This window comes from Streptomyces sp. NPDC020917 (assembly GCF_044333795.1).
Lineage (GTDB): Bacteria > Actinomycetota > Actinomycetes > Streptomycetales > Streptomycetaceae > Actinacidiphila.
On the sequence record NZ_JBIRRR010000027.1, the window covers coordinates 77,854 to 126,898 of the forward strand.

General features: G+C 74.1%; 37 protein-coding genes, 1 pseudogene and 1 riboswitch. Of the genes and pseudogenes, 13 read left to right on the forward strand and 25 right to left on the reverse strand.

Translation table 11 applies throughout. The features are described 5' to 3' along the window. Positions 1-132: 132 nt before the first annotated feature. From ACH4TG_RS37270 to ACH4TG_RS37290, 5 genes are all read right to left on the reverse strand, one after another. Positions 133-1,320 (reverse strand): glycoside hydrolase family 6 protein, encoded by a 1,188-nt coding sequence (locus ACH4TG_RS37270; protein ID WP_398247128.1) that lies wholly within the window; start codon positions 1,318-1,320, stop codon positions 133-135. A gap of 266 nt (positions 1,321-1,586) precedes the next feature. After that, positions 1,587-2,486: a carbohydrate ABC transporter permease gene (locus ACH4TG_RS37275; RefSeq protein WP_398247129.1), complete on the reverse strand. Its 900-nt coding sequence runs from the start codon at positions 2,484-2,486 to the stop codon at positions 1,587-1,589. Next, a complete protein-coding gene (locus ACH4TG_RS37280) occupies positions 2,483-3,379 on the reverse strand; it encodes a carbohydrate ABC transporter permease (RefSeq protein ID WP_398247130.1) in 897 nt (298 codons plus the stop codon). The genes ACH4TG_RS37275 and ACH4TG_RS37280 overlap by 4 nt, the downstream gene beginning before the upstream one ends. A 2-nt stretch (positions 3,380-3,381) precedes the next feature. After that, positions 3,382-4,725, reverse strand: a complete 1,344-nt coding sequence (locus ACH4TG_RS37285) for an ABC transporter substrate-binding protein (protein ID WP_398247131.1) — start codon at positions 4,723-4,725, stop codon at positions 3,382-3,384. 8 nt (positions 4,726-4,733) lie between these two features. Further along, positions 4,734-6,170, reverse strand: coding sequence for an aldehyde dehydrogenase family protein (locus tag ACH4TG_RS37290; protein ID WP_398247132.1), 1,437 nt, complete (start codon positions 6,168-6,170; stop codon positions 4,734-4,736). Positions 6,171-6,410: 240 nt separating this feature from the next. Between ACH4TG_RS37290 and pip the strand changes: the two genes are divergently transcribed. Continuing rightward, entirely contained in the window at positions 6,411-7,373 is a 963-nt protein-coding gene (pip, locus tag ACH4TG_RS37295; RefSeq protein WP_398247133.1) for a prolyl aminopeptidase, read from the forward strand. Positions 7,374-7,383: 10 nt separating this feature from the next. Here pip and ACH4TG_RS37300 read toward each other — a convergent pair whose 3' ends face one another. Together ACH4TG_RS37300 and ACH4TG_RS37305 are read right to left on the reverse strand one after the other, a co-directional pair. After that, positions 7,384-8,571: an ROK family protein gene (locus ACH4TG_RS37300; protein WP_398247134.1), complete on the reverse strand. Its 1,188-nt coding sequence runs from the start codon at positions 8,569-8,571 to the stop codon at positions 7,384-7,386. Between the two features lie 468 nt (positions 8,572-9,039). Further along, positions 9,040-10,320 carry an alpha-L-fucosidase gene (locus ACH4TG_RS37305; RefSeq protein WP_398247135.1) on the reverse strand — a complete coding sequence of 427 codons (1,281 nt, stop codon included), beginning with the start codon at positions 10,318-10,320 and terminating at the stop codon, positions 9,040-9,042. Between the two features lie 346 nt (positions 10,321-10,666). Between ACH4TG_RS37305 and ACH4TG_RS37310 the strand changes: the two are divergent. The 4 genes and pseudogenes from ACH4TG_RS37310 to ACH4TG_RS37325 all read left to right on the forward strand — a co-directional run. After that, positions 10,667-11,077, forward strand: a pseudogene (locus ACH4TG_RS37310) (discoidin domain-containing protein); the annotation flags it as partial. Positions 11,078-12,001: 924 nt separating this feature from the next. Beyond that, complete coding sequence (locus ACH4TG_RS37315) at positions 12,002-13,696, forward strand: discoidin domain-containing protein (protein ID WP_398247166.1); 1,695 nt, start codon at positions 12,002-12,004, stop codon at positions 13,694-13,696. 147 nt (positions 13,697-13,843) lie between these two features. Beyond that, positions 13,844-14,896 carry a LacI family DNA-binding transcriptional regulator gene (locus ACH4TG_RS37320; RefSeq protein ID WP_398247136.1) on the forward strand — a complete coding sequence of 351 codons (1,053 nt, stop codon included), beginning with the start codon at positions 13,844-13,846 and terminating at the stop codon, positions 14,894-14,896. Continuing rightward, positions 14,883-15,512 carry a hypothetical protein gene (locus ACH4TG_RS37325; RefSeq protein WP_398247137.1) on the forward strand — a complete coding sequence of 210 codons (630 nt, stop codon included), beginning with the start codon at positions 14,883-14,885 and terminating at the stop codon, positions 15,510-15,512. The genes ACH4TG_RS37320 and ACH4TG_RS37325 overlap by 14 nt, the downstream gene beginning before the upstream one ends. A gap of 46 nt (positions 15,513-15,558) precedes the next feature. Here the strand turns inward: ACH4TG_RS37325 and ACH4TG_RS37330 are convergent, their stop codons facing one another. Both ACH4TG_RS37330 and ACH4TG_RS37335 read right to left on the reverse strand, forming a co-directional pair. Then, positions 15,559-16,257, reverse strand: coding sequence for a 4'-phosphopantetheinyl transferase (locus tag ACH4TG_RS37330; RefSeq protein ID WP_398247138.1), 699 nt, complete (start codon positions 16,255-16,257; stop codon positions 15,559-15,561). Beyond that, positions 16,254-17,117, reverse strand: coding sequence for a metallophosphoesterase family protein (locus ACH4TG_RS37335; RefSeq protein ID WP_398247139.1), 864 nt, complete (start codon positions 17,115-17,117; stop codon positions 16,254-16,256). Before ACH4TG_RS37335 ends, ACH4TG_RS37330 begins: the two co-directional genes overlap by 4 nt. 438 nt (positions 17,118-17,555) lie before the next feature. Here ACH4TG_RS37335 and rho point away from each other — a divergent pair, with 438 nt between their 5' ends. The 3 genes from rho to ACH4TG_RS37350 all read left to right on the forward strand — a co-directional run bounded on the left by rho (position 17,556) and on the right by ACH4TG_RS37350 (position 22,524). After that, positions 17,556-18,725, forward strand: a complete 1,170-nt coding sequence (rho, locus tag ACH4TG_RS37340; RefSeq protein ID WP_398247140.1) for a transcription termination factor Rho — start codon at positions 17,556-17,558, stop codon at positions 18,723-18,725. A gap of 99 nt (positions 18,726-18,824) precedes the next feature. Beyond that, entirely contained in the window at positions 18,825-19,676 is an 852-nt protein-coding gene (locus ACH4TG_RS37345; protein ID WP_398247141.1) for a phytanoyl-CoA dioxygenase family protein, read from the forward strand. Positions 19,677-19,686: 10 nt separating this feature from the next. After that, on the forward strand, positions 19,687-22,524 hold the full coding sequence (locus tag ACH4TG_RS37350; RefSeq protein WP_398247142.1) for an AAA family ATPase: 2,838 nt from the start codon (positions 19,687-19,689) through the stop codon (positions 22,522-22,524). A 130-nt stretch (positions 22,525-22,654) separates the two neighbouring features. Here ACH4TG_RS37350 and ACH4TG_RS37355 read toward each other — a convergent pair whose 3' ends face one another. The 3 genes from ACH4TG_RS37355 to ACH4TG_RS37365 all read right to left on the reverse strand — a co-directional run bounded on the left by ACH4TG_RS37355 (position 22,655) and on the right by ACH4TG_RS37365 (position 25,888). After that, positions 22,655-23,593 (reverse strand): peptidoglycan DD-metalloendopeptidase family protein, encoded by a 939-nt coding sequence (locus ACH4TG_RS37355; RefSeq protein WP_398247143.1) that lies wholly within the window; start codon positions 23,591-23,593, stop codon positions 22,655-22,657. A 4-nt stretch (positions 23,594-23,597) separates the two neighbouring features. Then, positions 23,598-23,753, reverse strand: a riboswitch (cyclic di-AMP (ydaO/yuaA leader). Positions 23,754-24,148: 395 nt separating this feature from the next. Then, positions 24,149-25,165, reverse strand: a complete 1,017-nt coding sequence (locus tag ACH4TG_RS37360; RefSeq protein ID WP_398247144.1) for a GNAT family N-acetyltransferase — start codon at positions 25,163-25,165, stop codon at positions 24,149-24,151. A 96-nt stretch (positions 25,166-25,261) separates the two neighbouring features. After that, positions 25,262-25,888: a uridine kinase gene (locus ACH4TG_RS37365; protein WP_398247145.1), complete on the reverse strand. Its 627-nt coding sequence runs from the start codon at positions 25,886-25,888 to the stop codon at positions 25,262-25,264. A gap of 410 nt (positions 25,889-26,298) precedes the next feature. Here ACH4TG_RS37365 and ACH4TG_RS37370 point away from each other — a divergent pair, with 410 nt between their 5' ends. Next, a complete protein-coding gene (locus ACH4TG_RS37370; protein ID WP_398247146.1) occupies positions 26,299-26,493 on the forward strand; it encodes a hypothetical protein in 195 nt (64 codons plus the stop codon). A 195-nt stretch (positions 26,494-26,688) separates the two neighbouring features. Further along, entirely contained in the window at positions 26,689-28,359 is a 1,671-nt protein-coding gene (locus ACH4TG_RS37375) for a hypothetical protein (protein ID WP_398247147.1), read from the forward strand. Between the two features lie 20 nt (positions 28,360-28,379). On the opposite strand, the gene ACH4TG_RS37380 is transcribed toward ACH4TG_RS37375, so the two are convergent. Further along, a complete protein-coding gene (locus tag ACH4TG_RS37380) occupies positions 28,380-29,882 on the reverse strand; it encodes a PLP-dependent aminotransferase family protein (protein WP_398247148.1) in 1,503 nt (500 codons plus the stop codon). A gap of 123 nt (positions 29,883-30,005) precedes the next feature. On the opposite strand from ACH4TG_RS37380, the gene ACH4TG_RS37385 reads away from it, so the two are divergent. Both ACH4TG_RS37385 and ACH4TG_RS37390 read left to right on the forward strand, forming a co-directional pair. Continuing rightward, positions 30,006-30,746, forward strand: a complete 741-nt coding sequence (locus ACH4TG_RS37385; RefSeq protein ID WP_398247149.1) for a YitT family protein — start codon at positions 30,006-30,008, stop codon at positions 30,744-30,746. 256 nt (positions 30,747-31,002) lie between these two features. Continuing rightward, the gene (locus ACH4TG_RS37390; RefSeq protein WP_031517570.1) at positions 31,003-31,377 is read left to right on the forward strand and encodes an RNA polymerase-binding protein RbpA; all 375 of its coding nucleotides are present in this window, start codon (positions 31,003-31,005) and stop codon (positions 31,375-31,377) included. Positions 31,378-31,535: 158 nt separating this feature from the next. Here ACH4TG_RS37390 and fxsA read toward each other — a convergent pair whose 3' ends face one another. From fxsA to ACH4TG_RS37420, 6 genes are all read right to left on the reverse strand, one after another. After that, complete coding sequence (gene fxsA / locus ACH4TG_RS37395; RefSeq protein WP_398247150.1) at positions 31,536-32,135, reverse strand: FxsA family membrane protein; 600 nt, start codon at positions 32,133-32,135, stop codon at positions 31,536-31,538. 129 nt (positions 32,136-32,264) lie between these two features. Next, positions 32,265-33,035 carry a polyprenol monophosphomannose synthase gene (locus tag ACH4TG_RS37400; RefSeq protein WP_398247151.1) on the reverse strand — a complete coding sequence of 257 codons (771 nt, stop codon included), beginning with the start codon at positions 33,033-33,035 and terminating at the stop codon, positions 32,265-32,267. Further along, positions 33,032-34,723: an apolipoprotein N-acyltransferase gene (gene lnt / locus ACH4TG_RS37405; RefSeq protein WP_398247152.1), complete on the reverse strand. Its 1,692-nt coding sequence runs from the start codon at positions 34,721-34,723 to the stop codon at positions 33,032-33,034. Before lnt ends, ACH4TG_RS37400 begins: the two co-directional genes overlap by 4 nt. A 651-nt stretch (positions 34,724-35,374) precedes the next feature. Beyond that, positions 35,375-37,054 carry an amidohydrolase gene (locus ACH4TG_RS37410; RefSeq protein WP_398247153.1) on the reverse strand — a complete coding sequence of 560 codons (1,680 nt, stop codon included), beginning with the start codon at positions 37,052-37,054 and terminating at the stop codon, positions 35,375-35,377. Positions 37,055-37,083: 29 nt separating this feature from the next. After that, positions 37,084-37,524, reverse strand: coding sequence for an Lrp/AsnC family transcriptional regulator (locus tag ACH4TG_RS37415; protein WP_075016855.1), 441 nt, complete (start codon positions 37,522-37,524; stop codon positions 37,084-37,086). Between the two features lie 60 nt (positions 37,525-37,584). Next, on the reverse strand, positions 37,585-38,862 hold the full coding sequence (locus ACH4TG_RS37420) for a D-arabinono-1,4-lactone oxidase (protein WP_398247154.1): 1,278 nt from the start codon (positions 38,860-38,862) through the stop codon (positions 37,585-37,587). Between the two features lie 297 nt (positions 38,863-39,159). Between ACH4TG_RS37420 and ACH4TG_RS37425 the strand changes: the two genes are divergently transcribed. After that, positions 39,160-39,648, forward strand: a complete 489-nt coding sequence (locus tag ACH4TG_RS37425) for a hypothetical protein (protein WP_398247155.1) — start codon at positions 39,160-39,162, stop codon at positions 39,646-39,648. A 158-nt stretch (positions 39,649-39,806) separates the two neighbouring features. On the opposite strand, the gene ACH4TG_RS37430 is transcribed toward ACH4TG_RS37425, so the two are convergent. From ACH4TG_RS37430 to ACH4TG_RS37455, 6 genes are all read right to left on the reverse strand, one after another. After that, complete coding sequence (locus ACH4TG_RS37430) at positions 39,807-40,973, reverse strand: acyl-CoA dehydrogenase family protein (protein ID WP_398247156.1); 1,167 nt, start codon at positions 40,971-40,973, stop codon at positions 39,807-39,809. Between the two features lie 304 nt (positions 40,974-41,277). Continuing rightward, a complete protein-coding gene (locus ACH4TG_RS37435; protein WP_398247157.1) occupies positions 41,278-43,455 on the reverse strand; it encodes a putative bifunctional diguanylate cyclase/phosphodiesterase in 2,178 nt (725 codons plus the stop codon). Beyond that, positions 43,452-44,264, reverse strand: coding sequence for an SAM-dependent methyltransferase (locus tag ACH4TG_RS37440; protein WP_398247158.1), 813 nt, complete (start codon positions 44,262-44,264; stop codon positions 43,452-43,454). Before ACH4TG_RS37440 ends, ACH4TG_RS37435 begins: the two co-directional genes overlap by 4 nt. A gap of 332 nt (positions 44,265-44,596) precedes the next feature. After that, positions 44,597-45,838 (reverse strand): carbohydrate-binding protein, encoded by a 1,242-nt coding sequence (locus ACH4TG_RS37445; protein WP_398247159.1) that lies wholly within the window; start codon positions 45,836-45,838, stop codon positions 44,597-44,599. A gap of 225 nt (positions 45,839-46,063) precedes the next feature. Continuing rightward, the gene (locus tag ACH4TG_RS37450) at positions 46,064-47,473 is read right to left on the reverse strand and encodes a peptidase C39 family protein (RefSeq protein ID WP_398247160.1); all 1,410 of its coding nucleotides are present in this window, start codon (positions 47,471-47,473) and stop codon (positions 46,064-46,066) included. A gap of 148 nt (positions 47,474-47,621) precedes the next feature. After that, positions 47,622-48,755, reverse strand: coding sequence for a M24 family metallopeptidase (locus ACH4TG_RS37455; RefSeq protein WP_398247161.1), 1,134 nt, complete (start codon positions 48,753-48,755; stop codon positions 47,622-47,624). Between the last annotated feature and the right edge of the window lie 290 nt (positions 48,756-49,045).

The following is a 49,045-nucleotide window of genomic DNA, read 5'->3' on the forward strand; positions in this document are numbered from 1 at the left end:
CGCCCCCCCCCCCCCCCCCCGGCCGGGGGCGCCCCCCCCCCCCCCCGCCCCCCCCCCCCCCGGGGGGCCCCCCCCCGGCCCCCCCCCGGGGGGGCCGCGGCGCGGGAAGGCGGCAGCAGAGGCAGCGGCGGGTTACGGCAGCAGCTTCGGGTTCGCGTTGCGGACGAGTTCCAGGGCCTGCTGCGGGAACCACGCGCCGGCCGCCGGGTCCTGGTAGCCGCGCTCGGGGTCGGCCGGCCCGGCGGTGCCGCGGGTGCACTGGCCGTCCGACTCGCCGGGGATCTTCACCCACAGCTTGGCGTCCTGCAGCGGGTCGCCGGTGTTCAGGGTCGGCCGGGCGCCGGTGCCGCGGCCGGGCGGATTGCACCAGTCCTGCGGGTCCGGGTAGACGCCGGCCGGCGGGGTCCACGGGCCCTGCCCGTTGCGGCTGGTGTCGGTGACGAAGTGCTTCATCGCCGACGGCGCCGCCGGCACGTTCGCGTCGAGCCAGCTCTGCGCGTCGGCGGTCGGCCAGTACTGGTTGGGGCACGAGCCGGCGTCGCCGCCGGCCGACACATAGCTCAGGCAGGACGAGATCAGCTTGCCGTACCAGGCGAGTTCGCTGTCCGAGCGGTAGTTGGAGATGTCCAGGAAGAACCCGGTGGCGTCGTCGATGCCGCCGCTGACCAGCCGCGGCACGATGTCGTTGACGCTGTGCCAGCCGCTGTGGCCCGCGTCGAGGTACACCCTGGTGCCGGCCAGCGGCTCCAGCGCGTCCACGGCGTAGTGGATCTCGTCGTAGCGCTCGGCGGTCTTGCTGCCCTGCGCGTCGTCCATGCCGCAGTCCGAGGGCAGCAGGGCCAGCGAGTCGGGTTCCAGGATGACGTCGGCCGGCTGGTCGCCGATGCCGGCCCGCACCGCGTCGATCCACGCCTCGTAGTCCGCGGTGTCGGCCGCGCCGCCCGCCGAGTACTGGGCGCAGTCGCGGCCCGGGATGTTGTAGAGCGCGAGGACCGGCAGCGCGTGCCGTCGGGCGGCCGAGGTCACCGTGGCGTGCACCGATTTCCGCACGTCGGCCGGGGTGCCGCCGCCGTCGAACCAGACGGCCTGCGGGGTCCGCGTCATGGCCAGGACCCCGGCGGCGTCCTGGAGCCGGCCGTGCCGCAGCAGGTCGAGGATCTGGGCGTTCGCGTCGGGGTTGGCCGGCGGGGTGTACAGCGCGGCGGGCGGGGCCACGTGGGCAGGGGCGGCCGCATGAGCGGGTGCGGCGGCCGTCACCGCCGCCAGGGCGGCGGTGGCCGCGGCCACCGAGAGCGTGCGGGTGCGAGCGCGTGCGGTCATGCGAGCGGGCTCCTCGGAACGGCGGGCATGGCGAACGGGGCCGGCACGGCGGCCGGCGTGCCCGGCGTGCGGGCACAGACGGGCACGCACGGGCACGGCGAACAAGTGCGAGCGGAAGCGCTCCCCGGAGGCAAGTGGGAGCGCTCCCATCACTCACTCAGGGAATTAACTCCTCACCGCGGACCGGCGTCAATCCCCTGTGCGGGCTTCAAGAAGTGAAGCCCGCACAGGGTTCGGGGCGGGGCGCAGGCGCGGGGCCCCGCCCCCTACTTGAGGGCCCCCGTCACCAGGTCGATCCGCCAGAACCGCTGAAGGGACAGGAACAGGGCGATCACCGGCAGCACCGACAGGAGGGTGCCGGTGATCACCAGGGAGTACAGCGACGCCTCGGCCGCGCCGTGCCGCAGCAGGCTGTACAGCCCGACGGTCAGCGGGAACTTGTCGTCGCTGGTGAGCATCACGTACGGCAGCAGGAAGTTGTTCCAGATCGCGATGAACTGCAGCAGGAACACGGTCACCAGGCCGGGGCCCATCAGCCGCAGTCCCACCGAGAGGAACAGCCGCGCCTCGCCCGCGCCGTCGATCCGGCCGGCCTCCAGCAGCGAGTCGGGGACGGCGGCGCGGGCGTAGATCCGGCACAGGTAGATGCCGTACGGGTTGAACAGCTGCGGCAGCAGCACGCCGGCCGCGGTGTCGGTCAGCCCCGCCTTGGACAGCAGCAGGTACTGGGGGACGGCGAGCACGATCTGCGGCAGCAGCACGCCGGCCAGGATGGTGTTGAACAGCAGCGTGCGGCCGCGGAAGGCGTACATCGCCAGCGCGTACCCGGTCGCCGCGGACACGAAGGAGGCGAGCAGCCCGCCGGCGGTGGCGTAGACGAAGCTGTTCAGCATCCACCGCCAGAAGATGCCGCCCTGGTAGTCCGACAGGTCCCTGATGTTGTGCGCCAGGCCGAGGTCGAGGGACGGCACGTAGGTGTCGGTCGAGAACAGCCTGGTACGGGACTTGGTGGCGGCGATCAGGATCCACAGCGTCGGCACCACGCAGTACAGCGCGCCCAGTACCAGGGCGGTGGTCGGCAGCACCGCGACCCGCCGGCGGGCGGGGCGTACGGTGGCGGCGCCGCCGAGGGCGGCCGGGGCGGGCGTCCCGGTCACGGTGGTCATGTGCCCTCCTGCTGGATCCGGGACTGGACGAGCCGGGCGGTCACGAAGGACACCGCGAGCGCCGCGACGGCCAGCACCACCGACGTCGCCGCCGCCGTGTGGAGGTCGGAGTTGCCGAACGCCTCGTCGTAGATGGCCATGAGCGGCACCCAGGTGGAGGACACCGCGTTGGACAGCGGCTTGAGCGTGTTGGGCTCGTTGAAGACCTGCAGGGCGGCGAGCGCCGAGAAGAGCGTGCACATCACCACGGCCGGCATCACCAGCGGCACCTTGACGCGGACCACGATCTGCCACTCGCTCGCGCCGTCGAGCCGTGCGGACTCGTGCAGTTCGGGCGGCAGGGCGCGCAACGCGGTGTAGATGACGATCATGTTGAAGCCGACGGCGCCCCACACCACGACGTTGCCGACCGAGAAGTAGACGGCGGTCCGGCCGAAGAAGTCCACCCGGTCACCGCCGATCGGGCTGGTCGCGGGCAGGTAGAGGAACCCCCACATGAGCGAGGCGATGACCCCGGGGACGGCGTACGGCAGGAAGATCGTCAGCCGGGTCAGCCGCCGCAGCCGGGTGCCCTCCAGGTCCAGCAGCACCGCGAACAGCAGCGCGAGCAGCACGGTGCCCGGCACGGTGATCGCGCCCAGCGCGAGCATCCGCAGCACGCCCGACCACAGCGCGGAGTCCCCCAGCACGTCGCGGTAGTTGGCGAGGCCGGCGAAGACGGTGTGCGTCCCGCCGCCCAGCAGGCCGCCGTTGACCTTGCGGCGCTGGAAGCTGAGCAGCAGCGCGTAGACGCCGGGGGCCGCCACGCAGCCGGCGAGGAGCAGGACGGCGGGCAGGACCAGGAGGTACGGGAACCGGCTGGTCCTGCGCGCGCGGTGGGTGGTGGATGCCATCGTCAGCCGACCGTGAATCCGAGCTTCTTCAGGTCCGCGACCGCGGCGCTCTGGAGGCCGGCGAGCGCCGCGGTGAACGACCCGCCGGACTGCAGGGCCTTGCTGAACGCGTCGGTGTAGCCGGTGAAGGTGACGGTGACGTCGGGCCCCCACATCGGGAAGCTGCGGGCCGAGGGCGCGACCTTCTTCACCTCGGCGTAGAAGTCCGGTTCGTCGGGGAAGAACGCGGGCGCCGCCTGCAGGATCGGCAGCGAACGGCCGGCGGTGGCCGCGGGGTAGACGTTGATCTGCCGGACCTGCTCGGTGACGGCGGCGTCGTCGGTGTTGAGCCAGGACGCGAACTGCGCCGCCTCCGCCGGGTGTGCGGAGTCGCTGGTGACGGTGGTGGCGGAACCGCCCCAGATGCCGGTGGTCGTGTCGCCCGCGGTCCAGGCGGGCAGCGGTGCCACCGCCCACTTGCCCTTCGTGGCCGGTGCGATGCCGCCCAGCTGGGCCGGCGCCCACGCGCCGCAGATCCAGGCGAGCAGCGTGCCGTCGTTCATCTGCTTGTTCCACTGCGGCGAGAACGAGGGGTTCTTGGCGACCGCCCCCGAGCCGACGAGGTCCTGCCAGTAGGCGGCGACCTTCCGCGTCGGGGCACCGTCGATGTCCACCTTCCAGGTGTCGCCGTCGGCCGACCACCAGTTCGCGCCCGCCTGCTGGGCGAGGCCGGTGAACCAGCCGGGGTCGGCGGCGTCGAAGTTGGTGAGGTAGGACGCGGGTGCCTTGGCGCGCAGGGCGCGTGCGGTGGCGGCGAACCGGTCCCAGGTGGTGGGAACGGCGAGCCCGTACTTCCGGAACAGGTCGGCGCGGTAGAAGAGCATCAGCGGCGCGACGTCCTGCGGGACGCCGTACACCTTGCCCTGGAACACCGTGCTGCTGAGCGTGGCCCGGTCGAACCTGGTGACGGTGTCCTTGGTGTACTCGGTGATGTCGCGGACGACGCCCTTGGAGACCAGCGCCGGCAGCGACTGGTACTCGACCTTGGCGATGTCGGGGCCGTTCTTCGCCTCGTGCGCGGTGATCATCTTCGCCACCAACTGGTCGCCGCCGGCCGGGTTGGAGAGCTTGACCTGGATGCCGGGGTGGGCGGCGTTCCAGCGGGCCACCACCGTGTCCATGTGCGGGTCCCAGTCCCAGAAGGACAGCGTGACCTTGCCCTTCCCGCCGTTCGTGGCACCGCTCCTGGCGTCGCCCCCGGACGAGCCGCCGCACGCGGCCACGGCCAGCAGCAGTCCGGTGGCCAGCAGCGCGGCGGCCGCGCCGCGCCGTCGCCTGCGCGCCGTCCTTCTCTCGGAGGTGCTCATGGGGGTCCTCAGCTCTCTTCGGTGGCGGGCGCGGCGGCCCAGGCAGGGAGGTTCAGGGGGGTGCGCTGGAGTCCGATCCACTGGCGCCGGGTGAAGCCGGGCATCTGGTTCTCCGCGCCGTGCCGGGCGTGGGCGTCGTTGACGTGCACCTCGCCGGCCTGCAGCTGCTCCGCGACGCCGTAGCCGCGGATCAGGTCCCGGGTGAAGACGGAGTTCATCAGCATGGGCAGGCCGTTGGTCAGCGCGATCGCCTCGGCCTCGGTGTCGACGACGGTCACCGGGATCACCGGGCCGAAGACCTCCTCGCGGAACGCGGGCATCTCCGCGGTGACGCCGGCGAGCACGGTGGGCCGGTAGAACAGGCCCTCGTGGGTGCCGCCGGTGAGCAGCCGGGCGCCCATGGCCAGCGACGGTTCGACGATGCCGCGGTGCACCCGGTCGACCTGCGCGGCGCTGATCAGCGGGCCGAGTACGGTGCCGGGGTCGAACGGGTTGCCGACCCGCAGCGCGGCGGCCCGGCGGGTGACGGCCTCCAGGTAGGCGTCGGCAACCGGCCGCAGCACGATGTGCCGGCTGGCGCTGATGCAGGTCTGGCCCTGGAACTCCAGGGAGGCGATCATCGCGCAGCTCGCGGCCAGCTCCACGTCGGCGTCGTCCAGCACCACGAAGGCGTTGCTGCCGCCGAGTTCGAGCCGGATGTCCCGCAACTCCCCCGCCGCAGCACGGGAGATGGCAAGGCCCACCTCGCGCGATCCGGTGAAGTCCAGCATGTCCAGGCCCTGGTGGCGGGCGAGCGGCCAGCCTGCGCCGGGTCCGTCACCGGTGACGACGTTGAGCACGCCCGGCGGCAGCCCGGCGTGGTCGGCGGCGGCGGCGAGCACCTGGCCGCCGACCACCGGAGTCAGCTCGGCCGGTTTGAGCACCACGGTGTTGCCGAACGCCAGGCCCGGCGCGAGGGCGCGCATGGCCAGGTTCATCGGGTAGTTCCAGGGGGTGATGAGGCCCAGCACGCCGAGCGGCACCGCCCGCGACAGCGACAGCTTGCCGGCCTTGTAGGGCGGCAGGATGTCGCCGGCGTGCTCGCTCACCTGGACGGCGGACAGGGCGAGTTGGCGGATGCTGGTGCCCACCTCGTCCTCGGCCTTGGCCCGTACGCCGCCGGTCTCGCGCATGCTCTGCTCCACCAGCTCGGCGTAGTGGTCCTCCAGGTAGCCGCAGAACCGCCGCAGATACGCGGCGCGTTCGGGTGCGGAGCGGGCCGCCCAGCCGGGCTGCGCGGCCCGGGCGGCGGCCACCGCCCGGTCGACGTCCGCGGCCGCGCCCAGCGCGTAGCCGCCGATCGTCCTGCCGGTGGCCTTCTCCTCCACCGCCGCGGTCCGCCCGGAGGCGGCGGGGACGAAGGCACCGTCGATGTACAGCCGGCCGTCGCCGGGTCGGGAGGGCATACGGGCTCCAGGGTGCGGGAGTTCGGGGTGTCGGGGCATGCGGAGGCACGGGGTGCGGTGCGAGGGGGGACGGGCACGGGCGAGCAACGGCCAAGCGGCCGACGCTTTTTCTGCGACTTAAACTAAGTAGCTAGGGATCCAGGGTCAATCGTCGTGCACGGCTTTTTCCGCGGCGCCCCGGCGGCGGCCCCGCTAATATGACAGCACTGTTATATCTGTCGCGCCCCGGGAGGTCCGCCGATGTCCGAGCTGTATCCGCCGATCGAGCCCTACGAGCACGGGATGCTCGACGTCGGCGGCGGCGACCGCGTCTACTGGGAGGTCTGCGGCAACCCGGAGGGCAAGCCCGCGGTGGTCGTGCACGGCGGTCCCGGATCGGGCTGCACGCCCGGCATGCGGCGGTTCTTCGACCCCGAGCGGTACCGCGTGGCCCTCTTCGACCAGCGCAACTGCGGCCGCAGCACCCCGCACGCCGCCGACCCGGCCACCGACCTGAGCCGCAACACCACCCACCACCTGATCGCCGACATGGAACGGCTCCGCGAACTGCTGGGCATCGAAAGCTGGTTGGTGCACGGCTTCTCGTGGGGCTCCACCCTCGCCCTCGCCTACGCGCAGGCCCACCCCGAGCGGGTCGGCGAGATCGTCATCCCGAGCGTCACCACTACCCGGCGCTCCGAGATCGACTGGCTCTACCGGGGCGTCGGCCGGTTCTTCCCCGAGGCGTGGGACCGCTTCCTGGCGGGCGCCCCCGGCACCGGCCGCGACGGCGACGTCGTCGCGGCCTACGCCCGGCTCACCGAGCATCCCGACGCCGCCGTCCGCGAGAAGGCCACCGCCGACTGGTGCGCCTGGGAGGATGCGGTGCTCTCCGGGGAGACCAAGGGCGCGAGCAACCCGTACGGCGACCGTCCGAGCCGCGCCCGCCTGGCCTTCGTCCGGATCTGCGCGCACTACTTCTCGCACGGCGCCTGGCTCGAGGAGGGGCAACTCATCCGTGATGCGGGCCGGTTGGCGGGGATCCCGGGGGTTCTGGTGCACGGCCGGTTCGACATGGGCGGCCCGCTCGACACCGCGTGGCAGCTCAGCCGCCGCTGGCCCGACGCGGAGCTGACCGTCGTCGAGGACGCCGGCCACCTCGGTGGCGAGGAGACCCGCGCCCATGTGCTGCGCGCCCTCGACCGGTTCGCCGCGCGCGGCTGACCGGCCGGGCCTACCGGCCGCCGGCGGTGAGGAGTTCGTGGACCGGGAGGGTCGCGGCGCCCAGCGCGACGGCCTCCTGGCCGAGCCGTCCCAGTTCCAGGACCGTGCCGTCCGCCATGTAGTCCAGGGTGTGGCGGCGCATCGCGTCCCGCACCGCCGGCAGCATCGCCGGGCCCATGGTGGCGCTCACCCAGCCGGAGAGGATCACCCGGTCCGGGCTGAGCAGGTTGATCAGGTTGGCGATGCCGATGCCGAGGTACTCCGCCGTCCGCCGCACCGTCTCGGCCGCCGGGCCCGGCTCCGCGGCCTCGGCCACCAGCTCGGCGACCCGCGCCTCGGTGCCGGCCGGTCCGGGGCGCGGCACGCCGGCGGCCCGGGCGTAGTGCTCCAGGATGGCGTCGGCGCCGACGTACGCCTCCAGGCAGCCGTGCGAGCCGCACCGGCACCGGGCGCCGCCGGCCTCGATCACGGTGTGGCCCCACTCGCTGGTGGTACTGGTGACGCCGCCGGGCGAGCCGGTGGCGACCGCCGCGCCGACGCCGACCGCGAGCAGCGCCACGATCGCGCGCTCGGCGCCGCGTCCCGCGCCCCGCCACATCTCGGCCTGGCCCAGGGTGCGGGCGCAGTTGTCCAGGTGCAGGGGCGCGGCGACGTGCGGGGTGAGCAGCTCGCCGAAGGGCACGCCGGACCAGCCCAGGGTGGGCGCGTGCACCAGGCCGCCCGGGAGCACGGCACCGGGCACCCCGATGCCGACGCCGAGCAGTTCCGCGGGGTCGGCATCGGCCTTGGCGGTCACCTCCTCGATGCCGGCGGTGACCGCGGCGGCCAGCACCGCGGGGTCGGGGCGGCCCTGGTCCATCGGGAAGGTGGCGGTGGCCAGCGTGTCCAGCGTCCAGTCGAAGAGCCCGACCTGCACATGGGTCTCACCGATGTCGACGCCGACCACCTGCGCGTAGCCGGGACGGACCTCCAGCAGGGTGCGCGGCCGACCGCCGTCGGAGTCCAGCAGCCCGGCCTCGGCGACCAGCCCCTCGGCGACGAGGTCGGTGACCACGTTGCTGACGGTGGCGGAGCTCAGGCCGGTGGCGCGCATCAGGTCGAACCGGCTGGCCGGGCCGTGCAGATACAGCCGGGTCAGGACCGAGGTGCGGTTGTGCCGGCGGAGATCCCTGGTGGTCTGCCCCACGTCGCGCTTCACCGGGCCCCCCCTCACGTCCTCCTGCGTCACGCCACATGGTGCCAGACGCGTGCCGCTCGGCAAACGCTCTCCCATCTCTCGCCCCGGGCCCCCCTCGAAGCGCCCCCCGGCCCGCTCCCTCCGTGACGCTGCGCATCGCGCGTACCTCGCCCGCCACCGGCCGGTGGTCCGGATCGGACCGATCTGCCCCTCCCGGCCGATGACGACCCGCGGTCCGCAGCATGGCTGGTCGCGCAGTTCCCCGCGCCCCTGACGGGGCGCACCCAGCCGACCAGGCCACCCCCCAGGGGCGCGGGGAACCGCGCGACCGGCCACCGCGGCGGCGCGCCTCGACGAGACGACCGGTCACCCCCAGGGGCGCGGGGAACTGCGCGACCAGCCACCCACCGGGCGGTGGTCCGGCGCGAAGGGGACGCCCCGCGGCGGCGGGTCGGGCCGGGCCGACGGCAAGAGATCGGAGGAGTGGGGTCAGTCGCGGCCGGTACCCCGGTAAAGATCGAGCTCCCCGTCGAGCTCGACGGCGAGCACCGTCGCGTGCGGGTCCACGTCGGCCCCGCCCGGCGCGTCGATCCACAGCACGCCGGGCACGTCGTGCAGCCCGCCGGTGACGTGGTGGCCGAGCTCCGCCCCGGTGCCCAGCACCGTCACCCGCCGCACCGCATTGCGCAGCCCCCGCACCGACACGGTCTCGCGCGGCGCGTCGAAGCAGGTCAGGTAGAGCGTGCGACGGTCGGCCGACAGGGTGCTGGGGCCGTAGTGGTGGCCCGCGGGCAGGCCGGCGACCGTGCCGTACACCGCCTCGGAGTGCCGCCCGATCCAGTCGCCGAGCCCTTCGAGGCGCTCGGTCTGCTCGGGCGTGATCGTGCCGTCCTCGCGGGGGCCGACGTCCAGCAGCAGGTTGCCGCCCGCGCCGATGGTCTCGGTGAAGTAGCGCACCAGCTGGCCCACCGACTTGTGGCGGTCGTCCTGCGCCTGGTAACCCCAGGAGTCGTTGACGGTCAGGCACAGCTCCCAGGGGCCGGACGGCGGTTGCATCGGCACGCCCTGCTCGGGCGTGGCGTAGTCGCCGCGGCTGAGCATCCGCGCGTTGAGCACCGCGTCCGGCGCGGCCGCGAGGATCTCGTCGGCGAGCTCGTCGATCCCCCACTGCTCCTCCGAGCGCTCCCACTCGCCGTCGAACCACAGCAGGTCGGGGCGGTGGCGGGTGGTCAGCTCGCGCACCTGGGCGTTGCGGTAGTCGAGGTAGCGGCGCCAGGCGGCGGGGTCCTGGGCCCCCGGCGCCGCACTGCTGAGCCGGTTGTCGTTGACCGCTGCCTGGCCGGGGTCCGGGTCGGGGTGGCGGACGCTCGCGTAGTCGGGGTGCGACCAGTCGGAGTGCGAGTAGTAGAAGCCGACCTTCAGGCCCTCCTCGCGGAGCGCGTCGGTGTAGCCGGCCAGCAGGTCGCGGCCGGCCGGGGTGTCGCGTACGACCGACAGGCCGTCCGGGGCGGCGGTGTCCCACAGGGCCACGCCGTCGTGGTGGCGGGCGGTCAGGACCGCGTACCGCGCACCGGCCCGCGCGAACAGCCGCGCCCAGGACCGCGGGTCGTACGCGGACGCGGTGAAGCCGCCGAGCTGCTTCATGTACTCCTCGCGCGGCATCTGCCCCAGGTAGAAGGCCCAGGACTCGGGCACGCCGTCGACGGCGTAGATCCCGTAGTGCACGAAGATGCCGAGCTTGGCGTCGGGGAACCAGGGCTGCATGGGCATGGGTACGTCCTCAGGCGCGCGGGATGGGGGAAGCCCGAAGGATTCCAGATTCATCGGAGGTATTGCCGTCGCCCCCGACCATAGGCCCCGCAGCGGCCGGCGATCAATCCCGGTCCGGTCCGATCCCTTGACACCCCGGAAATCGAGCAGGAACCATCGAGGCCACGAGGAGAGCGCTCTCCCAAGACTCTCCCCTCCCCGCCTCCCCGGGAGACGCACTCCTCGTCTTCCGCCCCTTTTCTCCCACCCGTCCCCCTCCCGACTCCCCCACCCGACTCACCGGCGAGCCCCACCCGCACCGCCCCGCACACCCACCCTCGCCCCAACCCCCCACAGGAGCATCGGCATGAGAGCGTCGGCGCGTCTTCCCGTCCGGGTGCTGATCCCGGTCCTACTGGCCCTGTGCCTGGCGCTGTACGCGCTGGCCGTCCCCGCCACACCCGCGCACGCGGCCGACGCCCTGCTGTCGCAGGGGAAGCCGGCCACGGCGTCCAGCACCGAGGGGGCCGCCTATCCGGCGTCCGCCGCGGTGGACGGCGACCCCGGAACCCGGTGGGCGAGCGCGTGGAGCGACCCGCAGTGGATCCAGGTCGACCTCGGCGCCTCCGCGGCACTCAGCAAGGTCGTGCTCACCTGGGAGAACTACGCCACGGCGTACCAGATCCAGGTGTCCGACGACGCCACGCAGTGGACCACCGTCTCCGCGACGGCCACCGGCACCGGCGGCACGCAGACCCTGCCGGTCACCGGCTCCGGCCGGTACGTGCGCGTGTACGGCACCACCCGCGTCAACGGCTACGGCTACTCGCTGTGGGAGTTCCAGGTCTACGGCAGCGCGGACGGCGGCAGTTCGGGCGGCGGCACCGGCGGGACCACCGGCGGCACGGGCGGCTCCGGCGGCACGCCTCCCGGCAACTGGACCCCGGTGTGGAGCGACACGTTCGACGGCGCCGCCGGCACCTCGCCGTCGAGCGCGAACTGGATCACCGACACCGGCACCTCCTACCCCGGCGGGCCCGCGAACTGGGGCACCGGCGAGGTGGAGACCGCGACCGACTCCCCCGCCAACGTGGGCCTGGACGGCAACGGCCATCTCGACCTCACCGCCCTGAAGTCGGGCGGGAGTTGGACCTCCGGCCGGATCGAGACCCGGCGCAGCGACTTCACCGCCCCGGCCGGCGGCCAGCTGCTGATCTCCGCGACACTCCAGCAGCCCGACCCGGCCCGGGCCCTCGGCTACTGGCCGTCGTTCCGCGCGATGGGCGCCGCCTACCGCGGCAGCACCGGGGCGTGGCCGGCGGTCGGCGAGAGCGACATCATGGAGGACGTCAACGGCCGCGGCCAGTTGTCCGCGACGCTGCACTGCGGCACCGCGCCCGGTGGCAACTGCTCGGAGTACGACGGCCTGACCAGCGGCCTGGCCACCTGCGCCGGCTGCCAGACCGGCTACCACACGTACGCGGAGGTGGTGGACCGCAGCACCTCCGACGAGCAGATCCGCTGGTACCTCGACGGCCGCCAGGTGTGGCAGGTCAGCGAGTCGCAGGTGGGCACCGCCACCTGGGACGCGGCGGTGCACCACGGCTTCTACGTGGACTTCAGCCTGCGGATCGGCGGTTCGTACCCCGACGCCGTGTGCGGCTGCACCTCGCCGGCCGACGACACCTCCTCCGGCGGCGTCCTGAGCCTGGACGACGTCACCGTGGCGCAGTCCACCGGCAGCGCGCCGCCGCCGCTCACCGACCCGCCGGTCCCGACCGGCGCCAGCAGCGTCCACGTCACCGGCGGCCAGGGCAACTGGCAGCTCACCGTGGACGGCAAGCCGTACCAGGTCAAGGGCATGACGTGGGGGCCGGCCACCTCGACGGCCGACGCGCACATGCGGGACCTGAAGTCGATGGGCGTCAACACCCTGCGCACCTGGGGGACCGACGCGTCCAGCAAGCCGCTGCTGGACGCCGCGGCCGCCTACGGCCTGAAGGTGATCAACGGCTTCTGGCTCAACCAGGGCGCGGACTACGTCAACGACACGGCGTACAAGACGAACACGCTCAACGACATCAAGAACTGGGTGACCACCTACAAGGACCACCCGGGCGTGCTGATGTGGGACGTCGGCAACGAGGTCATCCTGACCACCCAGGACCACTACGCGGGCGACCAGATCGAGCAGGAGCGCGTCGCCTACGCGAAGTTCGTGGAGCAGGTGGTCCAGGCGATCCACGCGATCGATCCCGACCACCCGGTGACGTCGACCGACGCGTGGACCGGCGCGTGGCCGTACTACAAGCAGTACACGCCGTCGCTCGACCTGTACGCCGTCAACTCCTACGGCGCGGTGTGCAATGTCCGGCAGGACTGGGTCGTCGGCGGGTACACCAAGCCGTACATCGTCACCGAGTCCGGCGAGGCGGGCGAGTGGGAGGTGCCGGACGACGCCAACGGGGTGCCCACCGAGCCCACCGACGTGCAGAAGCGCGACGGCTACCTGTCGGCGTGGAACTGCGTCTCCGGCCACACCGGAGTCGCCCTGGGCGCCACACTCTTCCACTACGGCAACGAGAACGACTTCGGCGGCGTGTGGTTCAACGTGCGCCCCGCGGGCTGGAACCGGCTCGCCTACTACGCGGTCGCCAGAGACTACGGCGGCAGCCCGCAGGCGAACACCCCGCCGGTGATCGGCTCGATGACGCTGGACGACACCGCGGCGGTGCCGGCCGGGGGCACGTTCACGGTGACCGCGCCGGCGAGCGACCCGGACGGCGACCTGGTGCGCTACAACCTGATGTACTCCTCGAAGTACGTGGACGGCCAGACCGGCCTGCGCCAGGTGGAGTTCACCCAGACCGGGGACGGGCGGTTCACGGTGACCGCGCCGCACACCCTGGGCGTGTGGAAGGTCTACGTCTACGCCTACGACGGGCACGGCAACGTCGGGATCGAGACGCGCTCCTTCCGCGTCGTGGCCCCGCCGGTCGCCGGGACGGACGTGGCGCAGGGCCGGCCGACCACCGCGTCGTCGTACCAGCAGACCGGGAACGGCGCGCCGTTCCCGCCGTCGAACGCCACCGACGGCTCGTGGAGCACCCGTTGGGCGAGCGACTGGAGCGACCCGCAGTGGATCCAGGTGGACCTCGGCCAGGTGACCGCGGTCAAGCACGTGCAGCTGGGCTGGGAGTCGGCGTACGCCAAGGGCTACCAGGTGCAGGTGTCGAACGACGGCAGCGCCTGGACGACCGTCTCCTCGACCTCCTCGGGGACCGGCGGCGTGGACACCCTCGACGTCAGCGGATCCGGCCGGTACGTGCGGGTGACCATGACGCAGCGGGGAACCGCGTACGGCTACTCGCTGTACGAGTTCGGCGTCTACGCCTGACGCCCTGGGGGCGGGGTGCGGAGGCCGGGAACGGGCCGGTGAGGGGACCGCACCCCGCCCCATCAGGGGCGTTACTGGGCGCAGAGCCGGCGGACGGGCCGAGGGAGACCCTGGGAGAGCGCTCTCCTGCATGGTATAACTGCCCCCATGAGCAGCAGCCGTCCTGCCGGGCCCCGCCAGCCCACCCTGGAAGACGTCGCGCGGTCCGCGGGCGTGTCGCGGGCCACGGTCTCCCGGGTCGTCAACGGCACCCGCAACGTGGACCCGGGGATCCAGAAGATCGTCCAGGAGGCGGTGGCGGCGACCGGCTACGTGCCCAACCGCGCGGCCCGCTCGCTCGTCACCCGCAAGACCGACTCGGTCGCCCTGGTCTTCTCCGTGCCGGACCACCACGCGGCCGACGACCCTTTCCTGGGGCAGGTGTTCACCGACCCGTTCTTCGGGCGGGTCCTGGGCGGGCTGCTGACGGTGCTGCGCCCCCGCGGGGTGCACCCGGTGCTGATGCTCGCGGACTCCGAGGAGGCCCGGCGGGGGCTCGTCGCGGGCCTGCGCCAGGAGCACACCGACGGCGTGGTGCTGGTGTCGATCGCCCCGGACGACCCGCTGCCGCTGCTGCTGACCGAGGCCGGGCTGCCCGCCGTGCTGTTCGGGCGCCCCTCGGGCGAGGTGCCGATCAGCTTCGTGGACGTCGGCCAGCAGGCCGGGGCCCGGCTGGCGGCCGAGCACCTGCTCGGCCGCGGCTGCCGGCGGATCGCCACCGTCGCCGGCCCCTCCGACTCGCCGGCCGGACGCGACCGGCTGGCGGGCTTCCGGGCGGCGATGGCGGCGCACGGCCACCCTGACCCGGTGGCCGTCGAGGGCGACTTCACCCAGGCCGGCGGCGAGCGCGCGATGGGCCGGCTGCTCGGCGAACACCCGGACACCGACGGGGTGTTCGTGGCCAACGACCTGATGGCGCAGGGCGCGCTGCACACGCTGCGGGACCGGGGCCGGCGGGTGCCCGACGACGTGGCGGTGGTCGGTTTCGACGACAGCAGCGCCGCGCTGGCCTCCCGCCCGCTGCTGACCACCGTGCGGCAGCCGGTGGAGGACATGGCCGCGGAGATGGCGAAGCTGCTGATGGCGCTGATCGACGATCCCGCGCAGCAGAGCCGCTCGGTGATCTTCAAGACGACGCTGGTCCAGCGTGCCTCGGCCTGACCCGGCCCGGTCCGACGTGGCCGGCTACTGGAACCCGCTGCCCACCGCGAGACGGCTTGTCGACGAACTCGCCGAGCCCGCACAGGAGTTGTTCACGGGAGTCTGGGACCAGCGGAACTGGCGCAACGTCCCGGGGCCCTTCTACGCCGCCGAGACCGACAGCCTGGCCATCGGGCGCCGGGGAGCGCCTGACCACATCGCCTACGACGACGATCTCGGCGGCGGGTTCGGCTTCGAGTTCGTCTACCGCCAGCCGGTGAACGCCGCCGAGACCGAGGCGGTGGTCCACGCCTGCCGGATGGAGCTGTACCGGGGCTACAACTGGGACGGCGACGACCACTGGACGGTGGAGGGCGTCCGGGACTGGTGGCGGAACCGGTCCCGCGTCCGGGAATGGGCCGTCGACATCGCCGCCGACTGGGGCGCGGACACCCACCCGCACTGGGATGACAACGCCGATCCCGTATACCTCCCCCACTACCACGACGCCGCGCAGGGCCATCGGGACTTCGTCACCTACCTCGACGGCGGCCTGGAGGGGTATCTGCGCGGCTACCTTTTCTGGCTCGACCAGCACCGCGAGCCGCGCCCGGGCGAAGCCCTTCCGCACCTGTAGGAGCGGTCGCCCTCGGGGCGTTCACCTGCGGTGACGGTGGCCGCGGTCAGTCCCGCGGCGCGCCGGCGGGGACGGCGATGGCCGTCACCAGGAGGCCGTCGCGGACCAGCCAGCGGCCGTGGAAGACGTCCGGGCCGGTGCCCTCGGCGAGGAGCGGGCCGGGGACGAGCAGCCGCGCGGTGTACGTGCCGCGGTCGGCGGCCGCGGGCTCCCGGGCGAAGAGCAACTCCGCCTCGTTGAACCCCAGCATGCGCCGGTGGAAGGGGTACCACGCCTTGTAGACGGTCTCCTTGGCGCTGAACAGCAGCCGGTCCCAGTGCACTTCGGGGCTGCGTGCGGTCAACTCGCCGAGGGCGGCGCGTTCGTCGGCGGTGGACTGCACAACGTCCAGTACGCCGTCGGGCAGCGGCGCGTGCGGTTCCGCGTCGATGCCGAGGGTGAGGATGTCGGTGCCGCGCGCCACGGCGGCGGCCCGGTACCCGTCGCAGTGGGTGATGCTGCCGACGACGCCGTCCGGCCAGACGGGGGCGCGGCGTTCGGCGTCCTGAAGGACCGGCCCGGGCGGCATGCCCAGCGCGGCGAGCGCCTCGCGGGCACAGGCCCGGCCCGCGGCGTACTCGGCGCGCCGCTTGGCCACGGCCCGGGCGACCGCTCCGGCCTCCTCCGGGTGCAGCGGCGCGTCGTCGAGTTCGGCGCCGCGCACGGCCCGGCACCGCACGGCCGCGGGCAGCACGTCCTCGATCACGCGCGTGCCCCCTGCCGTCCGGCGAGGATCCGCCGCGGTCCCTGCGGTCCCGCGGGACGGCGGCCCCACTCCCGCGGGTAGCCCAGCGACACCTCGGTGAAGCGGACGCCGTCGCGCCAGGTGACGCGCGGGATGTGCAGGTGGCCGTAGACCACCTCGGTGGCGCGGAAGCGCACGTGCCAGTCCTCGGTGAGCTCGGTGCCGCACCACAGGGCGAACGACGGGTAGTGCAGGATCGCGGTCGGGTCGCGCTGCAGCGGCCAGTGGTTGGCCAGCACCGTGGGCAGGGCGGGGTCGAGGGCCTCCAGCCGGGTGCGGGTCGCCGCGACGCGGGCCCGGCACCAGTCGTCGATGCCGGGTAGCGGGTCGGGGTGCAGCAGCATCTCGTCGGTGCACACCACGCCCAACTCGTCGGACTGCGCGAGGGCTTCGGCCTTGGTGGTGGCACCGGGCGTGCCGTCGCGCCAGCTGTAGTCGTAGAGCAGGAACAGCGGGCAGACGGCGACCGGGCCGTCCGGCCCCTCCCACACCGGGTACGGGTCCTCGGGCGTGGTCACGCCGAGCGCGCGGACCGCCTCCACCAGCCGCCGGTAGCGGGCCTCGCCGCGCAGCGTCACCGGGTCGCCGGGGGGCGTCCACAGCTCGTGGTTGCCGGGCAGCCAGAGGACCTCGGCGAAGTGCCGCTTGAGGGTCGTCAGCGCCGACAGGATGTCGTCGAACCGCTCGCCGACGTCGCCGGCGACGAGCAGCCAGTCCCCGTCGGCCTCCGGGCGCATCCGGTCCACGATCTCGCGGTTGGCCTCGTATCCCACGTGCAGGTCGCTGATGGCGAGCAGGCTCGCCCCGCCGCCGGCGGTCACCGCGGGTCCAGCCGAATGAGTGCGGGCACGACCGGGATTCTTGCAGAGGCGGCCGCCGCGGGCAGCGACTGGCGGGAAGCCGGCGGGCGGCGGGCACGTGGCGTTGGCCACATGGCGGTGGGCCCCGCTCCGGGGCGTGCTACGGTAGATGCAGGGACATCTAGTCCGTGCCCTTCCGAGGCGCCGGTCCCTTCTCCCTCGCGAGACCCGTTCAGAGGTCGCTTCCCGAGGTCGCTCCTCGAATTTCCTCGCAAGGTTCCTTCCGACGAGGCATCCGGACGTCCGTTCCGGCCCTCGCACCCCTCCGGCGTTCCCGCCGGTGCCTGGCGCACCGCATCGCCGGTGCATTTCCGCGGTCCGCGGAGCGTGACACGTCCGCTCGCGCCGCACCTCCCCTTCGCTGTGCCTTACCTCCGTCCGCGAAAGGACGACCCACACATGACCGACATTCTCGAACGCCCCGCCGTACGGCAGGAGTTGCCGCAGCAGGTGCGGGGCGTGCTCGACATCGACCGCAACGGCCACGGTTTCCTGCGTGGCCCCGACCTGGTGGCGGCGCCCGGCGACGTGCGCGTCCACCAGGCGGAGATCCGCAAGGCGGGCCTGCGGACCGGCGACCTGGTGGAGGGCCTGGCCGGACGGCCCGGCTCCCTCGGCGAGGTGCTGCTGGTCAACGGCCTGCCCAAGGGCCGGAACCGGCCCCACTTCGCCGAGTTGACACCGCTTCACCCGCGCGAGCGGCTCCGGCTGGAGAGCGACGTGCTCACCGGCTCCGGTGCCGTCGCCGGCCGGCTCGTCGACCTGATGGCACCCGTCGGCAAGGGGCAGCGCGGCCTGATCGTCGCTCCCCCGAAGGCGGGCAAGACCGTCCTGCTGCAGAGCATCGCCGCCGCCGTCGCCGCCAACCACCCCGAGTCCCATCTGATGGTGCTCCTGCTGGACGAGCGGCCGGAGGAGGTCACCGACATGCGCCGCCGGGTGCACGGCGAGGTGATCGCCTCGACCTTCGACCAGCCCGCGCGGCAGCACATCGCGGTCGCCGAACTCGCCGTCGCCCGCGCCAAGCGCATGGTGGAGCAGGGGCAGGACGTCGTGATCCTGCTCGACTCCCTCACCCGGCTGTGCCGGGCGCACAACACCGCGGGCGCCTCCAGCGGCCGCACCCTGTCCGGCGGTGTCGACGCGGCGGCGCTGCTCGGCCCCAAGCGGCTGTTCGGCGCGGCCCGGCTGGCCGAGGAGGGCGGCTCGCTGACCATCCTGGCCACCGCCCTGGTCGACACCGGCTCGCGTGCCGACGACTTCTTCTACGAGGAGCTCAAGGGCACCGGCAACATGGAGCTGCACCTGGACCGCGCGCTCGCCCAGCGGCGGGTCTACCCGGCGGTCGACGTCACCGCGTCCAGCACCCGCCGCGAGGAGCTGCTGCTGGCGCCGGCGGAACTGCAGGTGGTCCGCGGCCTGCGCCGGGCGCTGCTGGGCCGCGACGCCCAGTCCGGCCTGGAGGTGCTGCTGGAGCGGATCCGGCAGACCCCCGACAACACGGCCTTCCTGCGGGCGGTGCACGGCACCGTCCCCGGTGGCGCCGCCGGGTCCGGGCCGGCCGCCTGACCGACCGGGCTCGGCGGGCGGACGCGGCGAACTGCCGCGTCCGCCGGCCGCGCGGAAATCCGATGGCCCGGGTCGCCGGGTGCGCGTGATGATCGGCGGATGGACGACATCCAGGACCCCGGCGACGCCTGGGAGGCGGCCTTCCTGCGGGACGGCTTCGTGAGGATCGAGGCCGCCGTGCCCGAGGCGACCGCCCGGGAGTGCGCGGCGCTGCTGTGGCAGCGGACCGGGTGCGATCCGCAGGATCCGGGCACCTGGACGCAACCGGTGCACTGGGTCGGCGACATGGCGCAGCCGCCGTTCGTCGAGGCCGCCAACACCCCGGAGCTGCATGCCGCGTTCGACCGGCTGGCCGGCGCCGGCCGCTGGGCGCCCCGCGCGTCGCTCGGCTCGTTCCCGCTGCGGTTCCCGCACGCGCAGGAGCCGGACGACGCCGGCTGGCACATCGAGGCCAGCTTCCAACCGCCCGGCGAGACGCGGTACTTCACCAATGTGCGGTCCAAGGGCCGGCTGCTGCTGATGCTGTTCCTGTTCACCGACGTGCACGAGGGCGACGCGCCGACCCGGATCCGGGTGGGCTCGCATCTCGACGTGCCCCCGGTGCTCGCGCCCTACGGCGAGCGCGGCGAGTCCGTCTTCACCTTCGCGCGCGAGGTCGACGAGGCCAGCGCGCACCGGCCGGTGGCGCACGCCACCGGCCGGGCAGGCGACGTCTACCTGTGCCACCCGTTCCTGGTGCACGCGGCGCAGCCGCACCACGGCACCCGGCCGCGCTTCATGGCGCAGCCGCCGCTGCACCCGGCGCAGGAGGTGCGGGTGGAACGGGCCGACGGCGCGTACTCCCCGGTGGAGACCGCGATCCGGCAGGGTCTGGGCATGGCGGGGCACGGCCCCGGGGACACGCCCGCTGGTTCGGCCGGGTGTTCGGGCCCGGGCGGCGGGATCGGCTAGCGTTCCCGGCATGCTGCACGGACGGGACGGGGAGGCGGCCGCGCTGGCCGCGCTGCTGGACGGGGCGCGCGCGGGCCGCAGCGGGGCGCTGGTGCTGCGCGGTGAGGCGGGCATCGGCAAGTCGGCGCTGCTCGCCCACGCGGTCGCCGCGGCCGAGGGCATGCCGGTGATCCGCAGCGCGGGCATCGAGTTCGAAGCGGAACTCCCTTACGCAGGACTGCAGTTGCTGCTGCGCAAGGCCATGGGGTCGCTGGCCGCGCTGCCCGGGCCGCAGCGCCGGGCGCTGCGCACCGCGTTCGGCCTGGCCGCCGAGGGTGCGGCCGAGCCGATGTTCGTCGGGCTCGCCGTGCTGTCGCTGCTGGCGGACCACGCCGGCGACGGCGGGCTGCTGTGCGTGGTGGACGACGCCCAGTGGCTGGACCGGGCGTCGGTGGACGCCCTGGTGTTCGCCGCCCGTCGGCTGGACGCCGAGGGTGTGGTGATGCTGTTCGCGGCGCGTGACGGCGAGGGGGCGTTCCCCGCGCCGGGCCTGCCGGAACTGCGGCTGGACGCGCTGGGCACGGAGGCGTCGGCGGCGCTGCTGGCCGAGCGCGGCGGCGTGCTGGCCGACGTGGCCCGCGGCCAGGTGCTGGCGGAGGCCCGCGGCAACCCGCTGGCGCTCCTGGAGCTGCCGCTCGCGCTGCGCGCGGGCCGGGTACCGGCGGCCGGCACCGGTGCGGGGGCGCTGCCGCTGACCAGCAGGCTGCAGCTGGCCTTCCACGGCCAGGTGAGCCATCTGCCGCGCGGCACCCAGACGTTGCTGCTCGTGGCGGCCGCGGACCACACCGGCGACCCGGGCATCCTGGTGCGCGCCGCCGGCACGCTGGGGGTGGGGGTGGCGGACCTGCCGCCGGCCGAGGAGGCGGGGCTGGTCTTCGTCGACGAGGAGGACCGGCTGCGGTTCCGGCATCCGCTGATGCGCACCGCGATCCACCAACGGGCGCCGCTGCCGGAGCGGTTGGCCGCGCACCGGGCGCTCGCGGACGCCTGCGACCCGGTGCTCGATCCCGATCACCGTGCCTGGCACCTCGCCGCCGCGGCCACCGGCCCGGACGAGGAGGTCGCGGCCGCCCTGCAGGAGACGGCGGGCCGGGCCAGGGAGCGCAGCGGCCACGCGGCCGCGGCGGCCGCCTACGAGCGCGCCGCCCGGCTGAGCACCGATCCGGCGGCCCGCGCCGAACGCCTGGTCCTGGCCGCGGAGTCGGCCTCCGAGGCCGGCGAGATCGAACGCGCCCGCGACTTCGCCCGCCAGGCCGCCCGCATCCCCTCGGCCACCCGCCCGGCGGCCGGCACCCCGGGGCCGGGCGCCGACGGCTCGTCCGTCCCGGCCTCCGGCGCCGCCCCGGCACCGGCTCCCGGCGCCGGAAGCGGGGAAGCCGTGCTGCGGGCGCGGATGCTGCACGTGCAGGGGCTGGCGGACTTCTGGCAGGGGGACTTCCCCGCCGCGCACCGGGTGCTGACCGAGGCGGCCGGGCTGGCCGCCCCGGCGGATCCGGCCGGTGCCGCGCGGATGCTGGTGCAGGCCGCGCACACCGCCTGGTACCTGGGCTCGGCCGAGGTCGACGGCACCCTGGAGCGGTTGGCCGCGCTGGAGTTGCCGGCCGATGCGGCGATCCGGCCGGTGGCGCGGTTCGTCATCGGCGCGCTGGGTCCCGGTGCCGGCGAGGACCCGCCCCCGGCGGTGGACGCTGCCGCCGCCGCGGCCCGTGCGGCGCGCGGCGGGCGGGTCGACCCGCAGGACCTGGTGATGCTGTGCGGCGTCGGGCTGACGCTGGGCCAGGACGCCGAGGCGCACGCCCTGACCACGGTGCTGGCCGCCGAGAGCCGGGACAGCGGCGGGATCGGCCGGCTCAGCACGCTGATGTTCTTCCGCGCCGAGGCGGAGATCTTCCAAGCGCGCCTCGACGACGCCCACCGCACCGCGAGCGAGGGGCTGCGGCTCTCCCGCGCCACCGGACAGCTCCAGTGGGTCAGCCAGTTGAGCTCCACGCTGGCGCACGTCGCGGCGCTGCGCGGCGACGAGGCGGAGTGCCGGACGCAGGTCGAGCAGGCGCTGGCGGCGGGCTCGGGGTCGGGCACCGCACCGGGAGCGCCGTGGACGTACTGGTCGCAGGGGCTGCTCGACCTCGGCCTGGGCCGCGCCCAGTCGGCGCTCGACCGGCTGCTGCTGCTCACCGACCCGGCCGTACGGCACCAGATCTGCGCCACCCGCAGTGTGCCCGACCTGGTGGAGGCGGCGGTCCGGCTGGGCGTGGCGGAGCAGGCGGACGAGGCGTTCGCACGCTTCGAGCGGTGGGCGGCGCGGTCACGGCAGGACTGGGCGGCCGCGCTGGTGGCCCGCTGCCGGGCGCTGCGGGCACCGGACAGCGCGGCCGAGGAGCACTACGGGCAGGCCCTGTCCGGGCACGACCCGGAGCGCAGGGCGATGGAGTGGGCGCGCACCGCGCTGCTGTACGGCGAGTGGCTGCGGCGGGCGCGGCGCAAGAACGAGGCCCGCGGCCATCTGCAGGGCGCGCTCGAGGTGTTCGCGCGGCTCGGCACGCGGCCGTGGGCGGACCGGACGCGGGCCGAACTCGGCGCGGCCGGGGCCGCGGTGGAGGTCGCGCCGCAGACCCGCTCGGTCGCCGAGGAGGCGGGCCTGACCCCGCAGGAGGCGCAGATCGTCCGGCTGGCGGCCCAGGGCCTGTCCAACAAGGACATCGCCGCGCAGCTGTTCCTCAGCCCGCGCACCGTCGGCTACCACCTGTACAAGGCGTATCCGAAGCTCGGCGTGGTCTCGCGCGGCGAACTGACCGGGATGTTCGGCTAGTCGGGAGCGTTGCGTCCGCGGCGGGAGGCGGTGCGGACGGCGGGGCGCCCGGACAGCGGTGTGCCCGCCCGGTGGTGCAGACCGGACGGGCACGGGCGGCCGCCTGACGGCGGTCGTACGGGCGTCTGTGTCAGATGCTGACGCCGTGCGACGCGAGGTAGGCGACCGGGTCGATGTCGGAGCCGTAGTTCGGGGTGGTGCGCACCTCGAAGTGCAGGTGCGGTCCGGTGACGTTGCCGGTGGCGCCGGAGATGCCGATCTCCTGGCCCTCGGTGACGGTCTGGCCGGCCGACACCAGCGGCTGCGTCAGGTGGCCGTACAGGGTGTACTTGCCGTCGGCGTGCTTGATGATCACGTCGTTGCCGTAGGCGCCGTCGGCACCGGCGTGCACGACGGTGCCGGCCGCGACCGAGTGCACCGGGGTGCCGGACCACACCAGGAAGTCCACGCCCGTGTGGTAGCCGCTGGACCAGTTGGAGCCGGCCTGGTGGTACGGGGTGCCGATGGACGCGTTGCCGACCGGCTTGGTCCAGCCGGTGTCGGTGGTGGCGGCGGCCTTGGTGGCCGTCGTGGTGTTCGTGGTGGTCTTCGCCGCGCTCTGCTGCGCGGTGCTCTTCGCCGGAGCGGGCTTGGCAGCCGGCTTCGCGGCGGGCTTGGCGGCGGGCTGGGCAGCCGGCTTGGCCGGGTGCTTGTCGCCGGGCTTGACGCCGTGCCAGCCGTGCAGCGTCAGGTGCATGCCCGGACGGATCACGTTCGGGTCGCTGCCGATGACCTTCTTGTTCTCCTGGTACAGCCGGTGCCAGCCGCCCTTGATGTGGTGCGCGGCGGCGATCTTGGACAGGGTGTCGCCGGGGTGGACGGTGTACGTCTCGGCCTTCGCGTGGGCGCCCTTGGCGGTGTCCTTGACGTGGGCGGTCGTCGCGACGGGGGCCTTGGCCGGCGTGGCGGCCGAGGCGCCGGTCGCGGCGACCAGCGGCAGGGCGATGGCGGCGCTGCCGACGCCGGCGGCGATGCAGACGCGGGTGAGGCGGTTCAGATGGGGCTTGCGGTGCTGTCCCTTGGCGGGCATGCGGGAGTTCCTTCTCCTACGCCTGCGAGGTGAGCTGTCGGGTTCGGGCAGGAGATGCCCGGTCACTCGGGTGCGTGACTTCACCCCGAGCCGTCCGGCGTGCGCGGACGGCGGCCTACCGTGGGTCCCCCGCTCCTGCCGTGTTAGGTGCTCGACGGTTCCGGGTCCGGGCGGTGGCAGGATTCGGCGGTCCGCCCGCGGAGAGTGTGCGCGGGCACCTGGCCCGCCGGACGCGAAGCTAGAGGACCCTCCGAGCGGCGGGCAACCGGCTGCCGCGGCCCACCACCGCGCCCGCCGGGAGCCGGTGACCGATCGTCGTACGCCCGCCACCCCTGCGTGTCCGCGCGGTTGACCGTGGGTGCACCGGCACGCCGCACGCGGTGACGACATGGCGACAAATCGCCCGCATCGGAAACAGCGGGTGTTCTCCGGACATCGGACCGTGTTCCCGCCATGATGCCCGTCACATTCCACAGCGGAAGTGACCCGCCTCACTCCGAAATGCCGGAACAAGGGCGACAAATGAGGGTTTGTCCGATCGGAGTGGAATCCGGGTCAGTACGTCCCCGGCGGGCCGCCGATCCGGCCGTCCAGGGTCCGGCTGAGCCGGTAGGCGACCGGGCGGAAGCCGGTCGCCGGCCAGTGTCCGGCAGCCAGCGGGCTAGCGGAGTGCCAGCGGGCCGACATGTAGCGGTGGCCGTTGTCGTAGGCCCAGGCGAGCGCGGTCGCCAGCAGCACCCGGGAGATGCCCTCACCGCGGGCCGCGGGGTCCACGAACGCCTCCATCAGCTCCACACAGGACTCGGGCACGACCGGCCCGGGCGCCGCCGGCACCACCAGGACCATGCCGATCTCCTCGCCGCGGCGCGAGGCGATCCAGGCGCCGCAGCGGGTATCGGCCAGGGCGTCGGTGTACCGCAGCCGCAGCGCGGCGAGCCCCGCCTCGGGCTGCGGCTGGAACATCGCGGGGCCCCGCTGCCCGCGCGAGGACTCCGCGGCCATCCGGCCCACCTGGGGCAGGTCGCCGGGGCCGGCGCGCCGGATGGCGAGCCCGCCCACCCCGCGCGGCTGCCGCCCGCGGGCCTTCACCGCCATCAGGCCGTGCACCAGCTCGCGGCCGAACCCCAGCTCGGACCAGGGCGCGGTGGCCGTCTCCCCGGCCGGCACGTCGACGTAGTGGACCAGCCGCCGCTCGGCGACCAGGCGCTCGGCGACCCGGGCGTACAGCGCCCGCAGCACCTCGCTCTCCCGTCCGGCCGGCAGCGCGTGGCCGCCGTGCGGCACCAGGGCGGAGTGCGGATGGCTGCGCAGCGCTGCCGGGTTGTCGGGCGCCAGGTCGAGCGGCACCGCGGCCAGGTGCCCGATGATCGCGCCGTCCGCGTCCAGCGCCCGGCACGCCTCGAGACCGGGGGCGTTCTGCAGCTTGCCGAGGAGTTCCTCGCCGCGCACCGGGCCGTCGGCCAGCCAGGAGCGCTGCGACGGCGGGCGGCGGGCGCGGGCGAACCAGCGGTCGTACCGCTGCGCGGCCATGGGTATGTGCTCGGCGGTCAGCGGCGCGATGGCGACAGTCATGGTGCCCGGGACGCTAGCGGGGTGCGCGGCCCCACGGCAAGGCAGGACCGGCGGGCTGCCGGTGCGTTGCCCGAGTGACGTACGTGCAGCGGGAGTTCAGCCGGTCCAGGCGGGATGGCGGGGGTCGTCGGCGCGAACCAGGACATCCGCGGTCTCTTCCGGCAGCGCTTCGCGGGCGTACCGGCCGTAAGCGGGCAGCGTCCATCGCTCGGCGGCCTCGGTGCGCCGCTCCAGCGCGGCGCGGGACAGGCTGAGGTGGACGGTCAGGTCCAGCGGCAGGCCCTGGCCGAGGAGCAGCGGCCCGTCGAGCACCAGGACCCCGCCCGGCGGCAGTTCCTCGTAGCCGGCGCGGGTGGACCGGTCGGTGACCGGGTCGCGCAGCGACGGCAGCGCCCGCCCGCTGCCGCCGGGTCCCAGCGGGTCGAGCACCTCGCGGCGCAGCGCCCCGGTGTCGAGCCACAGCTGGTAGTAGGCGTCGGCGTCCTCGTGGCCGTACTCCAGGCGCAGCGAGGCCGGCCGCCAGAACCCGGCCGCGCTGACCCGAAGGGCCCGGCGGCCCAGGGCCGGCAGCGCGGCCGCCACGGCGTCGGCGAGCTCGGCGGTGCCGGCCGCGGGCGCCCCGTCGACGGCGACCCGCCACCACGGACCGGGCGGCTCCGTGCCGGCGATCCGCTCCGCGAGGGCCTCGGCCAGCCGCGGCCAGGTGATCGGGGTCAGCTGCACGGCACCCATCCTGCCGCAGCGCCCCGGCCGCACCCGCGCCAGCCCGCCCCAGCCCCCACTCCGGACCCGCCCCGCCCCTCCCGCTCCGGGCAGCCTCCGCCGCCGATCCGGGCCGTCACGGCAGCACGGCCCCTGCCGTCCGAACAGCCGGTGCGAACACCGGCGGCCCGCCGTCACCCGGCTGGGCGAAGCCGCTGCTCCACTCGCGGGTCTGCGGCGCTGCGGTCCGCACGAGGCGGCACGGCCGGGCAATGATCGCGCCGACGGCGGTTCCGCGGCGCCCGGAAGCTCACCCACCTGGTGGAAATTCGCTACAAATCACCCTAATGCCGCCGAGCAAGATCTATTACTTCTTGTGAGCCTGGAAGAACTCATGGTGACCGTCCCCATCACCCAGGAGAAGAGCCCAAATGATCCTGTCCATCTCCGGCGTCGTCCTGCTCGGCGTCGTCTGCTTCCTGTTCTTCCGCAAGGACGGCCTGAAGGTGTCGCACGGTGTCGTCTGCACACTCTTCGGCTTCTATCTCGCCGGCACCGCCATCGCGCCCAGCATCAAGGCCGGCGGCGCCAGCCTGGCCGGACTGATCGGCGGGCTCAAGATCTAGCGGTCGCCCGCTACGGCCACTCCTGCCACGACGGGTACGGGCCCGCGGCGGTCCCCCGCTCCGGGTCCGTACGTCCCCGCCTCCCCCTCCTCCCCCGCTTCCCCCGGCCTTCCGGCCCTGCGGCGCGCCCGTCCCCCGCGCGCCCCGCCGCGTCCCCGCGGACACCCCAGCACCCGAACCACCCATGGAGCACCCGTGGCCAGGCGTCCCCTTCCCGCCATCCTGACCAGCCGACCCGCGCTCGCCCGCGGCCGTGACATCGCACGCACCGCCGCCGACGGCGCGACGGACGTCCTGCACCCCGTGATCACCATCGCCCGCGGCATGCGCCGGCAGGCCGCCTGGGCCGGCGGCTGGTGGGGCCGCACCCCCAAGGACCGCCGCGCGCCCGCCCTGCTGCTGGGCGCGGCCGCCGTCGTGATCGTGGTCATGATGCCGTACGGGCCGATCCTGGGCGCGGTCGCGCTCATGGCCTCGGCCGCCTGGATGGGCCGGGACCGCTCCGCGCCGGCCGCGCCCGGCGGGCCGAACGACGCCGAGACCGGCCGCCTGCAGTCGATGTACGAGGCGCTGGTCCCCTACCTGTCCGCGTCCGGCGACCCGGCGCCCATGTACGCCCACGACGGCTCCTGGCAGAAGGCGTTCTCCTCCTACGAGTTCCAGGACGGCCGGCTGACCCACCTGCACCTGCGCTACCCGGCCTACTTCACCGACGGTGAGGCGGACTCGCGGGCGCGCGTCGAGCAGCTGCTGCACGCCAAGGCGGGGCGGGGCCGGGAGTACCGGTTCGACTGGAACGAGGAGGAGAACCACCTCACCCTCGTCGCCCTCCCGCCGCTGCCGACGGACGTCGTCGCGCAGCGGTTCGTCACCTCCCCCGGCGAGACCGTGCTGGGCTTCACCGACGCCGACTCGGTGCAGCGCACGGTCCCGGTGCTCGCGGACGGCGAGACGCGGGACGCGCCGCCGGTGGTGTGGCGCGGCGGTGCGCGGTCCACCGAACCGCACCTGCTGGCGCTCGGCCAGCCCGGCACCGGCACCACGAGCCTGCTGCGGTCGATCGCGCTGCAGGCGCTGGTGCACGGCGACGTGGTGGTGATCGACGGCGGCGGCGCCGGCGAGTACGCGTTCCTGGCCGGGCGGCCCGGGGTGCTGGCGGTCGAGGACGGACTGCTGGGCGCGTCGGCGACGCTGGAGTGGGCCGCGCACGAGACCGAGCGGCGGCTGATCGCGGTCAACCGGGCCCGGCAGGCCGGGAATCCGGTGGCCGAGGACGTCCGGCGCCCGCTGTGGATCCTGGTCGACCGGCCCACCGCGCTGACCCAGCTGGCGTCCGCTGAGGGCCGCCCCGACCCGCAGCTGCTGCTGGACGTGCCGTTGCGGCACGGCCGGACCGCCAACGTCTCGGTCGCCGTGGTCGACCAGCTCGACGCGACGGAGGGCCTCGCACCGGTGGTCATCGCCCAGACCCGGGCCCGGGTGGTGCTCGGCCACCTCGCCCCTGAGCACGTGGCCGCGGTCCTCGGCGCGCAGCAGCGGACGACGCCGGCCGCGGACGTGCCCGCGGGCCGCGGCTACGCCCGGCTCGGCACCGGGCCGGTGCTGCGGCTGCAGGTGCCGGCCACCCCCGACCCGTACGACGAGGACGCCCCGGAGGCCGAGCGGGTCGCCGTGCTCTCCCTCGTCCCCGGCCTCCAGGAAGCAAGGGACGCGCAGGACGCCGAGGACGCCGAGGACGCCGCCGGGGAGCCGGCGGACGCGGCGGCCGGCGAGCCGGGCGAGGACCCGGAGGCGGAGGCCGTGGGCCCGGTGGGGCTGCGCAAGGAGGCGGTGGTCCGCACCGTCGCCGACCTCGAACTGGGCTGACCCGCCAGGCGGATCGGCCGTCAGGCCACGAAGAGGCCGGTGCCCTCCCCCTCGGCGCCGCCGCCGGAGCGGACCAGGTCGGCGGCCTGCGCCAGCCGGGCGCCGGCCTCGGCGGCGGCCGGGCCGCTGACGGTGAACGGAATGCGCACGAACGACTCGAAGGCGCCGTCCACGCCGAACCGCGGCCCGGACGGGACGCGCACCCCCAGCCGCTCGCCGGCCACCGCCAGCCGCGACCCGGACACGTCCCCGGTCCGCACCCACATCGTCATCCCGCCGCGCGGCACGGTGAAGCCCCAGTCGGGAGTGTGCTCGCGCAGCGCCGCCGCCAGGTCGTCCCGGCACTCGCGGGCCCGCTGCCGGCGCACCGCCAGGGCCTGGTCCCAGCCGCCGCCGCGCAGCAGCCAGGCCACCGCGAGCTGGTCGACGACCGGCGAGGCGAGGTCGAGGTAGGCGCGGGCGGACACCAGGCGCCGGACCACGTCGGGGGTGGTGCGCACCCAGCCGATGCGCAGCCCGGCCCAGACCGCCTTGCTCGCCGAGCCGACCGTGATGACGGTGCCGCCGCGGTCGAAGGCGGCCATCGGCCGCACCCCCGGCTCCCCGCCCTCCAGGGTGAGTTCGGCCATCGTCTCGTCGGCGACGACCACCGTGCCTGCCGCCCGGGCGGCCTCGACCAGGGCGCGCCGCTGCTCGTCGCCGACCAGCGTGCCGGTGGGGTTGTGGTAGTCCGGCATGACGTAGGCCATCTGCGGGGCGGCGTCGCGCAGCACGCGCCGCCAGGCGTCCATGTCCCAGCCGCCGAGCCCCTCGCGCAGCGCCACCGGCACGATCCGGGTGCCGGTCTCCCGGAACAGCTCCAGGACGTTGGCGTAGCTCGGGGACTCCACGGCGACGCGCTCGCCGAAGTTCACCAGCCGGCGGGTCGCCGCGCCGATCGCGCCCATGGCGCCGGTGGTGACCATGATCTGCTCGGGCATGGTGGGTACGCCGCGCGCGGTGTAGCGGTCGGCGATGGCCTCGCGGAGCACCGGCAGGCCCGCGGGGAAGTCGCCGTGGGTGGCCGCGTACGCGGGCAGTTCGGCGAGCGCGCCCTGCATCGCGTCGGTGAGCCAGGGCTCGGTGGCGGGCAGCGACGCGCAGCCGAGGTCGATGACGGTGCCCGCGGCCTCCGGCGGCAGCGGCTCCAGGCTGCGGGTGGGCAGCACGTGCCCCTCCGGGATGGCCGTCCAACTCCCGGCGCCGCGGCGGGACCTGGCGAACCCCTCGGCGCGCAGCGCCTCGTAGGCGGCCGCCACGGTGGTGCGGCTGACGCCCAGCGCGAGGGCGAGTTCGCGTTCGGCCGGCAGCCGGGCGGCGACCTGGAGCCGGCCTTCGAGGACCAGCAGCCGCACGCCATCGGCCAGGCCGCGGTAGGCCGGCAGCCTGCGCCCGCCCGGCCGGGCCGCCGGACGCGGCTGCGGACGCGGTTCGAGGAGCCGGGCCAGATGCGCCGCACTCACCGACGCGGTCCACTGCGACATCGAAATCAGTCCACCTTCTGAGGATTGGCCATGGATTCATCGTACGCCCAGGCCACAGAGTGGCCTGAGCGTCCGCGCGCTGAACGCCAGGGGGTTGCCGTGCCGTCGTCCCGTCCGTCATCCATGCCGTCCCGCCCTGCGGGTGCGCCCTTCCGGTCGCCGGTGCCGTACCGCCGGCTGGTCCGCCTGTACGCGGGCCTGGCCCTGTACGGCTTCAGCGACGCGCTGCTGATCCGCGCCCACCTCGGCCTCGACCCCTGGGACGTGTTCCACCAGGGCCTGTCGCAGCACAGCGGGATGAGCATCGGCGTCGTCTCCATTGTCGTCGGCGCCGCGGTGCTGCTGCTGTGGTGGCCGATCCGGCAGCGGCCGGGCCTGGGCACCGTCTCCAACGTGGTGATGGTCGGCACCTTCATCGACCTGACGATGGCGGTCGTCCCGCAGTACGACGCCCTGGCGGTGCGCATCCCGCTGATGGTCGCGGCCGTGGTGCTCAACGGCGCCGCGACCGGCCTCTACATCACCGCCCGGTTCGGCCCGGGGCCGCGCGACGGGCTGATGACCGGGCTGCACCGCAGGACCGGCCGCTCACTGCGGCTGATCCGCACCGGCATCGAGCTGAGCGTGCTGGCCGCGGGCTTCGTGCTCGGCGGCGGGGTGGGCGTGGGCACGGTGGTGTACGCCCTGGCGATCGGGCCGCTCGCCCAGTTCTTCCTGAAGCGGTTCGCACTGCCCGTCCCGGGGGAAGGAGCAGAGCGCCGGACGGTGGAGGAAGGGGGCGAGGGCCAGGGCTCCGGCCCGGCGGCCGGTTCTGCGGGGGTTCGGGACCATACGCCGGAACCCGCGGCAGTGGACCCGATTTAGTCCTGGGCGGTGCGGACCGGTAGTGTACGCGGTTGGCCCCGAGGCTTGACCGTTACTGCACGCAAAAGATCCGGTGACACCGGGTGATATATCACCTCAGATGTGACAAAACGGGCATTGGCGGGTACAAACAGGGGCGACACGACGGGCGACGCATATCCCGCTACGGGAATCTTCACCGCCGACCGGACGTTGACCGGATGACGACGACAGCGACACCTGTCCTGTGGGCGACCAAGCCCGGGAGGCACGATTCATGAGTGAGCGAGCTCTCCGCGGCACGCGACTCGGGGCCACCAGCTACGAGACCGACCGCGGTATCGATCTGGCCCCGCGCCAGACCGTTGAGTACGCATGCCGGAACGGCCATCGATTTGAGATGCCGTTCTCGGTTGAGGCCGAGATTCCGCCGGAGTGGGAGTGCCGCGCCTGCGGCCAGACCGCTCTCCTGGTGGACGGAGAAGGCCCGGAGGAGAAGACCACCAAGCCGGCACGCACGCACTGGGACATGCTCATGGAGCGGCGCACGCTGGAGGAGCTGGAGGAGGTGCTGGCCGAACGGCTGGCGGTTCTGCGCTCCGGTGCCATGAATATCGCGGTACATCCGCGAGACAACCGTAAGACCGCCTGACCCCAGGCCCGGGCCCGCCACAGCGGGCCCCCTGACTCTCGTGCCCCGGCGCGGAGCGTTTCCCGCTCCGCGCCGTCTGCATGTCGGGGACCGTGCCGTGGCTCACGGACCCCTGTCCGGGACCGTCCCGTGTCTCAGGGACCGGGGACCGGGGACCGTCAGTTGTCGCGGTCGACGACCTCGCCCTGGATGACCTTGCCGTCCGGGCGGTGGATCTTCGCCTGCTCGCCGGCGTCCCTGGCCTGCTGGTAGAGGTCGCCCAGCGAGCCGGGTTCTGCCGGGTGGCCCGGCTGCCGCCGCAGCGCGCGCTCGGCCAGCCGCTCGAGCGTGCTGCCGACGAGCCTGCGGGTGGGCGGGAAGAGCAGCACCAGGCCCACCGCGTCCGACAGGAAGCCCGGGATGATCAGCAGGATGCCGCCGAGCATGTGCAGGCCGGTGCGGCCGCCGCCGGGGGCCCGCTCCGGGACCTCCTCCGGCTGCCCCTGCTGCGCCCGCTGGGCGGCCTGCACCGAGGCCGTCAGGTTCCGCCATGCGCTGCGGCCGGCCCGCTTGACCGCCGCCGCGCCCAGCACGAAGCCGGCCAGGATGGCCAGGAACACGAACCACCCGCTGGTCGCGTCGGCGACCACGATCAGCAGCCAGATCTCCAGCACCGCCCAGGCCGCGATCACCAGCGGCGCGAGGCGCAGCCGCGAACGCCGCCGGGGCTGCTGCTGCACCGGGCTCGGGTGGACGGGAGGACGTGAACTCGTCGTCATAGCTCAAGTGTGCCAAAGACCTCACCGACTCCAAAGACCAGGTAAAGGCCACTGGTGCCGGTCGATCACGCCCGCCGTGCCGGGGCCGCCCGTGGTGCCTGCGGCGGCACCGCGGAAGGGGCCGCCGGGCTACTCCTTGCGGCCGGTGATCTTCGAAGCGCGCGAGCTGACGCCCCAGGCGGTGACCCGCCAGAACGCCTCCGCCACGATGTTGCGGCTCATCTTGCTGTCGCCGCGCTCGCGTTCGACGAAGGTGATCGGCACCTCCACCACGTGGTAGCCGGCCTTCACCGCGCGCCAGGCCAGATCGACCTGGAAGCAGTAGCCGGCCGAGGCGACGTCGGCCATGCCCAGGCCCTCCAGGGTCTCCTTGCGGAAGGCGCGGTAGCCGCCGGTGACGTCGCGGATCGGCACGTCCAGCATCAGGCGCGAGTAGGTGCTGCCGCCGCGGGAGAGGAACTCGCGGGACTTGGGCCAGTTCACCACCCGGCCGCCGGGGATCCAGCGCGAGCCGAGCACCAGGTCGGCGCTCTTGAGCGCGGTGAGCAGGCGGGGCAGCTCCTCGGGCTGGTGGGAGCCGTCCGCGTCCATCTCGACCAGCACGCCGAAGCCCTGCTCGATGCCCCATCGGAAGCCGGCCAGGTAGGCGGCCCCCAGGCCCTCCTTGCCCTTGCGGTGCAGGACGTGCACCTGGGCGTCCTCAGCGGCGAGTTCGTCGGCGAGCTTGCCGGTCCCGTCGGGGCTGTTGTCGTCGGCGACCAGAACGTCGGCGTCGGGCACCGAGGCGCGGACCCGCTGGACGATCGGCTTGACGTTCTCGGCCTCGTTGTAGGTCGGGATGATGACGAGCACCTTGCCGAGCGGGCCGAAGGTGCGCTGCTCGTCGTTGACTGCGGTCACTGGGGTTGCTGCCCTTTCACCATGCGTGTGCGGTCGCGCCTGCCGAGGGCGACGGCGGCCGCGCAGGACAGGAGCCCCACCATAGCGAGAACCCACTCGGGTGCCGCGCCGACGCGGTCGGCGACGGTCTTCTCGTCACGCAGAGGGATGTCGGCGCTGAGCACCTGGCGGCTGAACTCCTTGCTGCGCTGCTCGATCGTCCCGTCCGGCGCCACCACCGCGCTGATGCCGCTGGTGGCCGCGGTGACCACGGCCCGGCCGTGCTCGACAGCCCGCAGCTTGGACATGGCCAGCTGCTGCTCGGGCTGCCCGGTGCGGCCGTAGGTGGCGTTGTTGGTCTGCACGACGATCGCCCGGGCGCCGGCGTTCACCGTGTCGCGCACGATGCCGTCGTAGGCGACCTCGAAGCAGATCACGTCGCCGAGGCGGGCCGGGCCGATCTGCAGCACGCCGCTGCCCTTGCCGGGGTAGAAGTCGCGCGGGATCTGGTTGAGCTGGCTGACCACCTTGGTGAGTTCCTTGCGGAACGGGACGTACTCGCCGAAGGGGACGGGGTGCTGCTTGGTGTAGTGGGCGCCGGGGCCGTTGACCGGGTCCCAGACGATGCCCTCGTTCTGGACGTGGTCCTTGTCCGGGCCGTCCACCAGGGCGCCGACCAGCACCGGCACGCCGACCGTCCGCACGGCCTCGGTGATCTTGTCGTACGCGGCCGGGTAGGTGAACGGGTCCAGGTCGGAGGAGTTCTCCGGCCACAGCACGATGTCCGGCTTGGGCACCCGGTGGGCCTGGATGTCCTTGGCCAGTTGCAGGGTCGCCTGCACGTGGTTGTCGAGGATCTTCATCGGCCGGCCGAGGAAGTGCATGCCCGGCTGCTCGACGTTGCCCTGCACGATCGCGATGCGGACGTGGCCGTCGGCATTGGTGTGCACCGGGACCAGCAGCCCGCCGCAGAGCACGGCCGCGGACAGCACGAGGGCCGCCGCGCCCGGCAGGGCCCCTCTCAGGCTCCTTCGCGGGCCCCGCCATGCCCGGTGCCCGGCGAGGGCCGCCGCGGCCAGCAGCGTGCCGCTGAGGGCCACCGCGAAGCTCACCAGCGGGGCGCCGCCGAGCGCGGCGAGCGGGGTGAAGGGGGAGCCGGTGTTGGCGAACGCCAGCCGGCCCCACGAGAAGCCCCCGAACGGCAGGCGGTCGCGGACCAGTTCCTGCGCCACCCACAGGCAGGCGCACCACACGGGCCAGCCGCGCAGCCGCCCGGCGAGCACCATCAGGCCGGCCATCACCACCAGGTAGCCGGCCTCGACGCCGGACAGCACGACCACGGCGAGCCAGGTGACCGAGCGCAGCCAGACCAGCAGCCACAGGAAGAAGGGGAACCCGAAGGCGAAGCCGAGCCAGGCCCCCTGCCGGACCGTGCGGCCGCGCAGCACCAGCGCGAGGCCGGCGACGGCGACCACCGACAGCGGCCACACGTCGTACGGCGGGAAGGAGGCGGCCAGCGCCAGGCCGAAGGCCGCGGCCACCGCGCTGCTCGGCGCGGCCCTGCGGGCCGTGGCGGCGAAGCGCGCGCGGCGCGACGTCCGGGCCGGGGCGGTGTCCGGGGTGCCGCCGGCCTCCGGCGCGAGCGCCGGAGGGGCGGTGGCACGGGCGGCCGGGGGCGCCTCGGGACCGGTTTCGGGGCGCAGGCGCACAGTCGCGGCCTTCCTGCAGGTGGAGGGGTGGTGAAGGCGACCGTACCTCCTGATGACGCCCGCTTGAGTCGCGGGACGGCAAAGGTCCGGCGACGAACGCGCCCTCCACCGGCGGTTCTCCGCCACGGAACGGGCCCGGCGGCCTTCCGGCCGTTCGCGGGACGTCCGAGCGAGGTCGCGGCCCCCGACGGGCCCGGACACGGAACGGGCCCGGACGCCCTTCGGGCCGACCCGGGGTCCGCTGGCTGCGGGCCGCGCCGGGGTCGTTGTCTACTGGGCGTCCAGGCCCTTCCCGGGTCACACCTGCCGACCGGGCGGTGCTCCTGCTCCTGACCCTGGCGGGTGGAGTGGCCCACTGGCGGGCCGCGTTCCGCGTCGTGTCCGCTGGACCTGGCTGCCAGTGGCGGCGTGCCCGTCCGGCGCGACGCCCCATGGCCCAGCGGTGTTCGACGCAACCGCGGAGAGCCCCCGGTCCGACGTCCTGTGGTGGACTTGGCCGAACCTACTCGCCCCCGACCAGCCACTGTCAACACCCCTGTGACCTGCGGGGTTTCACCAAATCAGCAGGTCAGTGACGAGCGGCCGCCGGGAGCACGACACGCCGCCGCCCCCTGAGGGCACACCGTTCGGGCGCATGGCCGCCGCGGGCCCTCACCCGTTCGGACCCCGGTGGACGGTGCGGCCCCCCACCACGGTGCGCAGGGCGGTCGGCAGGGGCTGCCCGGGAGTGAGATCGGGCAGGCCAGGGGTGCCGGAGCGGGGGTCGGTGGACCAGTTGGCGACCCGCTCGTCGGGGGTCTGGACGACGAGGTCGCCGGTAGTCCAGACGGCGTAGTCCGCGGGCGCGCCGGGCACCAGCACGCCCGCGTCGTCGCGGCCGACGGCCCGCCAGCCGCCGCGGGTGTGCGCGTTGAAGGCGGCGCGGGCGGAGATCCGGTGCTCGGGGGTGCGGTGGAAGGCGGCGGCGCGGACCGCCCCCCACGGGTCGAGCGGGGTGACCGGGCTGTCCGAGCCGAGGACGAGCGGGACCCCGGCGCGGGTCATCGCCGCGAAGGGGTTGAGGGCCGCAGCGCGGGCCGCGCCGAGCCGCTCGGCGTACATGCCGTCCGCGCCGCCCCACGCCGCGTCGAACGCCGGCTGCACGGACGCGACCAGGCCCAGCTCGGCGAACGCGGCGATCGTCTCCTCGGTCATCAGCTCCGCGTGCTCCACCCGGTGGCGCAGGGCGCGCACCCGGCTCAGGCCGGCCCGCGCGGCCGCGGCCCGGGCGCCGTCGACGACCGCGCCGACGGCCGCGTCGCCGATGGCGTGGAAGCCCGCCTGGACTCCGGCCTCGGTGCACAGCGTCAGGTGGCGGGCGATCGTCTCGGCGTCCAGGTAGGAGACACCGGTGTGGGCGGCGTCGGCGTACGGCGCGTGCAGGCACGCGGTGTGCGAGCCGAGGGAGCCGTCCACGAACAGGTCGCCGCCGGCGCCGATCGCGCCCAGGTCGCGGATCCGGTCGAGGTCGGCGGAGGTCCGCGCGGCCTCCGCCCAGTACCCGAAGACCCGCGGCGCCGCGCCCTCACCGGACAGCGCGAGCAGGGCGGCCAGGTCGTCCTCGGAGGAGATGTCGGGACCCGCGCACTCGTGGAGCGCGCCGATGCCCTGGGCGGCGGCGTGCGCGAGGGCCGCGCGCTGGGCGGCGTCCCGCTGCTGGGGAGTGACGGCGGCGAACGCGGCCCGGCGCACCGCGTGGTGCGCGTCCTGCGTCAGCGGCGCCTGCGGGTCGTGGCCGGCCAGTGCCGCGACGCCCGGGACGAGGTCGAGCAGCGCGGTGCTGACGGCGGCGGAGTGCACGTCGGTGCGGGTGAGGTAGAGCGGCCGCCCGCCTGCCGCCTCGTCGAGCTCCGCGCGGGTCGGCGGGCGCCGCTCGGGCCACCGGGTCTCGTCCCAGCCGTGGCCCAGCAGCACCCGGTCCCCCGGGCGGGCGGCGGCGTGCGCGGCGGTGCGGGCCAGCGCCTCGGCCAGCGACGCGGTGCCGCTCAGGTCGAGTCCGGTCAGCGCCAGGCCGGTGGCCGTGGTGTGCACGTGCGCGTCGGTGAAGGCCGGGGTGACCAGGGCGCCGTCGAGCTGCACGACGTCGTCCACGCCGTCGGCGAAGGAGTCCGCGGCCCCCTCGGAACCGACCCAGGCGACGGTGCCGCCGTCGACGACCATCGCGGTGGCGAACGGGTCGGCCGGGCTGTAGACGAATCCGCCACGCAGCAGCACGGTGCCGGCTGCGGGCGCGGGATCGGCCGTCCGGCCGGTGGCTGACGAGGACGCTGGGTGCGGGGAGGTGCGGTGCATGGTCCCCAGTCTCTCCTCCTGCCGCGGCGTCACACGCGCGGGGGCCTGGACTCGTACGCGGTGGAGAGCACGACGGTGGTGCGGGTGGACACGCCCGCCAGGCTGCGGATGCGGCCGAGCAGGTGCTCCAGCTCGATGGGGGTGGCGACCCGCACCTTGAGGATGTAGTTCTCGTCGCCCGCGACGCTGTGGCACGCCTCGATCTCGGGCACCTCGGCGAGCCGGTCGGCGATGTCGTCGGGGGCGCTGGGGTCGAAGGGTTTGACGGAGATGAAGGCGGTCAGGGACAGGCCGACCGCCTCGGGGTCGATGATCGCCGCGTAGCCGCGGATCACCCCGCGCTGCTCCAGCCGGCGTACCCGCTGGTGCACCGCCGACGTGGACAGGCCGGTGGCCTTGCCCAGGTCGGTGTAGCTCATGCGCCCGTCGGCGACGAGTAGTTCCACGATGTGCCGGTCCAGCTCCTCCACAGCGGCGACCTTACCGGCAGACGAGGAGGTCGCGTCATACGGACGGCGGCCGGGCGGCGCTCAGGTGGCGAGCAGCCGGCGCAGGAAAGCGTTGGCGAAGGTGCCCGCGGGGTCGATGGCTGCGGCCAGCGCCCGGAAGTCGTCCATCCGCGGGTAGGAGGCGCGCACCTGCTCCCAGGGCGTGGTGAACAGCTTGCCCCAGTGCGGGCGGGGTGCCAGTGGCGCCAGGGCGGCCTCGATCCGGCCCAGTACCGGCAGCACCGCCGCCGGGTCCTTGATCCAGGTGAAGTGCAGCGCGACGGTGTCGCGGCCGTGGGCGGGGCTCAGCCACAGCCGGTCGGCGGCGACGGTGCGCACCTCGCAGATCTGCAGCACGGGGGCGACGACCGGCCCCAGGGCGGCCACCGCCTCCAGGGCGGCGGCCGCGTGCTCGCGCGGCAGCAGGTACTCGGACTGCAGCTCCTCGCCGCTGCTGGGCACGAACTCCGGCCGGAAGTGCGGCAGCCGCTCGTGCCAGGGGCCGGGGGTGCCGTCCTGCGGGGTGCAGTACGCCGGGTCCATGCCGGGGACGGGGTGCACCGGGCCGGCCGCGGGCCGGGCCCAGGGCAGCAGCGGGTCGGGGACGGCGGGGTCGACGGCGCCGGAGCCGGGCGCCGCGGAGTCGACGCGCTGTTTCAGCCACACCTGGGTGAAGCGCGGCGCTTTCCAGTCGGTGAACAGGCTGACGCTGTAGGCGGCGCCCGTGACGGCGTCGAAGTGGGCGGTGGCGTCAGCGAGTTCGAGGTCGGCCAGGACGCGCTGCCGGACCTGGAAGGTGGGCACGGTGTCCAGGGTGAGGTGGGTGACGACGCCGAGCGCGCCGAGCGAGACGACGGCGCCGTCGAAGCGTTCGCCGTCCTTGTCGCGGCTGAGGGTCAGCGTGTCGCCGGTGGACGTGACCAGGTCCAGGGCGCGCACCGAGGTGGCCAGGCCGCCGTTGGCGTCGCCGGAGCCGTGGGTGCCGGTGGCGACCGAGCCGGCGACCGAGATGTGCGGCAGGGACGCGGTGTTGGGCAGGGCGCGGCCGTGCGCGTGCAGTTCGGCGGCGAGTTCGGCGTACCGCACCCCGGCGGCGACCCGCACGGTGCCGGCGGCGCTGTCGATGTCCGTCTCGGCGGGCAGGCCGCGCACGTCGACGAGGTCGCCGTCGGTGTCGGCGACGTCGTTGAAGGAGTGGCCGCTGCCGACGGCCTTGACGCGGGTGCTGCCGGCGACCACACGGCGCAGCGCGTCGAGAGTGGCCGGCCGGTGCACCCGGCGCGCGGAGAAGGTGAGGTTGCCCGCCCAGTTGGTTCGCATCGTCCGCCGCCTCGACCAGTCGGCGAACCCGCCCTGGCCTCGCCCGATGGCACCTTACAAGGCGTCACGGCAAGCCGCCGCGCACGGGGTCGGGAAGCGTTCGGGGGTGCGTGGTCGCACGGCAGGGGCGCACGATCCGGCCACGCCGACCGGTGTGACGAAGGCCACACTCGATGCGCCGGGAGGGCTCCCGGTGGCGTGATTACCCGCGTAGCGCGGCGGGAAGTGCTCGCTATGGCCGAGAGCGCGCAGCCCGGCCGGCCCGATCGAGGGCATCCACCCAAGGGGGAACGCAGCATGCGTAATCAGGTGCGCGGCATCCGAGGCGAACGATCGGACTCCTCGCTCGGCGAGGGTCACGAGACCGGACTCCCGCTCCCCGTCCTGGCCGGCGCCGAGGGCGCCGGCGGCCTCGACGCCCCGGACCTCGAGGCCGTCGCCGACGAGGCCGAGGAGGCGTACGACGACGAACTCGCCGACGTGGCACGGCTGTTCTGCCCGGACTGCAGCCGGCCCATCGCGGTGCCGACCGGCTCGGAGCGGCTGCCCGAGCACGCCCTGTGCCCCACCCCGTGGAACCCGTTCGGCCTGACGGTCTGCGGCGGTTCCGGCCGCCCGGTCGCCGACGGCAGGCCGCTGGACGGCGGAGCGGACGCCGCCGAGCCGGAGTTCGCCGTGGTGCTGGCACTGCCTGCCGGCCTGGACTGGCGCACCCAGCCCTTCTCGCACGTGGGCGGCCCCGGCTCCCGCCCGATGCGGGCGTCCGCCACGCGCCTGGCGGCCTGAGCAGCCGCCTGCCGCCGCGCCCGGCCGCGGGCGCGGCGCCGCGGACCGTGCGGCCGTCAAGCCGTCAAGCCGTCGAGTCACTGCCGGAGCCACTGCCGGCGTCCCGGGACGGAGCCGCCCCGGGACGCACCCGCACGGGTGCCGCCTGGTGGCGGCCGTCAGACCCGGGACTCCGGGCCCATGAGGTGCCGGGCCACCACCATCCGCTGGATCTGGTTGGTGCCCTCCACGATCTGCAGCACCTTCGCCTCGCGCATGTACCGCTCCAGCGGGAAGTCCGCGGTGTAGCCGTACCCGCCGAGCAGCTGGACCGCGTCCGTGGTCACCTGCATCGCGGCGTCGGTGCAGAACAGCTTGGCCATCGCCGCCTGGGCGGAGAACGGCTCGCCCGCGTCCCGCAGCCGGGCGGCGGTCAGGTACAGGGCGCGGCCGGCCTCGATCTTCGTCGCCATGTCGGCGACCATGAAGCGCAGGCCCTGGAAGTCGGCGATCGGCCGGTCGAACTGCCGCCGCTCCCCCAGGTACGCCACCGCCGCGTCGAGCGCGGCCTGCGCCACGCCGACGGCGCACGCGGCGATGCCCAGGCGCCCGGAGTCCAGGGCGGCCAGCGCTATGGCGAACCCCTGGCCCTCCTCGCCGATCCGCCGTGTGTCCGGCACCCGCACCGCGTCGAAGTGGACCTGCGAGGTCGGCGAGCCCTTCATGCCCATCTTCCGCTCGGGCAACGCCGCGGACAGCCCGGCGGCGTCGCCGGGGACCAGGTAGGCGGTGATGCCGTGGGCGCCCGTGCCGCCGCTGCGGGCCAGCACGGTGTAGAAGTCGGCCACCCCGCCGTGGGTGATCCACGCCTTGGTGCCGTCCAGGGTCCAGTCCTCGCCGTCCCGCACGGCCTTGGTGCGCAGCGAGGCGGCGTCGGAGCCGGAGGTCGGCTCGGACAGGCAGTAGGCGCCCAGCAGGCTCCCGCCGAGCATCTGCGGCAGGTGGTCGGCGCGCTGCTGCTTGCTGCCGAAGGAGGCGAGGGCGTGGCAGGCGAGGGTGTGGACGCTGACGCCGAGGCCCACGGTGAGGCGGGCCGCCGCGAGCTCCTCGAGGACCTGCAGGTACACCTCGTAGGGCTGGCCACCGCCGCCGTACTCCTCCGCGTACGGCAGGCCCAGCAGTCCGGCCTCGCCGATCAGCGCGAACGTCTGCCTCGGGAACCGGCCGGCGTCCTCCTCGGCGGATGCCTGCGGGGCGATCTCGCGCTGCGCGATGTCCCGGGTGAGCGCGAGCAGCTCGCGGGCTTCGTCGGTGGGCAGGTGCCGGTGCGGCGCTGGGTGCGGCATGGCTGCGCATCCTCCCTTTTCGGGCGCGGCGGCGGCGGCCGCCAGGGTGGGGCGGGGCCGTCCGGGTGAGCGATCAGGACCCGGATCCATGATCCCGCGCCGGGTTGCGGCGCGCGGTGATCAACAGGTCCGGCGGTTGGAGTATGCCCGATCGGCGCCACTGAGTCACCAGCACGGCGGCGGCACCCGGGCACCGCGCCCAGGGGGCGGTGCGGCGCTCGGTGCGATGCCGCGCGGGCCCTTGGCGCCCGCACCCCTCACGGTGCCGTATCTCCCGCCGCGGCGCGCCCGCACGGCGCGGCGCTCAGCCCGCGTCGGCGAGGCTGAGCCGGTGCAGGGCCTCGGGCGGGCCGGGCTTGGCGTAGTACCAGCCCTGGCCGTGGTCGCAGCCCAGCGCGCGCAGGTGCTCGGCCTGGGCGCGGGTCTCCACGCCCTCGACGGTGACGGTGAGGTCGAGGCTGTGCGCGAGCGACACGATGCCCTCGACGATCTTCATGTCCACCGGGTCCGCGGGGTGCCGCCGCATGCCGCGGGTGAACGCCCGGTCCAGCTTCAGGACGCTGAGCGGCAGCCAGCGCAGCGAGGACAGGTTGGAGTAGCCGGTGCCGAAGTCGTCCAGGGCGATGGCCACCCCGAGGTCGGCGATCCGCCGCAGCGGCTTCAGGGCGTCCTCGTCGCCGCCGATCAGCGCGCTCTCGGTCACCTCCAGGCACAGCGCGCCGGGCGGCAGGCCGGTCTCGTCCAGGACGGCGGAGATCTCGGCGACCAGGTCGCGGTGGTGCAGCTGGATCGGCGAGAGGTTGACGTTCACCCGCGGCGGGTGGTCGGCGCCGGGGTGCTCGCGGTGCCAGTCGCGGGCCTGCCGGGCGGCCTGCTCCAGCACCCAGCGGCCGAGCGGCACGATCTGCCCGGTGCTCTCGGCGAGCGGGATGAACTGGTCGGGGCCGAGCACGCCGTGCACCGGGTGGCCCCAGCGGACCAGCGCCTCGGCGCCCAGCACCGCGCCGTTCTCCAGGCCGATCAGCGGCTGGTACTCGACGAAGAACTCGCCGCGCTCCAGCGCCCCCGGCAGCCGGTTGGTCAGCCCGTGCCGGGTGATGGCGCGGGCGTCGGCGTCGGGGTCGGCGACCTCGTAGCGGTTGCCGCCCAGCTCCTTGGCCCGGTACATCGTGATGTCGGCGCTGCGCAGCACGTCGGCGGCGCCCCGGGAGCCGACCGGCCCATGGACGATGCCGATGCTGCCGTGGACGCGCAGGTCGCGCTCCTCCAGGGTGACCGGGGTGGCCAGCGCCTCCAGGATCCGGGTGGCCAGGTCGGTGACCGCGGTCAGGCCGGGCGGGTCGGTGTACAGCGCGACGAACTCGTCGCCGCCGATCCTGGCCACCAGCTGGTCGGGCGAGGTGATGCAGTCCCGCAGCCGCTCGGCGACGTCCACCAGCAGCCGGTCGCCGACCGCGTGGCCGAGGCTGTCGTTGACCGTCTTGAAGCCGTCGAGGTCGAGGTAGCACAGGCCGATCCGGGTGGTCGGTCCTTCCGCGTCGAGGGCCTGGTCGAGGCGCTCGAAGAACAGGGCGCGGTTGGGCAGTCCGGTGAGCGCGTCGTGGGTGGCCTGGTGGCGCAGCCGCTGCAGCAGGCCGCGGCGCTCGGTGATGTCCTCCAGCAGGGCCAGCTGGTACTGCGGTTCGCCCGCGGGGTCACGCAGCAGCGACACCTGGAGGTTGGCCCACAGCACCGAGCCGTCGGCCCGCGCGTACGCCTTCTCGATGTGGTAGCCGTCGCGTTCGCCGCGCACCAGCTCGCCGTTGAGGCCGCGGTTGCCGGGGTCGTTCTCCGGGTGCACCCAGTCCTGGACGTTGCGCCGCCTGATGTGCCCCTCGCCGCCGAACATGCGGGCCGCGGCCTGGTTGATCTCCAGGACGTTGCCGTCCATGTCGGCGATGCCGATGCCGACGGCGGCGCTCTCGAAGACCGCGCGGAACTTCGCCTCGCTGGCCGCCAGCGCCCGTTCGGCCTCGGCCTGGGCGCCGAGCGCGGCGCGGGAGAGGGACTCCTGCTCGGCCAGGGTGCGTTCGCGCAGCGCCTGGGAGAAGCCGACGGCCACCGCGTGCTGCAGGCGCGAGCAGCGGATCCTGGCCTCGTCGGCGGACACGTCCGGGTCCGGCGGGCAGTAGAGCACCAGATAGGCGTCGATGACGCCGAGGATGCTCGGCAGGGCTTCGGGGTCGGTGCAGTGCGCGTCCACCAGGGCGGCGCCGACGGCCGCCGCGGGGCGCGGATCGAAGCGCTCGGCCCGCAGTGCCTCGTGGAGGATGCGGGCCTGGGGTATCAGATGCGCCTCGAACTCGCCCCGGGTCATGGACGTCGCGGTGACCGAGTAGATGGCCCGGCACCAGATGGTCACGAACCGGCGGAGGTTGAGCTGCTCGTCCTGCTCCGGCCGGTGGCCCGCTCCGCCCCATGCCCCGGCCGGCCCGGTGTTCACGCCTTCAGCCCCACTCCGGCGAGACCGTGCAGCGCCGCGGTGTCGTCGTCCTCGGTGACCGGGGTGTCGGGCCGCCAGTGCGGCAGCGGGACGATACCGGGCTCCACGATCTCGAAGCCGGCGAAGAAAGGTTCCAGCTCCTCCACCGTGCGCATCAGCAGCGGCGTAGTGGTGCGCTGGTACGCCTCCTGCACGCCGCGCTGGGCCTGCGGGGTCGGGCCCAGCAGGGTGGCGTGGGTGATGACCATGACGCTGCCGGGGGCCAGCGCATCGCGCAGGGTGGCGATGATGTCGGCCGGCCGGTCCGCGTCCGGCAGGAAGTGCACGACGGCGACGAGCATCAGGGCGACCGGCTGGTCGAGGTCCAGCAGCCGCCGGGTCTCGGGGTGTTCCAGGATCGAGCGCGGCTCGCGCAGGTCGGCGGCGGCGATGGCGGCGTCCGGGTTGTCGGCCAGCACCGCCTTGCTGTGGGCGACGGCGACCGGGTCGTTGTCGACGTACACCACGCGGGAGCCCGGCGCGGCGGCCTGGGCGACCTCGTGGACGTTGCCGAACGTGGGGATGCCGGACCCTATGTCCAGGAACTGGCGGACGCCGCGGTCGACCGCGAACTGCACCGCGCGGCGCATGACGGCGCGGTTGGCCTGCCCGATCTTGGGGATGCCGGGGAACGCCTTCAGGGCCACCCGCGCGGCCTGCCGGTCGACCTCGAAGTTGTGGGAGCCGCCGAGGAAGTAGTCGTAGACGCGGGAGACGCTGGGGACGGTCAGATCGATGCCCTGCGGGGCCCAGGATGGACGGTCGGTCACGGTAGGTGTCTCCAGCTCATGGGGCTCAACGTGCGCGTCGTCGGCGGGTGTTCGCCGCATGCTCCGGTGGCGGCCGGGTTTGCGGGTGCTCAGCACGAGGCTACTGATCACCTGTTCGGAGTGAAACACAGAACCGGAGAAGTCACGTCCGTTTTCGGCCAACAAACACCGTCATGTGCATTTGCGAAAACGCGCACCTGCGAGGACACGCACACAACTTCGCGGGCCCGCCGCCGAGTTCGGCCGCGGGCCCGCCATAAGGTGGTGCGTCCGCCGGACGCACCGACGCCCCGCGGTCCGACCGCGGGGCGTCAGCACCGGTCAGCAGCGCGTCAGCAGGCGCCTTCGTCCTGCCACACACCCCACTCGCCGGTGGTGCCGGGCTCCTCGTTGGTGGTCCACCACTTGGCCTTCCACTTGTGGCCGTTGTGCTGCACCTCGTTGCCGCCGACGTACACCGCGGAGGCGGACCAGTCGGCCACGCCGGCGCAGCTGCCGCCGGGCGGCGTGGTGGGCGGAGTGGTCGGCGGGGTGGTCACCGGAGGCGTTGCACCCGCGAATTTCACCGAGTACTTCGCGAAGTCCCAGTCGGCCTGCGCGACGCTGCTGCACGTGCCGGACGTGGCACCGTTGTTGTCCGGCGGCGAGCACTGTCGGTCACGGTTCAGCGACCAGAACGTGAACCGGCCCATGCCGTGGCTCGTCGCGTAGTCGAGCACGGTCTGGAAGTCCGCCTGGTAGAAGTACTCGCCGGTGTCGCTGCGGCCGTTCATGCCGGAGAAGCCCTCGTGGGCGTAGGCGGTCGCGGCGTCCCAGCCGAAGGTGCTCTGCAGCAGGCCGTTGAAGGCGGTGAGCGCGCTGGTCTGGGAGGCGGCGCCGTTGAACCCGCCGTCGAAGGGCATGATGGAGAAGTTGTTCGGCGTGAAGCCCTGCGACTTGGCCTCGTTGAGCATCTGCTGGCCGAACCAGCCGGTTCCGGCGGCGGTTCCGGCGGTGGTGACGGAGATGAACAGGCCCGGGTTGTTCTGCTGCAGGATCTTGGCCGCGCCGATCTCGTGCGCGACCGCGGCGGTGTTCTCGTACTCCGGCTCCTCGAGGTCGAAGTCCATCGCCTTGAGGCCGTACTTGGTGATGACCTGCTGGTACGCGGCCGCCGTGGACGCGGCGTCGGAGCACGCCTGACCGAGCTTGGTGCCGCCGTAGCCGCCGATCGACACCGAGACGTCGCCGCCCTTGGCCCTGATCGCGGAGATCACGTCGGCGACCGCGGTGTCGGAGGACACAGCGCTGGTGCCGCCCCAAGTGGGGCTGCAGCCGCCGCCGTTGGGGGCGAGGATGAACGCCAGCTGGAACGCCTTGAGGCCGGTCGCGTCCATGATGGCGCTGGCGCTCGGCGGGTTGTTGTCGAGCGGCATGAGGTACGGCGCCGCGGCGTACCACTGGCTGCTCAGGGCGTTGGCCGAGACGGTGGCGCCGTTGGCCTGGCCGGCGGACAGCACCGCGGCGGTGCCGAGCCCGGCGAAGGCGAGGGCCGCGGCGGCCACGCCCGAGCCGAGAGCTTTGAGTCGGTTCACGTCGGACCTCCTGTGGGGGAACGTGGCAGCAGAATCCTGCCGTGACGCGAACCCGTCAATGGGTTGGTCCAGACCTTTGGGCTAATCCACCAATTGGTCTCGACCACTTGCCCGTTTGGGTGCGGAATGCCGACCTCCGGGCGGGGGTGACCCGCCCGGAGACCGGCATGTGACCGGCGCGCGGCCGGTGGTGGGATCCGTGCCCGGACCCCGGGCGGGACGGACTCAGACGACGCCCACCGAGGCGAGCGCGCGCTTCTGCGCCGGGCTCGGCTTGGCCGGGAAGTAGAGGTAGCAGACACCGCCGGTGCCGCCGCTCACCCCGCCCGAGGCGTTGATCCGCTTGGTGCGCAGCCAGATGGTCTCGAACTGGGCCCGCTTGTAGATGTTGCGGACCGCGTCGTCGCTGCTGCTCGCCGGGTCGTTCGCCACCACGTCGCCCTCGGGCGTGAAGCCCGCGATGCACATCAGGTGCCCCGAGGTGCCGTACCCCGCGCCGTCCAGCTCGGAGGCCAGGAAGGACTGGGACGTTATCACCGGGATGCCGGCCTTGATCAGCCGCTCGAGGTCGTTGAGCGAGTGCAGCCGGGTGATGACCCCCTGCATGTCCGTGTACGTGGCCGCGTAGGCCGCGTTGAACGGCCAGTTGCCGCAGCCCTCGTACTGGTAGTCGTACGTGTAGCGGGCGCCCTGGTCGACCTGCGGGTCGGCGTAGGAGGGGTCGACCCACGCCATCTGCTCGGCGGTCGGGCCGCGGCCCCAGTACTCGATGACCATGGTGGACGAGGTCGGGCTGCACCAGGCCTCGCCGCCGTTGTCGTACTCCGGGTACTGGCCCTTGTGGATGTTCTGCGAGTAGCGCGGCACCGGCAGTTCGATCCCGGTCCCCACACCCGGCACCGACGCCGGGACGGTGAAGCGGTCCGGGATGTTCGAGGCCATCGCGCCGAGCCGCCAGACCGTCGGGGTCAGCGTGCTGCCGGGCTTGCGGAACAGCGTCAGCCGCAGCCGGTACGAGGCGAGCAGCGGGCCCGCGGTCGTGTCGTCGATGGAGAAGGTGTCGGTCCAGATGCTGCTCTTGTTGTCGGTCTGGTCGTCCACCGAGGTGCGGCGGATGTCGTCCGGGCCGTCACCGGCGGTCCACCGGCCCATGATGTACGCGGGCGTGGCGGTGCCGTCGGTGTAGGTGCCGAGCAGCTCGACCTGGATCCAGGTGCCGGCCGGGGTGTCGGCGTTCCACGAGGAGATCAGCTCGCTCGCCGGCCCCGGGATCCGGTGCAGCGGCGAGGTCCAGGACGCCGACTCCCAGGTGGCGGTGGTGCCGGTGTGCGGGTCGGTGTAGTCCAGCGTGCCGGTCGCGCGGGCGATCCGCACGCCCGGCCGCTTCCCCGTCACCGGCGCCGTGCCCCGGTGCTCACCGGAGAGCCAGTCGGGGTTCGACGTCCAGCCGCGGTAGTCGATCGGGGCGTCGTCCGGGGCCGCGGCCTGCTGGGCGGCAGGCTGGGCCGCGGCGCCGGAAGCGGCGCCGCGGGTGGCGGACGCCGGGGCGGCGCTGGCGGACTGCGCGGTCGCGGTGGCCGCGGCCGCCGCGAGTGCGGCGGTCAGTACGGCACGCCGGGGCGCGTTACGGGTCATGGGTTCCCCTTGGTTTCCCTCGACGTGAATCGGGAACGGCCCGTCTCTGGGGCGGGCCGGATGCGGACCACTATGGTCGTTCACCTCCTGCTCCACCAGGGTTTGCAGATGAGGCTTGCGATCAATATTGGTCTCGACCAATGGCAGGTCAACCGGGAAGAACCACCAGGTCACGTCCTGTCAGGTTCAGCCGCTCGCCGCCGTCTTCGGTGCAGACCGCGATGTCCTCGATCCGCGCGCCGAACATCCCCGGCAGGTAGATCCCCGGCTCCACCGAGAACGCCATGCCCGGCTCCAGCGCCCGCGCGCTGCCGGCCACGATGTACGGCTCCTCGTGGGTCTCCAGGCCGATGCCGTGGCCGGTGCGGTGGATGAAGTGCTCGCCGTAGCCCGCCGCGGTGATGATGTCCCGCCCCACCGCGTCGAGTTCCTCGGCGGTGATGCCCGGGCGCACCGCGCCGGTCTGCGCGGTCTGGGCCCGCAGCAGCACCTCGTACAGCTCGCGGAAGGCCGCGGGCGGCTCGCCGACGGCGTAGGTGCGGGTGGAGTCCGAGCAGTAGCCCTCGGCCGTGGTGCCGCCGATGTCGACCACCACCGGGTCGCCCTCCCGGATCACCCGGTCGGACACCTCGTGGTGCGGGCTGGCGCCGTTGGGGCCCGAGCCGACGATCACGAAGTCGACCGTGTCGTGGCCGGCGGCCACGATCGCGTCGGCGATGTCCCGGGCGACCTCGCGCTCGGTGCGGCCGGCCTTGAGCCACTCCCCCATCCGGCGGTGCACCCGGTCGATGGCGGCACCCGCCCGGCGCAGCGCCTCGATCTCGGCGGGCGTCTTGCGCATCCGCAGCACCGACAGCACGTCGCCGGCCAGCCCCGCCTGCGCGGAGGGCAGCGCGGCCTGGAAGGCGAGCAGCTTCTCGGCCCACATGTGGTTGTCGACCGCGAACAGCCGGGTGCCCGCCGGCAGCCGGCGGGCGATCAGTGCGTAGGCGTCGTCGGTCTCGCCGAACCCGGTGATGTCGATGCCGAGCCGGCCGGCCGGAGATGCGAGCGCGGCGGGCTTCTCCAGGTCCGGCACCACCAGGAACGGGTCGCTCGCGGCGGGCACCACCAGGCAGGTCAGGCGCTCCAGCGGCAGCGCCTGATATCCGGTCAGGTACCGCAGGTCGGCACCGGGGGCGATGAGCAGGGCGTCGAGGCCGGCGTCCTGGGCCGCCTTGCGGGCGGACTCCAGCCGGGTGGCGGGGAACAGGGCGGCGTCAGGAGCGTTCGCGTCGGTCACGCCCTACACGGTAGACGCCCCGGCCGCGCTTGCGGAGCAGCGCCGCGACAGCCGCCGCCGGCCTCGCCCGGCCGGTCCGGCCCGCCTCGCGCCGCCCGGCACGCCCGCCCGGCCCGGGCCGTCTCCGGCAAGGCCGCCACCCGCCCGGACGGGCGGGGCGCGCGACTCCGGGCAGGCGGGACCTGCCGGACACGGCCTAGAAGAGTCATGAAGATCTTGGAGTTCTGGTCCCGCCGCGTGAGTGGCGGGGCCAGAGTGGTTTCGTGGTGATGGGGGAATGGGCCGGGGAC

Coding starts and splice junctions, on each gene's coding strand:
- ACH4TG_RS37270 (WP_398247128.1), bottom strand. CDS start 1,320: ATGACCGCACGCGCTCGCACCCGCACGCTCTCGGTGGCCGCGGCCACC.
- ACH4TG_RS37275 (WP_398247129.1), bottom strand. CDS start 2,486: ATGACCACCGTGACCGGGACGCCCGCCCCGGCCGCCCTCGGCGGCGCC.
- ACH4TG_RS37280 (WP_398247130.1), bottom strand. CDS start 3,379: ATGGCATCCACCACCCACCGCGCGCGCAGGACCAGCCGGTTCCCGTAC.
- ACH4TG_RS37285 (WP_398247131.1), bottom strand. CDS start 4,725: ATGAGCACCTCCGAGAGAAGGACGGCGCGCAGGCGACGGCGCGGCGCG.
- ACH4TG_RS37290 (WP_398247132.1), bottom strand. CDS start 6,170: ATGCCCTCCCGACCCGGCGACGGCCGGCTGTACATCGACGGTGCCTTC.
- pip (WP_398247133.1), top strand. CDS start 6,411: ATGTCCGAGCTGTATCCGCCGATCGAGCCCTACGAGCACGGGATGCTC.
- ACH4TG_RS37305 (WP_398247135.1), bottom strand. CDS start 10,320: ATGCCCATGCAGCCCTGGTTCCCCGACGCCAAGCTCGGCATCTTCGTG.
- ACH4TG_RS37320 (WP_398247136.1), top strand. CDS start 13,844: ATGAGCAGCAGCCGTCCTGCCGGGCCCCGCCAGCCCACCCTGGAAGAC.
- rho (WP_398247140.1), top strand. CDS start 17,556: ATGACCGACATTCTCGAACGCCCCGCCGTACGGCAGGAGTTGCCGCAG.
- ACH4TG_RS37345 (WP_398247141.1), top strand. CDS start 18,825: ATGGACGACATCCAGGACCCCGGCGACGCCTGGGAGGCGGCCTTCCTG.
- ACH4TG_RS37350 (WP_398247142.1), top strand. CDS start 19,687: ATGCTGCACGGACGGGACGGGGAGGCGGCCGCGCTGGCCGCGCTGCTG.
- ACH4TG_RS37355 (WP_398247143.1), bottom strand. CDS start 23,593: ATGCCCGCCAAGGGACAGCACCGCAAGCCCCATCTGAACCGCCTCACC.
- ACH4TG_RS37360 (WP_398247144.1), bottom strand. CDS start 25,165: ATGACTGTCGCCATCGCGCCGCTGACCGCCGAGCACATACCCATGGCC.
- ACH4TG_RS37370 (WP_398247146.1), top strand. CDS start 26,299: ATGATCCTGTCCATCTCCGGCGTCGTCCTGCTCGGCGTCGTCTGCTTC.
- ACH4TG_RS37380 (WP_398247148.1), bottom strand. CDS start 29,882: ATGTCGCAGTGGACCGCGTCGGTGAGTGCGGCGCATCTGGCCCGGCTC.
- ACH4TG_RS37385 (WP_398247149.1), top strand. CDS start 30,006: ATGCCGTCCCGCCCTGCGGGTGCGCCCTTCCGGTCGCCGGTGCCGTAC.
- ACH4TG_RS37390 (WP_031517570.1), top strand. CDS start 31,003: ATGAGTGAGCGAGCTCTCCGCGGCACGCGACTCGGGGCCACCAGCTAC.
- fxsA (WP_398247150.1), bottom strand. CDS start 32,135: ATGACGACGAGTTCACGTCCTCCCGTCCACCCGAGCCCGGTGCAGCAG.
- ACH4TG_RS37410 (WP_398247153.1), bottom strand. CDS start 37,054: ATGCACCGCACCTCCCCGCACCCAGCGTCCTCGTCAGCCACCGGCCGG.
- ACH4TG_RS37420 (WP_398247154.1), bottom strand. CDS start 38,862: ATGCGAACCAACTGGGCGGGCAACCTCACCTTCTCCGCGCGCCGGGTG.
- ACH4TG_RS37425 (WP_398247155.1), top strand. CDS start 39,160: ATGCGTAATCAGGTGCGCGGCATCCGAGGCGAACGATCGGACTCCTCG.
- ACH4TG_RS37430 (WP_398247156.1), bottom strand. CDS start 40,973: ATGCCGCACCCAGCGCCGCACCGGCACCTGCCCACCGACGAAGCCCGC.
- ACH4TG_RS37450 (WP_398247160.1), bottom strand. CDS start 47,473: ATGACCCGTAACGCGCCCCGGCGTGCCGTACTGACCGCCGCACTCGCG.